Consider the following 56,569-nt stretch of genomic DNA (forward strand, 5'->3'; position numbering starts at 1 on the left):
CCTGATGTGCAAGGCCTGCAAGAGCGAGTGCCCGATGGGCGTGGACATGGCCTCGCTCAAGGCCGAGGCGCTCCACCAGCAGCACGCGGTGCACGGCACGCCGCTGCGCTCGCGGCTGTTCGGTGCGATCCGCACGCTGAACCGGCTCGGGTCGGCGACCGCGCCGCTGTCCAACCTGCCCGGCCGGGTCGGGGTGCTGCGCCGGCTCGCCGAGCGGACGGTCGGGATCACCGCGCGCCGCCCGCTGCCGCGCTTCGACCGGGACAACCTGGTGCGGTGGTTCCGGCGTCGTGACCCCGCGCGGGCCGCCGCACCGGCCGGGACCGTCGTGTGGCTGGCCGACTCGTTCACCACCTTCACCGAGCCGCACATCGGGCGGGCCGCGATCGGCCTGCTGGAGCGTGCCGGGTGGCGGGTCGAGCTGGCCGGCGGCGGCTGCTGCGGCCGGTCCAGCCTGTCCAAGGGACTGCTCGACGACGCCCGTCGCAAGGCGACCGGCCTGGTCACCTCGCTCGCCCGGGACACACCGGCCGACGCGCCGATCGTCGGCTGCGAGCCGTCGTGCGTGTTCACCCTGCGCGACGAGACCCTCGCCCTGCTCCCGGACAGCGCCGAGGCCCGGTCGGTGGGCGAGCGGGTCCGCCAGGTCGAGGAGCTGCTCGTCGAGGCCCTCGACGACGGCCGCCTGGTCCTGCCGGAGCGGTCGGCGCTGAGCGGGCGGCGCGTGGTCTACCACGGGCACTGCCACCAGAAGGCCGAGGTCGGGACCGCGGCGACGCTCGCGCTGCTGCGCCGCATCCCCGGGCTGGAGGTCTCCGAGATCGACTCCGGCTGCTGCGGGATGGCGGGCTCGTTCGGCTTCGAGGCCGAGCACTACGCGACCTCGATGGAGGTCGGCCGGGACCGCCTGCTCCCGGCGATCGACGCCGAGTCCGCCGACACCCTGGTCGCCGCGACCGGCGTCTCCTGCCGCCAGCAGATCTTCCACGGCGCCGGGCGCACCGCCTGGCACCCGCTGGAGCTGGTGCGCGAGGCACTCGGCCCGGCCGGGACGGTGTGAGCGGATGCGACTGGTCCGCTACGACTCCGGCCAGGGCCCGCGCACGGGGCGGGTCGAGACCGGCGGCGACGGCGACGTCGTCCGCGAGCTGGGCCCGTCCGGGCCGGGGGCGGTCGCCGGGCGGCTCGCCGAGGTCGTCCTGCTCGCCCCCTGCGACCCCCGCACCATCGTGTGCGTCGGGAGCAACTACCCCTGCCAGCTCGCCGAGAAGGGGCGTCCCCGCCCGGAGCGGCCCGCGCTGTTCCTCAAGGCGCCCAACGCCGTCGTCGGACCGGGGGAGCCGGTGCTGCGCCCGGCCGGGGTGGAACGGCTGGAGTACGAGGGCGAGCTCGCGGTGGTGATCGGCCGCCGGGCCCGTGACCTGGACGAACGCACCGCCTGGTCGCATGTGCTCGGCCTGACCTGCGCCAACGACGTCACCGCGCACGACTACCGCGCCGACGGGCAGTGGGCGCGGGCGAAGAGCGCGGACACCTTCTGCCCGCTCGGGCCGTGGATCGAGACCGAGCCGGGCGCGGGCCCGTGGGGGCTGCGGACCACGCTGAACGGCCGCACCGTCCAGGAGTCCGACACCGGGGCGATGATCTTCGACGTCGCGCGGATCCTCGCCCACGTGACCCGCTGGATCACGCTGCAGCCCGGTGACGTCGTGCTCACCGGCAGCCCCGGCGGGGTCGGGCCGATGACCGCGGGGGACCGGGTCACCGTCGAGATCGACGGCGTCGGGACACTGGAGAACCCGGTCGCCGAGCGGCCCGCGCCCGTCGTGCACTGAGCCGGCCCGGCGCGGACCGCCGCAGCCGGCCCGGCTCAGCCCCGGCCCACCGGCTCCGGCGTGTCCAGCTCGGCGGGAGCGGGCGCGCCCGCCACCCCGGCCGCGCTGCGGTAGACGTCACCGAGCCGGACCGCCCACGGTGCCGCCGCGAACCGGTCGAGGAACCGCCGCCGGGCCCCGCCCCCGAGCCGGGCACGCAGGTCGGCGTCGCGGGTCAGCCGCACCAGCTCGTCGGCGATCCGGGTGGCGTCGACCGGGGCCAGCAGGCCGGTCTCGCGGGTCACGATCTCCGGGATCCCGCCGACCCGCGTCGCGACCGCCGGGGTCCCGGTGCCGTGGCCGAGCAGCAGCATGCGGGGCATCGTGTCGTGCCGGGTCGTGTGCAGCTGCACATCGGCGGCGCGGAGCAGCGCGACCGGGTCGGTGCTGCGGCGGAACGTCACCCGGCCGGACAGCGCCTCGTCGGCGGCGACGCGCGACTCCAGCCACGGCCGCAGCGGCCCGTCGCCGCCGAGCACCACGGTGAGCGGCTCGTCCGGTCCGATCCCGGCGACGGCGTCGAGCAGCATGTCCTGCCCCTGGCCGCGGCGCATCGGCGCGACCGAGACGGCGACGACCTCGTGGTCGTCCACGCCGAGCCCGCGCCGCAGCCGCTCCCGCTCCTCGGGCGTGCCCTCGCCCGGGTCGGCGGCGCCGTCCGGGATTACCGACAGGCCCTCGGTGGACCCGGCGGCGCGGCGGTACCAGTCGCGCTGCAGGGCTGACGTCGCGATCGTGCGGGTCATGAACCGCTTGCGCGCCAACGTCTTCGCGGTCCGCCGCAACTGGTCGCCGCGGTCGGCGGGGTGCTCGTGGATGTGGTGCAGCGTGGACACCGCGGGCACCCGCAGCCGGGCCGCGGCGGCGGAGCCGACGACGTCGGGCCGGGCGCCGTGGGTGTGCACCAGGTCGACACCGTGCTCCCGGAACGCGGCGAGGACCTTCAGCACGGCACGCGGGTCCCACGGCGCGACGTTCAGCTCGACCGGTGGTGCCCCGGCGCGGGCCATGCGCTCGGCGACGTCGGAGTGTCCGGAGGGGGCCAGCGCGACGACCACCACCCGGAACCCGGCGTCCGGGGCCGCGGCGGCGAGGTCACCGAGCGCGGCGGCGACGCCGCGGTCGTCGAGCGACTCGACGAGGTGTCCGATCGTCAGGGTCCTGCTGCTGTGATCGCTGGTGGGCACGGTGACGTGGCCTCCCGGGGTGGCGCTGCGGGGTCGGTCCTCGGCGGTCGGCCGGTGACCCGGTCGTGGCTCGCCGGTCACCATGACACTACCGAGTGACGACGTCGCGTGACGGGGTCGGACGCTGCGCGCATCGGGCGACACCGGGCGGGGGGTGCCTGCCGATCGGGGGAGTGCCGGGCAGCGCCCGGGGTCCGTTACGGTCACTCCGGTGCGCACGGTTCTCGTGATCGGGATCGGGGCCGGTGACCCCGACCACCTCACCCTCCAGGCGGTCCGCGCCCTGCGACGGGCCGACGTCGTGTTCGTCATCGATAAGGGGCTCGACGGCGGGGGGTCGCAGGACGACCTGCTGGCCCTGCGCACCGAGCTCCTGCGGCGGCACCGCCCGGACGGCGGGTACCGGCTGGTCACCGCGCCCGAGGTGGGCCGGGACCGCGGCACCGAGGTCGAGCGCGACGACGAGCGCTACCGCGACGTCGTCGTCGACTGGCAGGACCGCCGTGCCCGGCTCTACCGCGACATGCTCGACGCCGAGCTGGCCGACGGGCAGACCGGCGCCTTCCTGGTCTGGGGCGACCCCTCCCTCTACGACGGGACGCTGCGCCTGCTCGACCGGGTCCTCGACGGCGCGGGGGAGCAGTGGTCGGTCGAGTCGGTCGCCGGGATCTCCAGCGTCGCCGCCCTCGCCGCCGCCCACCGGCTGATCCTCAACCGGGTCGGGCGCCCCGTCCTGATCACCACCGGGCGCCGGATCGCCGAGGGGATGCCCACCGACGTCGACGACGTCGTCGTGATGCTCGACGGTCGCACCGCCTTCGCCACGCTGCCCGACGAGCAGCGCCGTGAGCTGCACATATTCTGGGGCGCCTACCTGGGTACGCCCGACGAGCTGCTCGTCGCCGGGCCGCTCGTCGAGGTGACCGACGAGATCCTGAAGGTCCGGGCCGAAGCCCGGGAGAACAAGGGGTGGATCATGGACACCTACCTGCTGCGCCGGGGTGCCGACGAGCGCTGACCCGCCGCGGCCCGACGACGAGGAGGTCGCATGCGCTACGCCGACGGACCCACCACCGAGGCCACCGCCCGGGTCGCCGCACCGCCCCAGGCGGTGTGGGAGCTGGTGACCGACCCGGCGTTCCTGGCCCGGGTGTCGACCGAGATGCAGCGCGCCTCGTGGGGCGAGGGTGACGAGCCGGGCCTCGGGGCCCGGCTGCACGGCCACCACCGCCACGACGCGATCGGGGAGTGGAGCACCGTCTCCACCGTCACCGGATGGGAGCCGGAGCGGCTGTTCGAGTGGACGGTCGGGCTCGGTGACGAGAGCGGGGCGACGGCCGTGTGGCGTTTCGAGCTCACCCCCGACGGCGAGGGGACCGCGCTGCGCCAGTGGGCCCGGATGGGTCCCGGGCCGTCGGGCCTCACGCAGGCGATCGAGCGGTGGCCGGACAAGGAGGAGCGGATCGTCGAGGGCCGGCTGCGGGAGTGGCGGACCGGGATGGAACGCAACCTCGACGCCGTCCGCGAGCGCCTCGGCTAGTTCCCCGTCCGGGGTGGCGGCCACGCGCCGGGACGTACGAGCGGTGGCCGTTCTGCGACGACCCGTCACTCCGGCGTCGCCCGCTCGTTGAACGAAGGGGGTCTCCGGCGATCCTGAGAACACGGAGGGTGTTCGTCGTAGATCGTTGAGCCGTTCGGTCCAGCCGCCCTGTCAGTCGGCGTCCGGAGTCGACCCGTGATCGCCCGGGTCGCCGAGGTGCTCTCAGAAAAGCAACCTCGACGGGTCACCGTTTCGTAACGTCCCGAACCGGACGAGCCGGGTGACCCGGCCCGATCCGGCCGCTCCCCAGGGGTGCCCCCGCACCCCGGCCACGCCGGTGCCCGCGCCGTCCTCCACCGCTCCCCAGCACCCTCGCCCGCGGCGAGGCGGAAGGACCGCTCGAGATGGGCAAGCACACCCGGACCGGCCACCGTTCGACCGGCGTCGCCGCGGCGGTGGCCGCCGGCCGGCCCCTCCGCGGGCGGCGCAGGCACGCCGCTCCCTCCGCGGGCACCGCGCGCCGGATCGCCGCCCCCGCGACGCTCGCCGCGCTGCTGCTGACCACCGGCGCGACGACCGGGACGGCGTTCGCCGGCACCGGGTCCGACGACGGTTCCTCCGGCACCTCGGCGGACTGCCCGGACGGGTCCACCCCGGTGGGCGGCTCCTGTTCCGGCGGCTCCTCGGGATCCGAGTCCTCGTCGGGGTCCTCCGGCGGGCTGGGTGACCTCGTGACCGGGGCGGACGTCGTCGGCTCGGTGCTGGGTGCGGGCGGCCCGGGGTCGGGCTCCTCGGGCGGGGACTCGTCGGACCAGGGGTCGGGGACGACGAGCGAGACGTCCGGCAAGGAGTCCGGTGGCGACGACTCGGCCGGCAAGGACTCGGCCGGCAAGGACTCGGCCGGCAAGGACTCGGCCGGCAAGGACTCGGCCGGCAAGGACTCGGCCGGCAAGGACTCCGCGGGCGAGGACTCGGCCGGCGAGGACTCGGGCGGCTCGGACTCCGCAGCCCCGGCCGCGGGCACGAAGGACTCCGGCAGCCCCTCCACCGGCCCGCTCGACGCGGTCCCCGGCCTCGGCGACCTCACGGGCGGCCTCGGCAAGGGCGTCGACCTGAACACCCCCACGAAGCCCCTGACGTCGCTGCCCGACCCGGCGCAGACCCTGTCCGACGCCGGTACCTCGGTGCCCGGCGCCGGGCAGGCCGGCTCGCTGGTCGACACCGCAATGGGCGCCGCGGGCACCGTCGTCGGCACCGACACCGGCAACAGCCCGCTGGCCGGCCCGACCGACACCCTCACCGGCCTCGGCGACGTCGTGCCGGACCTGCCGTCGGTCCCCGGCGTCACCGACGGCAGCACCGACGAGCTCCCTGACGTCCCCGGCCTCACCGCGGGCGGACCGCTGGAAGGCCTCAACGAGATCGCGGGCCTGCCCGACACCACCCCGCTGACCGGCAGGGACGGCCCACTGCCGGACCTGTCCGGCGTCGCGCGCACGGCGGGCCTGCCCGACTACTCGGGTCTCGGCGGCCTGCCGGACGTGGCCGGGGTCGTCGGCGGACCGAGCACCGGGCCCACGCAGGTCGACCTGGCGTCGAAGAACACCGACGGCGTGGCCGGGACCGCCACCGTCGACTCCGACACCGTCTCCGGCACCGCGACCGGCATGGACCCGGACGCCCGCTACGTGTCGTTCTTCTACGGCGCGACCTCCAGCGCCACCAACAACAACCCCTGCATCCTCGACGGCACCAACCCGCTGCCCGGCGGCCAGACCGTCGGCGAGTGGGAGGTCGACGAGAACGGCAACGGCACCCTGGAGGCGCCCAACCCGTCGGGGAACATGTACAAGCTCACCGGCGGCACCATGTCGATCCGCAAGGTCGAGCACGGCTTCGACAAGGCGACCGCCCCGCCGGTGAACCCGCTGTCGTACTCGCTGTCCAGCTGCGGTGCGATGGAGCGGATCTCCACCGCCGACCCGGTCACCGACGCCGTCCCGAAGCTCCCGACGGCGAACGTCCCCGGCACCCCCTACGTCTCCGGTCCGGGTCTGCAGGGCTGATCGACGCGCGGGCGGCGCGGCGCTGTGGTCGGATCGGTCCGTGCTCGGCAGCGCTCTGGATACCGTCCTCGACCGCACCCTGGTCCCCGGCTACTCACGGATCGGGTACCTGCTGCGGCGCCCGGGCTGGAGCGGTGACCGCGCCGACCCGCCGCGCGGCGCCCTGACCGGGCGCACCGCGCTCGTCACCGGCGCGGGCGGCGGGCTGGGGGAGGCGATCGCGACCGGGCTCGTCCGCCTCGGTGCGACGGTGCACCTGCTCGTCCGCTCCCGGGACAAGGGTGCCGCCGCGCAGGACCGGATCCTGGCCGCGGTACCCGGTCTGTCCCGCGACCGGCTCCCGGTGCAGGTCTGCGACCTGGGTGAGCTCGCGGACGTGCGTGCGTTCGCGACCCGGTTCGCCACCGAGGTCGACGCGCTGGACGTGCTGGTGCACAACGCCGGGCTGCTCCCGCCCGAGCGCAGCGAGACCTCCGAGGGAAACGAGCTGACCCTGGCCGTGCACGTCCTCGGACCGCTGCTGCTGACCCGGCTGCTCACCTACACCCTCGCGGCCGGCGCCGAGCGGTCCGGAGCCGACTCCCGGGTGATCATCATGTCCTCGGGCGGCATGTACGCCCAGCCCCTGCGCGACGACGACCTGCAGTTCCGCACCGGTGACTACGGCGGCACCGCGGCCTACGCCCGCACCAAGCGGATGCAGGTCGTCCTGACCGGGCTGCTCGCCGACGAGCTGGCCCCCCGGCACGTCACCGTGCACGCACTGCACCCCGGGTGGGCCCGCACCCCGGGCGTCACCGGGTCGCTGCCGCTGTTCGACAAGGTCGTCGGCCCCGTGCTGCGCACCCCGGCCCAGGGCGCGGACACCGCGGTGTGGCTCGCGGCCGCGCCGTCGTCGGCGGTCGGGACCGGCCGGTTCTGGCACGACCGCACCCCGCGCCCGGCGCACTACCTGTCGCGGACCCGGGAGACCCCGGCCCAGCGCGAGCGGTTCCGCACCGAGGTGGACCGGCTCACCGGCTGAGTCCGGGCGCCTCCAGGAGGGTGCGGGCGGCGCGCGTGACGTGGTCCAGCACCGTGTCCGGGTCGGCCCGCCCGACCGCGCCCCCGGGCAGCAGCGGCTGGACCAGGCTCAGCCCGAGCAGCCAGGTCAGGACCAGCTCCGCGCGCAGTTCGGCGTCGGCCCGGTCGGCGGCGCCGGCGGCCTGCTCGGCGAACGCCTCGGTGAACGCCCCGGCCAGCTCCACCCGCACGGCCGCGGCCGCCTCCGACGTCCCGGCCGAGCGCACGACCGGCCCGAACAGGTCGCGCTCGGGCCCGTCGCCGCCGTCGAGGATCGACCGCAGCAGGCGGGTCAGGAGCTCCTCCGGCGGGCCGTCGTGCAGCACGGCGAGGGCACGCTCGGCGGCGACCCGGGCGAACAGGGCGTCCTTGCTGCCGAAGTAGCGGAAGAGCAGCGCCTGGTTCACCCCGGCCCGGTCGGCGATCGCGCGGACCGAGGTGCGGTCGTAGCCGTGCTCGGTGAACAGGTCCGCGGCTGCGGCGAGCAGGGCGCGGCGGGTGCCGTCACCGGAACGGGCGGACGGGGCGGCGGTCACGGGGGAGTGCTCCTTCGTACGACGGGTGCGGCGCGGGAACCGGCCACGGCGGGTCCGGTGTCGGCGACCGTAGCGTCCGGGCGCCGGCGCATGGCGCGGCGCGACGCGGGGTACGCACGGTCGATACCGAACACCGCCCGACACATGGCCAGACCGAGGAGACCCGCGACCGATGGCATCCGCTTCAGGTGACGAGAACGAGTTCCAGCCAGAGGCGCCGGACATGGCGTCGGCGATGCAGCTGGACACCGACGAGGCGCTGACCGGTCCGTCGGACACCGACCCGCTGGACTCCGGCTACGTCCCGCCGGACCGCCCCTACGGCGTCGAGGACAACGCGGTGACCGCGGCGGGTCAGGAGGAGGGCGAGTCGCACGAGGCGCGACTGGCCCGGGAGCTGCCCGACGAGCTGTCCGAGGGAGACCCGGGCCGCTCCGGCCGGCTGACCGCCGCCGCCGACTCCGCGGCGGGCGACCCGGCTGTCGACGGCGCCGGGACCGACGTGGGCGTCGACGGCGGCGCGGCAAGTGCCGAGGAGGCCGCCGTGCACGATGTCGACGAAGGCATCGTGCCGGTGGTCGACGAGTCACCGGTCGGGGACCCGGAGGTCAGCGACCAGCTCGCCCGCGACGCCGACCACGCCGACGAGGCGGCGGCCGACGCCGAGTGGGACGCCTCGACCGACCCCGAGTGGGCCGAGCAGAACAGCTGAGCGTCACCCGGCACACACGAGGGCCCCGGTACCGCGTCGCGCGGTCCGGGGCCCTCGTCGTGGGTGGGAGCGTGCGCTCAGGGGGTGGTGGGGCCCGCCGCGCTGCCGGTCAGCCGGGCGATGGCGCCGTCGAGGTCGAGGTGGTCGTGCTCCTCGCCGAGGTCGACGATCTCCAACGTCGAGTCGACGAACTGGGCCAGCAGGTCGCGGTCGACCTCCAGGACGGCGGACCCGCCGTCGGAGCGGATCTCCAGCTCGACGACGTCATAGCCGTCGATGCGCCGCGGCGCCATCCGGATGTCACCGATGCCGGTGGGCGTGGTCAGGCCCTCGATCACCAGGTCGCGGGCCACGAGCCACTCGATCCAGCGGTCGGACGACCGGCGCACCGAGAACGAGATCGCGAACGGGTCCGCGGCGCGGTACGCCCAGCGGCTCACGATCGGCGACGCCTGCCCGTGCAACACGGTGAAGACGTCCTGCTGGACCGACTCGCTGGCCATCGTGCTCCGCCTCTCCTGGACCCCCCGACCGCCGCGGTACCGCGACGGCCTCACACGGAACATCGTCGGAACGGGCCCGGACGCTGCACCCGGCACCGGGTTTCACCCGTTCGCGCCAACTGTCATTCACCTCACGGTACCCAAGTCGCGCAAAGGGTGTAACGCGAGGCCGGGTTCCGGCGAGAGACGCCGTCCGGTACGAGACCCGGTGACGCAGGGTGCGGTGCGGCCGACCGTCCCGTCAGCCGCGGTCGACGCGGTCGACCACCCAGATCCCGCCGGTGCCGGAGCGGACCGGCTGGGTGAGCCGGATCGTCGAGCGCTGCGCCGACCGGCCGTCGGTGGCGGCGTACACGCCGTTGCCGAGGCGGGTGACGGTCGGGTTCCGGTAGCCGAGCTCACTGCCGACGTAGGAGATCGTGACCTCCTCCGGGTCGAGCAGCCACGGGTCGCCGCCGGCGTCGGCCTGCTGCTGCATCCGCTTCGCGGTCGCCGCGTCGCCCGCGGGCCACATCGGCGACGCCGCCGCGGCGGCCCCCGGGGCGCCGGTGCGGCCCGGCCCGGTGCCGCCGCCGTCGGTGCCGCCGCGCCCGGGTGCGGGCGCGGCGGTCGTGCGGGACGGGTCGGCGGTGCGGCTCGGCGTGGGGGTCGTCGGCGTGGGCGTCGGGGTCGGTGTCGGGGTGGCGGTCGGCGACGTCGTCGGGACCGGCGACGGGGTGCGCCACGCCGCGGGCAGCTCGCCGTTGCCGCAGCCGGCCAGCAGCAGCACGAGGATCAGCAGCGCCAGCCCCACGAGCACGCCGCGCAGCAGCAGCCGCGGCCCGTACCGGCCCACCCGCAGGCGGGACACCGACACGTCGGGGGTCGGCACCTTCGGCAGGTTCGGCGCGGTCACGCGGGCACCTTACGATCACCGGCCCGCCCGGGCGGGCCGACCTCGCCGCCACCATCGCGTGATGGGCGCCGCACGGTCGGTGCCCGACCGGCAGCGGCCGTCGCGCACTGCCGGGGCGCCGGTGGAGTGACTAGGGTCGCGGTACGGCCGCACGGGCGGCCCCGCACGACGGGCCCGGGGCACGGGCCCCCCGCACGAGCCCACCGAGGTGCACCCCATGGCGACCGGCAGCCCGGCGACGGAGAAGTTCCTCGCCGCCCGCGACTTCCTGCTCACCCACCGCGAGGACTACGACACGGCCTACCGCGACTTCCGCTGGCCGGAGCTCGAGGAGTTCAACTTCGCGCTCGACCACTTCGACGTCGTCGCGGCCGACCCCGAGCGGGGCGCGCGGAAGGCACTGTGGATCGTCGAACAGGACGGTTCGCAGGCGCACTGGACGTGGGCGGAGCTGTCCGAGCGGTCCAACCGGGTCGCGAACTGGCTGCGGGAGCAGGGCGTCGCCCGGGGCGACCGGATCATCCTCATGCTCGGCAACCAGCTGGAGCTGTGGGAGACGCTGCTGGCGGCGATGAAGCTGGGCGCCGTCGTCATCCCCGCGACCACCCTGCTCACCCCGGCCGACCTGCAGGACCGGGTGGACCGCGGGCGGGCCGCGCACGTCGTCGTCGGAGCGGAGGACGCCGGCAAGTTCGACGACGTCGACGGCGACTACACCCGTATCGCCGTCCGCGGCGCCGTGGCGGGCTGGCGCGACTACACCGGCGAGGCCTACTCGGCCGCCGCCGAGTTCACCCCGGACGGCGCCACGAAGGCGTCGGACACGCTGCTGCTGTACTTCACCTCCGGCACCACCGCCAAGCCGAAGCTGGTGGAGCACACCCACACGTCCTACCCGGTCGGGCACCTGTCGACGATGTACTGGATCGGCCTCGAGCCCGGCGACGTGCACCTCAACATCTCCTCGCCCGGCTGGGCCAAGCACGCCTGGTCCAACGTGTTCGCGCCGTGGATCGCCGAGGCGACCGTGCTCGTCATGAACTACGCCCGGTTCGACGCCGAGTCCGTCCTGTCGGTCCTGGACTCCTGCGGGGTGACGAGCTTCTGCGCCCCGCCGACGGTGTGGCGGATGCTCATCCAGGCCGACCTGTCCGGGCTGGCGACGCCGCCGTCCAAGGTCGTCGGGGCGGGGGAACCGCTCAACCCCGAGGTCATCGAGCAGGTCGAGAAGGCGTGGGGCCTGCGCATCCGCGACGGGTTCGGCCAGACCGAGTCCTCGGTGCAGATCGGCAACCCGCCCGGGCAGCCGGTCAAGCCGGGCTCGATGGGCAGGCCGATCCCCGGGTTCGTCGTCGCGCTGGTCGACCCGACCACCGGGAAGGTCGCCGACGAGGGCGAGATCTGCCTGGACCTCGACCACCGCCCGACCGGGCTGATGGTGGGCTACGCCGACGACCCGGAGCGCAACGCCGAGGCCATGGCCGGCGGGTACTACCACACCGGCGACGTCGGCTCCCGCGACGAGTCGGGCTACATCACCTACGTCGGCCGGGCCGACGACGTGTTCAAGGCCAGCGACTACCGGATCAGCCCGTTCGAGCTGGAGAGCGTGCTGATCGAGCACCCGGCGGTCGCCGAGGCCGCGGTCGTGCCGTCCCCGGACCCGGTCCGCCTCGCCGTGCCGAAGGCCTACGTGGTGCTCGCCACGGGTCACGAGCCGACCGAGGAGACGGCGACGGCGATCCTGCAGTTCGCCTACGACAACCTCGCCCCCTACAAGCGGATCCGCCGCCTCGAGTTCTTCGAGCTCCCGAAGACGATCTCCGGGAAGATCCGCCGGGTGGAGCTGCGCGGCCGGGAGGGCGAGATCCACGCCGACCCCGCCGCCACGCCGCCCACCGAGTACACCCTCTGACCGGCGGGCCGGGTCACTGCTCGCCGAAGTGACCCGGCCACTGCTGGTAGGGGATGCGGGTGATCTCCAGGATCTCACCCAGCCGGGACCACTCGTTGCGGCCCAGGCGGGCCAGCGGGGCGAGCCGGCGGACGTCGGGCAGGGAGTTGCCGCGCTCGTCGGTGACGAACACGCTCTCCTCGATCGCGGCGTGCACGACCCGGCCGATGACGACGGTCGAGTTGCCGAGTTCGATGTTCGCGTGCAGCACGCACTCCAGCGCCACCGGTGACTCGGCGACCCGCGGCGGCGCCACGACCGAGGACGCCTCGGCGGTCAGCCCGACCGAGGAGAACTCGCTGATCTCGGCGGGGAAGTCGGTGCCGGTCGCGTTGATCCGCTCGAACATCGGCTCGTTCGCCAGGCAGACGACGAACTCGCGGGTCTGCGACACGTTGCGCAGCGAGTCCTTCTTCCCGACCGACGTGAACTGGATCATGGGCGGGTCCACGCAGGACACCGTGAAGAACGAGTGCGGGGCGAGGTTGTCGACGCCGTCGGCCGAGCGGGTGGAGACCCAGGCGATGGGTCGGGGGACGACGACGCTGGTCAGGAGCTTGTAGAACGGGCCGCTGCCCATCTCGTCCGGCTTGAGGTCCGTGCGCATGCCCATGATCCTGCCCGGCCTGCCCGCACCCTGCGCGCGCGCCGCTCTAGGTTCGGCGCATGGGAACACGTGGCCGCGCGGCCGGACTGGCCGCCGGGATCGTCGCCGACGCACTGCTCGGCGACCCGCGCCGGGGCCACCCGGTCGCCGGCTTCGGCGCGCTCGCCGCCCGGCTGGAGGGCCGGATGCACCACGACGCCGTCGCACCCGGGGTGGCCTACACCGCGATCCTGGTCGGGGCGGTGGTCGCGGCGGGGGTGGTCGCCGAGGCGGCCGCGACGCGTGCGGGGGCCCGGGCCGAGCCCGTCGTGCGGGCCGGGCTGACCGCCGTCGCCACCTGGGCCGTGCTCGGCGGGACCTCGCTGGTGGGGGAGAGTGCCGCGCTGGCCGCGTCGCTCGACTCCGGTGACCTGGCCGCCGCCCGCGCCCGGATCCCGCACCTGTGCGCGCGCGACCCGGAGCTGCTCGACGCCGACGGCATGGCCCGCGCCGGGACCGAGTCGCTGGCCGAGAACACCTCCGACGCCGTCGTCGGGCCGCTGGTGTGGGGCGCGGTCGCCGGCATCCCGGGGCTGCTGGGCTACCGAGCGGTGAACACCCTCGACGCGATGGTCGGCTACCGCTCCGCCCGGCACGCCCGCTTCGGGTGGGCCTCGGCCCGTCTCGACGACGTGGTCAACCTGGGCCCGGCCCGGGTCACCGCGGTGGTCACGGTGGCCGTCGCGCCGCTGGTGGGCGGCTCGCCGGCGTCCGCGCTGCGGGCCTGGCGCCGCGACGCCGCCGGGCACCCCAGCCCGAACGCCGGCCCGGTCGAGGCGAGCGCCGCCGGCGCGCTCGGGCTGCGTCTGGGCGGGCCGACGGTCTACGCCTACGGAACCGAGGACCGCCCGTCGCTCGGCGACGGGCACCCGCCCCGGGTGGCCGACCTGCACCGCGTCGCGCGGCTGTCCCGGCTGGTGGCAGGGGCGGCCGGGCTGCTCGCCGTCGCGACGGCGGCGGTGCTGGGGCGGCGGCGCGGCTGAGCCGGTCGGCCCGGCCGCGGTGCTGTGGCGCCCGGAGTCCGTTCACCGCGTGAACTGTCTCCGGCGACAGCGGGTCTGTTCGGGTGGCCCCGGCGGCCCACCGCCCGGGTCCCGGTGGGTCCGGCCGATCTCCACGCCTACCCGGTCGGTGAGGGTGGATCGTGGGAATTCGCTTACCAGGTAAGCGAGTTCGGAGAGAGCCGTCCCGGTGGGGGCGGCCCGGCGCGCGGCCGGCGGGGAACGGCCGGCGGGCCACCATGTCGGACGGGTGAATCCGCTGACCGGGTGAGCGAACTCGGCCGGGGCGAAGGGTCGCGGCATCCGGAGCCCTGCGCAACCGCGCCCCGGAGCCCGGCGCGGCGCACTCACGTGGCACCTCGGGACCGCGCAGGGCGGCGGCCCGCGACGGGTGTGGCGCGGTGCGGGATCAGCCCGAGCCCGGACCGGACCCGGCGGCGGCGTCGCGGGTGGTGCCGGGGGCGCTGTCGTCGGCACGGTCGGCGGGGACGGGCTCGTCGCCGAAGCCGTCTCGGCCGGAGAGCTGGTCCCGCAGGCTGCCCGCCTTCTCGCGCTTCCCGCTGCGCTGCAACAGTTCCAGTCGGATGAACAGCACCAGGGCGACCAGGGCGACGGCGCCGAAGGTCAGCCACTGCAGGGCGTAGGAAAAGTTGCTGAACGGCGCTCCGCCCCCGACCGGCTCGACCGGGATCGGGTCCAGCACGCCGGGCTGGCCGGCCTCCAGCACGACGACGCCCTCGACCGGCGTCAGGCCGGTGGCGGCGGCGACCGAGCGGGAGTCCGACACGTAGACCTGGCGGGTGCCGTTCTCGACCAGCGGCGGGCGGCCCTGCGGGTCGGTCTCGTCCAGGCGCAGCCTGCCCTCGACCGTCACCGGGCCGGCGGGCGCGGCGGCGTAGCCGGGCACGGCGCCCCGGTCCGCGGCCGGGACCGACCCCCGGTTCACCACGACGGTCCGGCCGTCGGTGAGCCGCAGCGGCGTCAGCACCTCGAAGGCGGGTGCGCCGTCGACGACCCGCAGGCGGACCAGGGTCTCCGCGGCACGGTCGAAGGTGCCGGCCAGGGTGACCCGGCGCCACTGGTCGTCCGCGCCGATCGCCGTGCCCGGCGGGACGAGCGTGTCGAACCCGACGGCGGGGGTCGCGTCGGCGGTGGCGATGGCCCGGCTCTGCGCGGAGCGCTCGGACTCCCGGTCGAACTGCCACGGCGCGAGCAGCGTGTAGCAGGCGACGGCGAAGGCCAGCACCGCGACGACGAACGCGATCCACCCGGGACGCAGCAGGAAACGCACGCGGCCCAGGGTAGCCGCGCCCGCGGACGGTCCCGCCGGGGCGATACTGCCCGCCGTGGTGGTTCAGGGAGCGGTCCTCGTGGCGGGGACGACGTCGGACGCGGGCAAGAGCGCCGTCGTCGCCGGTATCTGCCGGTGGCTGCACCGGCGCGGCGTCTCGGTGGCGCCGTTCAAGGCGCAGAACATGAGCAACAACTCGGTCGTCACCCCGGACGGCGGCGAGATCGGCCGCGCGCAGGCGATGCAGGCCTTCGCCAGCGGCATCGCCCCCTCGGTCGACCTGAACCCGGTGCTGCTCAAGCCCGGCGGGGACCGGACCTCGCAGGTCGTCGTGCGCGGCCGCGCCGACGGCCAGGTGTCGGCGCTGTCCTACCGGCACCGCACCGCGGCGCTGTCCGACGTCGTCGCCGACTCCCTGGCCCGGCTGCGCGCCCGCCACGACGTCGTGGTCTGCGAAGGAGCGGGCTCGCCCGCGGAGATCAACCTGCGGGCCACCGACCTCGCCAACATGGGCTTCGCCCGGCGCAACGACCTGCCGGTGCTGGTCGTCGGCGACATCGACCGCGGCGGGGTGCTCGCGCACCTGTTCGGCACCCTCGCCGTGCTCGACCCGGCCGACCAGGCGCTGATCGCCGGTTTCGTCATCAACAAGTTCCGCGGGGACCCCCGCCTGCTCGAACCCGGCCTCGACCGGCTGCGCGAGCTCACCGGGCGGCCGACGCTGGGCGTGCTGCCCTTCGCCGAGGGCCTCTGGCTCGACGCCGAGGACTCGCTCTCGGCCGTCGCCGACGGGGTGCTCGGGCGCCCGGCCCCACCGCGCGGCGGGCAGTGGCTGCGGGTCGCCGTCGTCCGGTTCCCGCGGATCTCCAACGCCACCGACGCCGAGGCGCTGGCCTGCGAACCGGGCGTCGCCGTGCGGTACGTGACCGAGCCGTCGCGGATCGCCGACACCGACGTCGTCGTGCTGCCCGGGACCAAGGCGACCGTGTCGGACCTGGCCTGGCTGCGGGCGTCCGGGATGGCCGACGCCGTGCGCGCGCACGCCGCGGCCGGGCGCCCGGTGCTGGGGATCTGCGGCGGGTACCAGATGCTCGGGCACACGGTCTCCGACCCGGACGGCGCCGAGGCCGCTCCCGGCACGACCGTCGCCGGGCTGGGGCTGCTGGACCTCGAGATCGCGTTCGACCCGGTCAAGCACCTCGCCACCCCCACCGCGACGGCGTGGGGCGAGGCCGTCACCGGCTACGAGATCCACCACGGCCGCGTCGTGCGCTCCGGCGACCCCGGCCTGATCGGGGACGAGGGCAGCGACCGCGGCAACGTCCTGGGCACGCACTGGCACGGCCTCGCCGAGAACGACGGCTTCCGGCGGCTGCTGCTCACCCGCCTCGCCGACGTGGCGGGACGGACCGGGTTCGTGGTGGCGCAGGACACGTCGTTCGCGGCCGAGCGCACCCGGCAGGTGGATCTGCTGGCCGACCTGGTCGAACACCACCTCGACACGTCCTCACTTGAACATGTGATCGGACACGGTGCGCCGCCGGACCTCCCGGTGCTGACCTCCGGTCTGGCAGCCTCACCCGCGTGAGCACGAGCACCGCCCCCGCCGCCGGACCTCCCCGTTTCCCGTTCTCCGCCGTCGTCGGCCACGACGACCTGCGGCTGGCGCTGCTGCTCAACGCCGTGCACCCGGGTGTCGGTGGTGTCCTGGTGCGCGGGGAGAAGGGCACCGCGAAGTCCACGGCGGTGCGCGCGCTGGCCGCGCTGCTGCCCTCGCACGCGGTCGTCGACGCCTGCCGGTTCGGCTGCGACCCCGCCGCGCCGGACCCGTCCTGCCCGGACGGCCCGCACCCGGCGGGCGCCGCGGGCGGGCGTCGCCCGGCCCGGCTGGTCGAGCTGCCCGTCGGCGCGACCGAGGACCGCCTGGTCGGCTCGCTCGACCTGGAGAAGGCGCTGTCCGAGGGCCGCCGCGCCTACCAGCCCGGCCTGCTCGCCGACGCCCACCGCGGGGTGCTCTACGTCGACGAGGTCAACCTCCTGCACGACCACCTCGTCGACCTGCTGCTCGACGCCGCCGCGATGGGCCGCGCGCACGTCGAGCGCGACGGCGTCTCCGTCTCGCACGCGGCCCGGTTCCTGCTGGTCGGCACGATGAACCCGGAGGAGGGCGAGCTGCGCCCGCAGCTGCTCGACCGGTTCGGTCTGACCGTGGAGGTGCGGGCCAGCCGCGACGTCGACACCCGGGTCGAGGTGACGCGGCGGCGCATGGCGTTCGAGGACGACCCGGCCGGGTTCGTCGCCCGCTTCGCCCCGGACGAGACCGCCACCGCGGCCCGGCTCCGCGCCGCGCAGGCCCACGTCTCCGCCGTCGCGGTGAGCGACCGGGAGCTGCGGCGGATCGCGTTCGTGTGCGCCCGGTTCGACGTCGACGGCATGCGTGCCGACCTGGTCATCACCCGGGCCGCGGCCGCGCACGCCGCCTGGGAGGGCCGCGACGCGGTGACCGCCGACGACGTGCGTGTCGCCGCCCGGCTCGCGCTGCCGCACCGCCGTCGTCGCGACCCGTTCGACGAGCCCGGCCTGGACCCGGCCGAGCTGGACCGCGCCCTCGCCGACGCCGAGGACCACCTGGGCCCCGAGGACGACCCGGACCCCGACGACGACCCGGACCTTGGCGGCCCCGGCCCCGACGACCCGGCCGAGCCGCAGGACGGTCCGGACGGCCCCGACGCCGGCGAGGAGCCCGACGACGCCGACCGGACCGGGGACACGCCCCCCGTCGGCGGCGACCCGCGCGGCGACGGCGGGACCGGCGCCGGTGAGCGCGCCGAGGCTCCCGGCACCGACGGCGGGGACGGCGGGGACGGCGGGGACGGCGGGGACGATGCCACCGACCCGGCGACGCCCGGCGACGACCGGGCCCCGGAGACCGCGGAGGCCCCGGCCGGCGGCGACGGCGGGGACGGCCGGGCCGTCGTCGTCGGGGACGCCGCGCGGCTGCACCGGGCGACGGTCCGTAAGTTCACCGTCCCCGGGCTGGGCGCGGGCGCGCCGGGCCGTCGATCGCGGGCCCGCACCGACGCCGGTCGCGTCGTCCGTCCGTCCGGGGCCGGGGCCACCCGTGCCGCGGACCTGCACCTGCCCGCGACCGTGCTCGCCGCCGCGCCGCACCAGGCCGGGCGCGGGCGCCGCGGGCCGGGCCTGCTGGTCCACCGCGACGACCTGCGCCGCGCCGAGCGGGAGGGCCGCGAGGGGAACCTGGTGCTGTTCGTCGTCGACGCGTCCGGCTCGATGGCCGCGCGCAGGCGGATGACCGCCGTCTCGGGGGCCGTGCTGGGCCTGCTCCGCGACGCCTACCAGCGCCGGGACAAGGTCGGGCTGGTCACCTTCCGGGCCCGGGAGGCGGAGCTCGCGCTGCCGCCGACGTCGTCGGTGCCGACCGCCCAGCAGCGCCTGTCCCGGCTGCGCACCGGCGGGCGGACCCCGCTGGCCGGTGGGCTGCTCAAGGCCCGCGCCGTGCTCGACGCCGAGCGCCGCCGCGACCCGCGCCGCCGCCCGCTGGTCGTGCTGCTCACCGACGGGCGGGCCACCGTCGCCGCCCGCGACGGCGGGGACCCCGTCGCCGACTCCCGCCGCGCCGCCGGGCTGCTGGCCGCGGACGGGGTGCACACCGTCGTCGTCGACTGCGAGGCGGGCCACGTCCGCCTCGGGCTCGCCGCGCCGCTCGCCGCCGCCGCGGGCGGCGAGCTGGTGACCCTCGACGAGCTGACCGCCGACAGCGTGGGCGACCTGGTCCGGGAGACCCGGTCCGCCCGCGCCGCCTGAGAGGAGACCACCGTGCCGCAGGGACAGGTGTCCGTCACGCCCACCGACGGGCTCACCACCCGCCAGCGTCGCAACCGGCCGCTGCTGGTGGTGCACACCGGGGTGATGAAGGGGAAGTCGACCGCCGCGTTCGGGATGGCGCTGCGCGGCTGGAACCAGGGCTGGTCGATCGGGGTGTTCCAGTTCGTCAAGTCCGCGAAGTGGAAGGTCGGCGAGGAGGAGGCGTTCCGCGCCCTGGGCGAGGTCCACTCCCGGACCGGGCAGGGCGGGCCCGTCGAGTGGCACAAGATGGGCTCGGGCTGGTCCTGGTCGCGCAAGGCCGGCACCGAGACCGACCACGCCGCCGACGCCGCCGAGGGCTGGGCCGAGATCCGCCGCCGGATCGGGACCGAGGCGCACCGCGTCTACGTGCTCGACGAGTTCACCTACCCGCTCAAGTGGGGCTGGATCGACGTCGACGAGGTCGTCGACGTGCTGGTCAACCGGCCCGGGCAGCAGCACGTGATCATCACCGGCCGGGACGCCCCGCAGGCCCTGGTCGAGGCCGCCGACCTGGTCATGGAGACCACGAAGGTCAAGCACCCGATGGACGCCGGGCAGAAGGGTCAGCGGGGGATCGAGTGGTGACCACGGCCCGCGCGCTGGTCGTCGCGGCGCCGTCGTCGGGGAGCGGGAAGACCACGGTCGCGACCGGGCTGATGGCCGCGCTGTCGCGGCGCGGCACCCGGGTCGCGCCGTTCAAGATCGGGCCGGACTACATCGACCCCGGCTACCACACCCTCGCCGCGGGCCGCCCGGGCCGGAACCTCGACGTCGTCCTGCAGGGCGCCGACCGGCTCGCGCCGCTGGCCCGGCACGGCGCCCGGGACGCCGACGTCGCCGTCGTCGAGGGGGTGATGGGCCTGTTCGACGGCCGCATCGCCGACGGCGCCGGGTCCACCGCACAGGTCGCGGCGACCCTGGGCGCGCCGGTGGTGCTGGTCGTCGACGTCCGGGGGCAGTCCCGGTCGCTGGCCGCGCTGCTGCACGGTTTCCGCAGCTTCGATGACTCCGTGCAGGTCGCCGGCGTGATCCTGAACCGGGTCGGGTCCGACCGGCACGCGCAGGTCTGCCGGGCCGCGGCCGAGGAGGTCGGGCTCCCGGTGCTGGGCGCGGTCCCGCGCCGGGCCGAGCTGGCGGTGCCCTCGCGGCACCTGGGCCTGGTCACCGCCGCCGAGCACGGCTCCGCCGCGACCGCCGCGGTGGACGCGATGGCCGCGCTCGTCGCCGAGCACGTGGACCTCGACGCCGTCCTCGCGCTCGCCCGCCCGCTGCCCGACGGACCCGTCTGGGACCCGGCGGCCGAGCTCGGGACGGACCCGGTCCCGGGACGTCCGGTGGTCGCGCTCGCGGGAGGCCCGGCCTTCGGGTTCGGCTACGCCGAGCACGCCGAGCTGCTCAGCGCGGCCGGTGCCGACGTGGTGACCTTCGACCCGCTGCGCGACCCCGCGCTCCCGGCGGGCACGGCCGCGCTCGTGCTGCCCGGCGGCTTCCCCGAGGAGCACGTCGGCGCGCTCGGGGACAACGCGCCGCTGCGGGCGCAGGTCGCCGCGCTGGCCGCGTCCGGGGCGCCGGTGCACGCCGAGTGCGGCGGGCTGCTGTACCTGTGCCGCGACCTCGACGGGACGCCGATGTGCGGGGTCCTCGACGCGTCGGCGGGGATGACCCCGCGGCTCACGCTCGGCTACCGCGACGCGGTCGCGGTGTCGGCGTCGCCACTGTTCGCGGCGGGCGAGCGGGCCGGGGCGCACGAGTTCCACCGGTGCGCGGTCACCCCGCGGGCCGGGGCCGCCCCCGCCTGGGCGTGGCGCGGCGGCGAGCCGGAGGGCTACGTCGACGCCCGGGTGCACGCGTCGTTCCTGCACACCCACCCGGCCGGGGGGCCCGGCGCCGTCGCCCGGTTCGTCGCGGCGGCCCGCGCCGGGGCCCCGGCCGCGCTCGCATGATCACCGGCCGGGGAGCGGAGCCTCCGCGGGCCGAGCGCTCCGCTCCACGGCCGGTGGTCACCGTCGGGGTGGGGCTGCGGCCGGGCACGTCCGAGGCCGCGGTGCGCGCGCTGCTGGACCGGGTCGCCGCCGCGCACGGGCTGGAGCTCGGGGACGCCGTCGTCGCCACGCTGGACCGGCGGGTGTCGGAACCGGGGCTGCGGGCGGCCGTCGCACCGCGGGAGCCGCACGGGTTCGCGGCCGCCGCGCTGGCCGCGGTCGCGGTGCCGCGGCCGGATGCCCGGGTGGCCGCGGCCGTCGGGACCTCGTCGGTCGCAGAGGCCGCCGCGCTGCTCGCCGCCGGCGACGGGGCCCACCTGGTCGTCGGTAAGACCGCTGGTCAGGGCGTCACCATCGCCGTGGCCGCCGGATCGGCGGATGTGGGATTGCCCTCCGGGGTCTCCTCCGAAACATGCGGGCCCGGCTATCGTCCGGCGTCGCCGTCGAGCGGGGGGCCCGCGCAGGGAACCGCTGCCACCGCCGGGCGTCGGAGTCCGGGAGAGGAACGTCGTTGAACGCGCACCACGAGCAGTACCTGGTCGGGCTGGACCTGGCCGGCCGCCGGGCCGTCGTCGTCGGTGGGGGACAGGTCGCCCAGCGCCGTGTCGCCCGCCTGATCGCCGCGGGAGCGGTCGTCGAGGTCGTCTCGCCCGAGGTCACCCCGGCGGTCGAGGGCATGGCCTCGGCCGGGGAGATCACCTGGACGGCCCGCCGCTGGACCGACGGCGACCTCGCCGGCGCCTGGTACGCGATCGCCGCCACCGACGAGGCCGCGACCAACGCCGCCGTCGTCGCCGAGGCCGAGCGGGACCGCGTGTTCTGCGTCCGCGCCGACGACGGCGACAAGGGCACCGCGGTCACCCCTGCCACCGGCGGCTACGACGGGCTCACCGTCGGCGTGCTGGCCCGGGGCGCGCACCGGCGGTCCGCGGCCGTGCGCACCGCGCTGGTCGAGGCGCTGGCCGCCGGTGTCGTCGACGAGTCGGCCGAGCCCCCGCAGGCCGGTGTCGCGTTGGTCGGTGGCGGTCCGGGCGACCCGGAGCTGATCACCGTGCGCGGACGGCGGCTGCTGTCCCGCGCCGAGGTCGTCGTCGCCGACCGGCTCGGCCCGCGCGACATCCTCGACGAGCTGTCCCCCGAGGTCGAGGTCATCGACGCCTCCAAGATCCCCTACGGCCGCGCCATGGCCCAGGAGCGGATCAACGAGCTGCTCATCTCCCACGCCCGGGCCGGGAAGTTCGTGGTCCGCCTCAAGGGCGGCGACCCGTTCGTCTACGGCCGCGGGTTCGAGGAGGTCCAGGCGTGCGCCGCGGCCGGGGTGCCGGTGACCGTCGTCCCGGGCATCACCAGCGCCTTCGCCGCACCGGCCGTCGCCGGCACGCCGGTGAGTCACCGCGGGGTCGCGCACGAGATCGTCGTCGTGTCCGGGCACGTCGCGCCGGGTGACCCGCGCAGCCTCACCGACTGGACCGCGCTGGGCCGGATGACCGGCACGATCGTGTTGATGATGGCCGTGGAGCGGCTCGGGAAGTTCGCCGAGGCGCTGATCTCCCACGGCCGGCCCGCCGACACCCCGGTCCTGATCGTGCAGGACGGCACCACCCGGATCGAGCGATCGGTGCGCGCCACCCTGGAGACCGCCGAGCAGGTCGCGGCCGAGCAGGAGATCAGCCCGCCGGCGATCGTCGTGATCGGGCCCGTCGCGGGGTTGCAGGCGCCCGTCGGGGGGTGACCCCGGCAACTCGTTGCACATTGCAAGTTTGCAATATGCAACGATCGCGGGCGTGACGGACGAGATCGATGACGTCGTCGACGCGGTGATGACCGCGAGCCGGGCGATGCTCTCCGTGGTGGCCCGGTCCCTGGCCGCCGCGGGCGAGCACACCGGCGGTGACACGGCCGGCGACGTGACCCTGCCCCAGTACCGCGCGCTCGTCGTGCTGGCCCAGTACGGCACCCGGCGACCGGCCGACCTGGCCAGGGCGCTGACCGTGTCGGCGTCGACGGCGACCCGGATGTGCGACCGGCTGGTGACCCGCGGCCTCGTCGCGCGCACCCGCACCAGTGACGACCGCCGCGAGGTCGCCGTCGCGCTCAGCCCGGCCGGGCGGGCGCTCGTCGACGAGGTCACCCGGCTGCGCCGCGCCGAGATGCACCGGCTGCTCGCGACGCTGCCCGCCGCCGAGCGCACCGCGGTCCGCGACGCGCTGCGCCGCTTCGCGGAGGCCGCGGGCGAGGTCGGCGAGACCGACTGGGCCGTCGCGCCCGTGCCCGCCGAGGACGGTGCCCGGTGACCGCGGTCCGCGCGCTGCACCGCGCGCTCGTCGGCACCCGGCCGGGGCTCGTCGGCCTGGCGACGGTCATCGGGATCGGTGCCGGCATCGGGTCGGTGCTGTTCCACGAGCTGATCCTCGGTGTCACCTGGCTGGTCACCGGCCGGGAGGACTTCTCCGACGCCGGCCGGGTCGCCTCGCCGCACCTGCCCGGGCTGGGGGTCTGGTTCCTGCTCGTCGCCCCGGTGCTCGGCGGCCTCGTGTACGGCCCGCTGGTCCAGCGGTTCGCGCCGGAGGCCCGCGGGCACGGGGTGCCGGAGGTGATGCTCGCCGTCGCGCGCCGGGGCGGGCGGATCCCGGCCACCGTCGCCGCGGTGAAGGCGCTCGCGTCGGGGATCTGCATCGGCACCGGCGGCTCCGTCGGCCGGGAGGGCCCGATCGTGCAGATCGGCTCCGCGCTCGGCTCGGCCATCGGGCAGTGGCTGCGGGTGCCCGCCACCCGGCTGGTCCTGATGGTCGCCTGCGGCGCCGCGGGCGGGATCTCCGCGACGTTCGACGCCCCGATCTCCGGGGTGGTGTTCGGCCTGGAGCTGATCCTGCGGTCGTTCAGCGCCGAGGCCTTCGGCGTGCTGGTGATCAGCTCCGTGGTCGCGAACGTCGTCGCCGAGGTGATCGCCGGGGACCGCGCGATCCTGACCCTGCCGCACTTCGACCTGGGCAGCCCCGCCCAGCTGCCGCTCTATGCGCTGCTCGGGCTGCTCGCCGGGCTGCTGGGCTGGGCCTTCGCCCGCATCCTCTACGCCGTCGAGGACGCCTGCGACGCCGTCTGGCGCGGCCCGGAATGGCTGCGCCCGGCCGTCGGCGGGCTGCTGCTCGGCGGGCTGCTGCTGGCGCTGCCCCAGATGTACGGCGTGGGCTACCCGGTGCTGGAGGCCGCGATCGGCGGCCGGTACGTCGTCGGGTTCCTGCTCCTGCTCGTCGTCGGGAAGATCCTCGCCTCCAGTCTCACCATCGGCATCGGCGGGTCCGGCGGGGTCTTCGCGCCGTCGCTGTTCGTCGGCGGCACCGCCGGGACCGCTTTCGGCTACGCCGCCGCGGCCCTGTTCCCGGCGCTCGACCTGCACCCCGGCGCGTTCGGCCTGGTCGGCATGGCGGCGGTGTTCGCGGGGGCCGCGCACGCCCCGATCACCGCGGTGCTCATCGTGTTCGAGCTCACCGGCGACTACGCCCTGATCCTGCCGCTGATGGCCGCCGTCGTCCTGGCAACCGGCCTGTCCAACCTGGTGTCGCGGGACAACATCTACACGCTCAAGCTGCTGCGACGCGGGATCGACCTCGCCGCCGACACCCCGACCGACGAGGCGCTGCGCCGGGTCGTCGTCGCCCAGGTGATGCGGCCCGCCGACGGCACGACGCCCGACCCGGAGCTGCCCGTCCTGGACCCGGACGGCTCCGTGCACGACGTCCTCGGGGTGCTCGCCGCGCACCGGGGTGCGGCGCTGCCCGTGCGGGAGGGGCCGGACGGGCCGCTGCTCGGGACGCTGACCGAGCACGACCTGCTCGACCATCTGCGGGGAGTGGCCGGGCGCGGGACGGTTGACCGCTGACCCGGTCGCGTGATGGGCTCCGGCCGACGACGAACAGGAAGCCGGTGCGAGTCCGGCGCGGTCCCGCCACTGTCACCGGGGAGTGCCCTCCCCACACCGGCGCCACCGCCCGCGAGGGTGGGAAGGCCGGGGAGGGCGTACCGATCCGGGAGCCAGGACACTGCCCGTCGTCGCGGATTCCCACTGATGAGGGCGCGGACCCTCGAGGAGGACATGCGATGAGCCACGACCTGGTGGTGCTCGGTACCGATCCGTCCGGCGACGACGCGCCCCGCACGGGTGCGCACGACCTGCTGGCGGAGGCCGGGACGGTCTTCGCCTTCCCGCAGGCCGAGTCGACCGCCCTGTTCTACGCCGAGGCGTGGCGGGTCGAGCCGGTCACGCCGCGCGACGCCGTCGCCCGGATCGGGGCCTGGGCCGCCGCCGGGCCCGCCGAGGCCGCGGTGCTGCTGGTCGGGGGCGACCCCGCGGCCGACGCCGCGCTCGGCGCCGTCCTCGACGGGCTGGCCCGCACCGCTCCCGCGCTGCGCGCCCGGATCGCCGAGGGCAGCCGCGTCGCACCGCCGCACCGCAGCCCGCTGATCGGCTGAACCCACCCGGGGCCCGGGCTCAGGCCCGCCAGCTGCCCAGCGGGTCGGCCCGGGTGAGGTCCGGGTCGGCGGCGTCGAACGTGCGGGTGCGTCCGGGGCCGGTGAGCGCGGTCTCGAACCGCACGGTGACCCGCCCGTGCCCGGCGCCCTGGACCCAGCCGTGGCCGTGCTCGGGGTGGGCGACGTCGTCGCCGGCGCGCCACGGCCGGTCCGGGTTGGGTTCGCGGTCGGGCCGGTCCGGGCGGAGCGGCCCGACCGCGTCGCCGGGCTCCTCGGTCGCGCCGGCCCCGCCGGCTGCGTCGTTCTCCGGGGATGCGTCGAGCACGGTCGCCCCCGCCGCGGCGGCCGGGCCGGCGGTCGCGGGCGGTGAGTCGGGGGCCTGGGCCGTCGTCCACCCGCTCTCCGAGGGCACCGCGTCGAACAGCGCCAGTGGCGGCTCGTCGCCGAAGCCGGACACCGACACCCCCAGCAGCCGCACCCCGCCCTCGCCGACGGCGCCCTCGGCCAGCCGTCGGGCCACCGCGACCAGGGTCGCCAGGTCCCGGGTCCCGAAGGGGGTCGTCTCGGACCGGGTGTGGGTGGCGAAGTCCCCGGTCCGCGCCTTCACCGTGACGGTGCGGGCGGTCCGGCCGTCGGCGACCAGGCGCCGGTGCACGGCGACGCAGATCGACTCCACCGCGGTGTGCACCGCGCTCATCGCGGTCAGGTCGGTGTCGAAGGTCGTCTCCGCGCTGATCTGCTTGGCCGCGCCGCGCGGGGCGACCGGACGGTCGTCGACACCGCGGGCCAGGCGGTGCAGCTCGGACCCGACGGCACCGCCCAGCACCCCGGCGACCTCGCGGGCGTCCATCGCGGCGAGCTGTCCGATCGTCTCGATCCCGATCTTCCGCAGCGCCTCGCCGGAGACCGGTCCGATGCCCCAGAGCGACCGCACCGGGAGCGGGTCGAGCACGGCGGCCTGCTCGGCGTGGGCGATCACCCGCAGCCCGTCCGGCTTGGCCAGCTCGGAGGCGATCTTCGCGACCTGCTTGCCCGACCCGGCCCCCACCGAGGCGGGCAGCCCGGTGCGCTCGCGCACCGCGCCGCGCAGCCGGGTGCCCCACTCCCGCACCCGGTCCGGGGAGGCCCCCACGAGGTCGGGCGGCTCCACGAACGCCTCGTCGACCGACACCGGCTCGAGCACCGGGGAGAACTCGCCGAGGACGGCCATGACCTCCTCGGACAGCGCCTTGTACAGCGAGAACCGGGGCGGCAGGACGGTCGCGTGCGGGCAGCGCCGCCGCGCCTGCCCCATCGGCATCGCCGAGCGGGCCCCGAACACCCGCGCCTGGTAGCTCGCCCCCGCGACGACGCCGCGCGGTCCCGCGCCGCCGACCAGGACCGGCCGGTCGGCCAGGGTGGGCCGGGTCAGCTGCTCGACCGAGGCGAAGAACGCGTCCATGTCGAGATGCAGCACCCAGCGGTCGGCCGCCGCGGTCACCTCACCATCACCCGTGCATCGTGCCCCGGCGCACCGACAGGACCGCGTCGCCGTCGGCGACGGTGACGACCGGGGCCACCGGCCCCGCCCCGGCGACGGCGCCCGGGTGGTCGTCGAGGCCGGTGGCGACGTCGGCGACCCACCAGTTCCCGCCGGTGCCGGTCCAGCCCAGCACCCGGGCCGGGGCGTGCGGCGGGGACAGCGTGATCGCGTCCATCGGGCTCGACAGGCCCTCGCCGGTGGCCTTGAGCAGCGCCTCCTTGCGGGTCCAGGTGACCAGGAACCCGGTGCCGTCGGGCGTGCCCGCGGCGAGCTCGGCGGGGGAGAGGGCGTGCCGGACGAGGCCGTCGAGGCCGGACAGCGGGCGGTGCGCCTCGACGTCGACGCCGACCGGGCCGGTCCCGACCGCGACGCCGACCAGCGCGCCGGAGTGGGTCAGCGAGAAGCCGGGGTCGTCGCCGCGCCCGGCCAGGCGCGGCTTGCCGTGCGGCTCTCCGCAGCGACAGGTCCGGTCCAGGACGAGCGCGGCGGGGTCGGTGTCGAGCCGCTCGGCGAGCACGAGCCGGGCCAGGGCGTGCGCGGCGAGGTAGCGGGCGCGGTCCTCGTGCCTGCGCAGTGCGAGGAGCCGCTCACGTTCATGGGCGTCCAGCAGTGCGACGAGGTCGGCGCGGTCGCCGGGATCGGCCGGGGCGGCCCACCAGACGGTGACGGTCACGGCGTCCAGCCTTCCACGACGCCCCCGCGCCGGGCCGCACCGCCGGGAGTGATCACGGATCGGGCACGCGGAGGGTCGCCCGCCGACGTCCCCGGTGCCCGATCCGTGATCGTGCCCGTGCTCTCAGCCGCTGCGGCGGGCGGCGAAGTCCGTGCGGACGTGGGCCGGGCGGGCCTGCGGGGCCGGCCCTGCCGTGCGCGGTGCCGGCGGGCCGTCCGGCGCGCCGGACCGGCCGCGCCTCGCCGCGCGACGCTCGGCGCGGTTGGCGGGGGTGGGCGCCCCGGCGGGATCGGTGTCGGCGGTGGGGACAGGGGTGTGGCGGGTCGTGGGCATACGACCTCCTCGGAGCATCGGATCGGACTCGGACCGGGTGCGGAGGGCTGGTGACACACGCGGGGACGCCGGAAGGGCCGCACGAGGGCGGCGACGGTTCCGGGCCCGGTGGACGTCACGGGCCGGCGGCGGAGGGCGCGGAGGTCGACTCCGCGGGCCGCTCAGAGGAACCGGATCAGCATGGCGGCGACGCTACGACGACCGCCCGGCCGGGGCCACCGGTTTTCCCCGGGACCGCCGACCTATCGTCGCGGGCATGGAGACGGCGGACGTGCTGGTGGTCGGCGGCGGCATCGCCGGGGTGTCGGTCGCGTGGGAGCTGGCCGCGCACGCCCGCGTCGTGCTGACCGAGGCCGAGCAGGACCTGCCGGTCCACTCCACCGCCCGCTCGGCCGCCACCTACATCCCCGGTCACGGCTCCGGCCCGTTCCGCGCGCTGATCGACGCCTCCGGGCCGCGGTTCGCTGCGCTGCCCGAGCAGCTCGGCACGCCGCCGTTGCTGTCCCCGCGCCCGGTCCTGCACCTCGCGGACGACGAGCAGGCCGCCGACCGCCTCGCCACGACGCTGCGCGAGCAGCACGGCGAGCCCGGCGCCCCGGTCGCCCTGGACCCCGCGCAGGCGTGGCGCCGCGCGCCGGTGCTGCGCCGCGCCCCGCGTGCGGCCGCGTGGACCGCCGGTGCCTGCGACGTCGACACCGCGGCCCTGCACGACGGCTACCGGCGCGGGCTGCGCGCCCGCGGTGGCACCGTGCTGCGCGGCGCCCGGGTGGCCGCGCTGGACCGGGACGGCTCCGGCTGGAGCGCGACGACGACCGGCGGGCACCGGGTGCGGGCGGGAGTGGTCGTCGACGCGGCCGGGGCCTGGGCCGACGCGGTGGCGGCGCTGGCCGGCGTACCCGGCGCCGGGCTGACCCCGTACCGGCGCACGATCGCCGCCTGCCCGGTCGGCGACCCGTCGGTGCTCACCGTCGACGGTGCCGTCCTGCCGATGATCGCCGACGCCGCCGAGCGCTGGTACCTGAAGGCCGAGGCGGACGTCGTGCTGGTCTCCCCGGCCGACGAGACCCCGGCCGAGCCGGGCGACGCGCGGCCCGACGAGCTCGACGTCGCCCTCGCCCTGGACCGGGTGGGCTCGGCGACCACGCTCGGGCTGCGGTCGGTCCGGACCGCGTGGGCGGGGCTGCGGACCTTCGCCCCCGACCGCGCCCCGGTGCTGGGCGCGCGCCCGGAGCACCCGGGGTTCTTCTTTGTCGCGGGGCAGGGCGGGTCGGGCATCGAGTCCGCCCCGGCACTGGCGGCGCTGGCCGCGTCGGTCGTCCTGGGCCACCCGGCCCCGGCCGACGTCGAGCTCGACCCCGCTGTGTGCTCGGTCACACGACTGACGTAAGCGGTCGCTTACCCATGGCTGGCACCATGGTCCCCATGGCGCTGACCACCACCGGCACCGAGACGCACGACCTGTTCTCGGGCGACTTCTGGACCGACCCGCACCCCGCCTACGCGGCCCTGCGCACCGAGGAGCCGGTGCGCGAGCTCGCACTGCCGGACGGGAAGGCGTGGCTGATCAGCCGCTACGCCGACGTCCGTGCGGCGTTCGTCGACCCGCGGCTGAGCAAGGACTGGCGCTGGACGCTCCCCGCCGACCAGCGCGAGGGCCAGCCGGCCGCGCCGATCCCGATGATGATCCTGATGGACCCGCCGGACCACACCCGGCTGCGCAAGCTGGTCGGCCGCTCGTTCACCGTGCGGCGGATGAACGACCTGCAGCCCCGGGTCGAGGAGATCACCCAGGAGCTGCTCGACGCGCTGCCCGCCGAGGGTCCCGTCGACCTCATGCGCCAGTACGCGTTCCTCGTCCCGGTTCTGGTCATCTGCGAGCTGCTGGGGGTTCCCGCCGAGGACCGCGACATGTTCTCGGCGTGGTCGTCGGTGATGGTCGACGACTCCCCGCAGGAGGAGAAGTTCGCCGCGATGGGCAGCCTGAACGGCTACCTCGCCGAGCTGATCGAGCGCAAGCGCACCGAGCCCGACGACGCCCTGCTGTCCGGCCTGCTCGCCGTCAGCGACGCCGACGGCGACCGCCTGTCGGCCGAGGAGCTCGTCGCCATGGCGACGCTGCTGCTCATCGCCGGGCACGAGACCACGGTCAACCTGATCGGCAACGGCGTGCTCGCCCTGCTGACCCACCCCGAGCAGCGCGCCCGGCTGCAGGCCGACCCGTCGTTGATCACCTCGGCGGTGGAGGAGTTCCTGCGCTTCGAGTCCCCGGTCTCCAATGCCCCGATGCGGTTCGCCAGCGAGGACGTCGAGTACTCCGGGGTGACCATCCCGGCCGGGTCGACCGTCATGCTCGGCCTCGCCGCGGCGAACCGGGACCCGGAGTGGCTGGAGGACCCGGAGCGGCTCGACATCACCCGGGACTCGTCGTCGGGGGTGTTCTTCGGCCACGGCATCCACTTCTGCCTGGGCGCGCAGCTCGCGCGCACCGAGGGCCGGGTGGCGATCGGCAAGCTCATCGCCCAGCGGCCGGACCTGGCGCTGGCCGTCGAGCCGTCCGAGCTCGTGTACCGCGAGTCGACGCTGGTCCGGGGCCTGTCCCGGCTGCCGGTCACGCCGGGCGAGCCCGCCTGAGGGCGCCGCCGCCGGGCGCGACCGAGGGGGGTGCGCCCGGCGGGCGATGTCGGACCGGCGGGGCAGCCGTCGGTGCGGCGTGGCGGTGTCAGCGCAGCGGGGCGCCGGTCTTCTCCCGCACCTCGTCGGCGCTGACGCCGGGCGCGGTCTCGACCAGCTCGAGCCCGTCCGGCGTCACGTCGATCACCGCCAGGTCGGTGACGATCTTCGTGACGCAGCCCAGGCCGGTGATCGGCAGCGAGCACCGCTCGACGATCTTGGGGGACCCGTCCTTGGAGACGTGGTCCATCATCACGATCACCGAGCGCGCGCCGTGGACGAGGTCCATCGCCCCGCCCATCCCCTTGATCATCTTGCCGGGGATCGCCCAGTTCGCGAGGTCGCCGTTCGCGGCGACCTCCATCCCGCCCAGGACGGCGACGTCGAGCTTCCCGGCCCGGATCTGGCCGAAGCTCTCCGCGGAGCCGAAGAAGGCGGCGCCGTCGGCGACGGTGACGGTCTCCTTGCCGGCGTTGATGAGGTCGGCGTCGACCTCGTCGTCGGTGGGGTAGGGGCCGACGCCGAGGATCCCGTTCTCCGAGTGCAGGACGACCGTCCGGCCCTCGGGGATGTGTCCGGGCACCAGGGTCGGCATGCCGATGCCGAGGTTGACGTACGCGCCGTCGGGCAGCTCGGCCGCGACCCGGGCGGCCATCTCGTCACGGTTGAGGGCCATGGTCAACGCACCGTCCTGAACTCGACCGGCTTCTCGACGCCGGGGACGTGCAGCACGCGGTGCACGTGGATACCGGGGGTGTGCACCGCGTCGGGGTCGATCTCCCCGGGGTCGACCAGGTGTTCGACCTGGGCGATCGTGGTCCGCCCGGCCGCGGCGCAGTCCGGGTTGAAGTTGCGCGCCGCGCGCCGGAACACCAGGTTGCCGTGCCGGTCGCCCTTCCAGGCGTGGACGAGCGCGAAGTCCGGGGTGAGGGCGCGCTCGAGGACGTAGGTCACGCCGTCGAACTCGCGGGTCTCCTTCGCCGGGGACTCGACGGCGACCGAGCCGTCGGACGCGTAGCGCCAGGGCAGCCCGCCCTCGGCGACCAGCGTCCCGACCCCGGCCGGGGTGTAGAACGCCGGGATGCCCGCGCCGCCGGCCCGCAGCCGCTCGGCGAGCGTGCCCTGCGGGGTCAGCTCCAGCTCCAGCTCACCGGCCAGGTACTGGCGGGCGAACTCCTTGTTGTTGCCGACGTAGGAGCCGATCGTGCGCCGGATGCGCCCGGCGGCGAGCAGGGTGCCGAGGCCGAAGCCGTCGACGCCCAGGTTGTTCGAGATCGTCTCCAGGTCCGTCGCGCCCTGCTCCAGCAGTGCCGCGATCAGCACTGTCGGAACCCCGGACATGCCGAACCCGCCGACCGCGAGCGACGCCCCGTCGCCGATGTCGGCGACCGCGTCCGCGGCGGATGCCACCACCTTGTCCATCACGCACCTCCGTCGCCGACGACGGTACGCGGCGTACGACAGACGCACAAGCGTTCGCTGTGCGAACACCACCCGACAGGGCGGGACCCGTCGTTTGTGCGCCGAGGTGCAGCTCAGGGGTATCCGAGAGGCCGACCGGCCACCCCGGACCGCATCCCGGTGACGTCCCCGGGGCAGGGGGCGCCGTCCCGCGGTGTCGAGATGCAGCTCAGCGGGGCCCGAGGGTGCCCCGTACCCCGCTGAGCTGCATCTCGGCGACCGCCGCCGTCGCGGCGCACCGTCGGCCGGGCGGGCGCGGCGTGGGTCAGGCGGGGGCGGGGGCGGTGTGCGGGTCCCCGACGGCGATCTCCCCGCCTGCGGCTACCTCGGCGTAGACCCCGGCGCACGCCCAGACCCCGCCGACCTGCGGGATCTCGATGCGGTTGTTCTTCGCGATCGTCCGCAGGGTGTCCGGGTCGTCGGGCAGGTCGCCCTGGGGGAGCGTGGTCATGACGCAGCGCATGGTGGCGAAGGAGAACGTGATCCGGGCGTCGTCGCCCAGGGCGCTGGTGCTGCCGGGCCAGTCGTTCTCGACGAAGCCCGTCCCCTCGTCGCGCAGCACGATGTTGGGGCGGTAGCGGAGCGGGTCGAAGGTCGCGTCCGGGTTCAGCTCCCGGAGCCGGTCCAGGGTCGACTCGGTGAGCACGTGCAGCGACGACAGGTCGAAGAACGTGCCCGGCGCCCCGAACGCGGAGATGTCGAACCGGCTGATGATCTCGCCGGAGTCCTCGTGCCGGGTCGTCGTGTCCTCGATGAGCGTGCGCGGCGCGAGCTGCTGCGGGGTGAGGCCCTCGATGTCGGGCCACAGTTCCTCGAAGTAGCTGCCCTCCGGCGGCACCGAGATCAGCGACACGTCCCGGCCGAGCGCGGCGGACAGCGCGGCGTCCAGTCCCTCGTCGTCGCTGCGCAGGACCGAGCCGTCCGGAAAGGTGATCTCGACCGGAGGCAGCGGCTCCCCGGCCACCGGCTCGGCGACGAACCGGGCCGCGAAGCTGAGCAGGCCGAGCCAGCGCTTGGGCACCTTGGCGCTGGCGATGATCCCGGTCCCGTTGTCGAGCACCGCGTAGGCTCGGTCGCCCAGCAGCCCCCGTTCGGTGATGGTGGCCCGGGTCAGGGACTCCCCGAGCATCGACTTGACCGGATAGCGGTAGAGCGCGGCGACCGTCATGTCCGGTGTATAGCGGCCCGTCCGCATCTCCGGCACGGGCCGGACGGAGGGGTCCGCGGGGCGCGTCTCAGCTGAGGCCGTGACGGTCCCGAGCCGCCGCGGATGCGCTCCGGCCCGGGACCGGTTCACCCGGACGGTGCAGTGCGGGGGACGGCCGGGGCCGGGCTCAGCCGAGCAGGGCGACCCGCAGCGCGTCCGCCGAGGCGTACACGGTCTCCGCGCCGGCGGCCGCCAGCTCACCGGGCTCGGCGTAGCCCCAGCCCGCTCCGACACAACGGAGGCCGTGCTCGGCGGCGCCCTCGACGTCGTGCAGCCGGTCGCCGACCATCAGCGGCTCGTCCGCACCCGACGGCGACCCGAGCCGGCGCAGCGCCTCGGCGACGACGGCGCCCTTGGTCGGCCGGTCCGCGGCACGGGTGTCGCCGACGATCTCGGTGAACAGGTCGGTCCAGCCGTGGTGGGCGAGGATCTTCCGAGCGGACGGCTCCGCCTTGCTGGTGGCCAGTGCCATGGTCACGCCGGCCGCGGACAGTGCGCGCAGCAGCTCCTCCACACCCGGGTAGGGCGCGCAGTCCAGGCAGCCGTCCTCGTCCCCGTAGATCCGCCGGTACACCGGCAGCACGGCGGCGGTCCCCTCGTCGCCGAGGATCGGGGGCAGGCTGCGGTAGAGCGGCGGGCCGAGCAGGTGCGTGCCGAGCGCGGACTCGGGGACGTCCAGGCCCACCTCGTCGATCGCGCGGCGCATCGAGCCGAGGATGCCGGGGGCGGAGTCGACGAGGGTGCCGTCGAGGTCGAGCAGGATGTGGGTCAGCACGTCGGGTCATTCTGCCTCCCGGGAGACCCGGCCGACTCTTCTGCCCGACGGTCGCAGGTCGTACAGTTGTACGCATGGCGAACACGCTGCTCGGGCCGCTGTCCGGCACCGACCGGGTCGACGGCCTGCTCGACGACGGCGCGTGGATCGCCGCCCTGCTGGAGGTCGAACTGGCGCTGTCGGCGGTCGCCGCCGAGCAGGGCGCGGTCACCGAGCACGACGCCGACGCGGTGGAACGCGCCGTCGCCGCCGTCGCGGGCGTCGACCCGCACGCGCTGGCCGCCGAGTCGGTCGAGGGCGGCAACCCGGTGATCCCGCTGGTCAAGCGGCTCAAGGCGGCCGCGGCGCGGATCCAGCCCGGCGCGGAGCGCGCGGTGCACCCGGGCGCCACCAGCCAGGACGTCATGGACACCGCGCTGATGCTGCTGACCCGACGGGCCGGGCACCGCGTCGTCGCCGACCTCACCGCCTGCGCCGACGCCGCGGCCGCGCTCGCCGCCACCCACCGCGACACCCCGTGCGCCGCCCGCACCCTCGGCCAGCAGGCGCTGCCGACCACCTTCGGTCTCGTCGCCGCCACCTGGTGCACCGGGCTGGACCGGGCCCGCGCCGGCCTCGACCGGGTGCTCACCGCGCTGCCGGTCTCCTACGGCGGCGCCGCGGGCACCCTCGCGGCCGTCCACCCGCACGGCCCGGCCGTCGCCGACGCGCTGGCCGCGCGGCTCGGCCTCGCCCCGCAGGGCGTGCCGTGGCACACCGAACGCAGCCGCATCGGCGAGCTCGCCGGGGCGCTCGGCGTCGCCGCCGGGGCCTGCGCCAAGCCCGCGGGCGACGTCGTGCTGCTGTCCGCCACCGAGCTCGGCGAGGTGTCGGAGTCCGCGCCGGGGGACTCGTCGTCGATGCCGCACAAGCGCAACCCGGCCGCGGCCGTCACCGCCCGTGGCGCCGCGAAGCGCGCCCCCGGCCTGGTCGCGACGCTGCTCGCCGGCGCCGAGCAGGAGTTCCAGCGTGCCGCCGGTGCCTGGCACGCGGAGTGGGAGACGCTCGTCGCGCTGCTGCGGGTCACCGCCGGCGCCGCGGCCCGGCTGCGGGTGAGCCTGGACGGACTGCAGGTGCACCCCGAGGCGATGGCCCGCAACCTCGACCTCGCCGCGGGCGCCCAGGGCCACGGCACCGGGCACGCCGCCGACCTGGTCGACGCCGTCCTCGCCGGGCGGCCGGCGTGAGCACCCCGGAGGACGTGGGCGCCCCGCGCACCGAGCAGGTCCGCTCGCTGGCCCGCGGGCTGGCCGTCATCCGGTCCTTCGACGCGCAGCGCCCGCAGCAGACCCTCGCCGACGTCGCCCGTGCCACCGGGCTCACCCGCGCCGCGGCGCGCCGGTTCCTGCTCACCCTGGCCGAGGAGGGCTACGTCCGCACCGACGGCAGGCTGTTCACCCTCACCCCGCGGGTGCTGGAGCTCGGCTGGTCCTACCTGTCCGCGATGGGCCTGCCCGAGATCGCGGCCCCGCACCTGGAGCACCTGGTCGCCACGGTGCGCGAGTCCGCGTCGGTGTCGGTCCTCGACGGCGACCCGCACACCGGCTACGACGTCGTCTACGTCGCCCGCGTCCCCACCTCGCGGATCATGACCGTCACCATCACCATCGGGACCCGCTTCCCGGCCTGGGCGACGTCGATGGGCCGCGTCCTGCTCGCCGCGCTCCCGCCCGCCACCCTCGACTCCTACCTCGGCGCGCTGGAGCCCGCGGCGCTGACCGCGCACACCGTCTCGACCCCGGAGCAGCTGCGCACCGAGCTGGACCGGGTCCGCACCGACGGGCACTGCGTCGTCGACCAGGAGCTGGAGGCCGGGCTGCGCTCGGTCGCGGTGCCCGTCCACGACCGCGCCGGGAGGGTCGTCGCGGCCGCGAACGTCTCCACCCACGCCTCCCGCAACGACGCCGACGGCCTGCGCGCCGACATCCTGCCCGAGCTGCGCGCCTGCGCCGCCGCGATCGAGGCGGACCTGCGCGCCGCCGGGTGACCGGGAACAGACCGCGCCCGCGGTGGGTTGGCCCTCCCAGGAGCTGACCACGAGCGACGGAGGCACGGTGAGCGGACGTCTGCACCTGGCGGTCGAACTCGGAGCGGCGGGGCGCCACCCCGGCGCGTGGCGGCTCGGCGGCGCCGACCCGGCCCGGCTGTTCACCGCCCCGTACCACCTGGACCTGGTCCGCACCGCGGCGCGCGGCGGCCTCGACCTCGTCGCGCTGCCCGACTCGCTGCAGCCGCCCGGTGCCGACCCGGCCGCACTGCCCGGCACCCTCGACGCCGTCGCCGTCGCCGCGCGGGTCGCGCCCGCCGTCCCCGGTATCGGGGTCGTGCCGACGGTGACGGTCACCCACACCGAGCCGTTCCACCTGTCCAAGGCCGTCGCCACCCTGGACTTCGTGTCCACCGGGCGGGCCGGCTGGCAGCCCGACGTGTCGCGCACGCAGGCCGAGGCCGACCTGTTCGGCCGGGCGCGCGCCGATCGCGACGCGGCCTCGCTCTGGCGGGAGGCCGGCGAGGCGATCGAGGTCGCCGCCCGGCTGTGGGACTCCTGGGAGGACGACGCCGAGATCCGCGACTCCGCCACCGGCCGCTTCGTCGACCGCGACCGGCTCCACCACATCGACTTCACCGGCGAGTTCTTCTCCGTGACCGGACCGTCGATCACCCCGCGCCCGCCGCAGGGGCAGCCCCTGACCGTGCTGCGCGGCGACGAGATCGAGGCGCTGGCGACCGTCGGCCGCTACGCCGACGTCGTCCGGGTGGCGGCCGACACGGTCGCCGGTGCCGCCGAGGCCCGGGACCGGGTGCGTGCCGCCGTCGCCGACGCCGGGCGCGACCCCGAACAGGTCACCGTGCTGCTCGACGTCGAGACCCTGCTGGGCGACGACGCCGCCGCGCGGCTGCGCGAGCTCGACGCACTCGCCCCCGCCGACGCCGACACCGTCCCGGCGACGCTGCGCCACGTCGGCGACCCGGCCGCACTCGCCGGCCTGCTGCGCGACGCCGCCGAGGAGCGCGCCGCCGACGGGTTCGTCCTGGCCCCGCTGGCGCTGCCGTCCGGGGTGGACGAGATCGTCGACGGCCTGCTGCCCGCACTCGGCGACGCCTGGACGCCCGCCCCCTACGGCGGCACCCTGCGCGACCGCTTCGGGCTCGCCCGCCCCGCGGACCGGTACACCCGGACGGCGGGCTGACCGGCACACTCGCCGGGTGCGCGTCCTCACCGCCGACGACCGGCTGCGGGCCCTGCTCGCCCGCCAGCTCCTCACCGGGCGAGCCGCCCTGACGGTGCCGCGCGCCCTGGAGCGCATCGGCGGGCTGCAGACCCAGCACGCCCCGTCGGGCTACCTCGGGCTCTGGTCGCGGCTCATCGGCTTCGAGCGGTCCACGCTGACCGCGATGCTGCACGACGGACGCGTCGTACAGGCCTGGGCGATGCGCTCGACCATCCACATGCTCAGCCGCCGCGACCACCGGGTGTTCACCGCCGCCGTCCGGGCCGAGCAGCGCGCGGAGTGGCTGCGGCTGCTCCGCGACGTCACCGACGCCGACATGACCGCCGCCGCACGCGTCGTCGGCGGGCTGCTGGCCGACGGGCCGCGCCGGCACGCCGAGATCACCGCCGCACTCGCCGACGCGGGCCTGCCCGCGGGCGTCTTCCCCGGCGTGCAGCACTGGGTCGGGCTCGTGCGGATCCCGCCCGCCGGCACCTGGGCGACCCCGCGCGCCCACGTCTACGGTCTCGCCGCGCCCGGCGCGGAGCCCGACCCCGCCGCGGCACGGGCCGCGCTGGCCCGCCGCTACCTGCGGGCCTTCGGGCCCGCGTCCGCGCCGGACGTCGCGCGGTTCGCCGGCTGGCCGGTCCGCGTCGCCCGCGCAGCCCTGGCGGGGGAGGACCTGCGCCCGTTCGCCGCCCAGGACGGCACCGCGCTGCTCGACGTGCCGCGCGCACCGCTGCCCGGGCCCGGCGCCCCGCTGCCGGTGCGCTTCCTCGGCCCCTACGACGCGGTGCTGCTGCTCGGGCACGCCGCGGCCACCGGGATCGTGCCCGCCGAGCACCGCCACCACGTGTTCGCCACGACCCGGCCCCGCTCGGCGCCGGTGTTCCTGCTGCACGGCCGGGTCGCCGGCACCTGGGAGCACCGCGACGGCCGTGTCGCCACCACCCCGTTCACCCCGCTCGACGCCGCCGACCGGCGCGCCGTCGACGACGAGGCCGAGCTGCTCACCGCCTGGTACCGGGACCCGGGGCCGGGAGCGCCCCCGGCGTGACGCACGATGGGATCATGACCGGCACGACGCAGCCGAAGCCGACCAGGCCCGGACCGGGCACCCGGGAGCGGCTGCGGCGCGCGCCGGTCGAGTCCGGCCTCGGGATGGCCCCCGACCCGTCGTCGACGCCGGAGCGCGTGGTGGTGCGCGCCCCGCTGCACGACGGCGTCCGCACCGCCGACGGCCGGGTCCTCCCGGTGCTCCCGGCGCTGCTGGCCGACGCGGGTCTCGGCTATCTCGTCTTCTCCACGGCGCGGCTCACCGCGGGCGCGCCCACCGTCGACCTGCGCCTGGACGTGGCCGGGGTCCCCGCACCGGACGCGCGGTGGCTGCGCGCCGAGCTGTCGCTGCTGCACCTCGACGACGAGGTCGGCGTCGGCCGGGCCGAGATGCGTGACGACACCGGGGTCGCCGTCGCGCACGTCGTCGCCACGTTCGCGCTGACCGGTGCTCCCGCGGGCCCCGGCGGGCTCGCGACCGCGCCCGCGACGGGGACCACCGCCGCCGGCACCGACGCCCGGGCCGCGCTGCCGCCGTTCGACGCCACCCGCCTGCGGCCGGAGCACCTCGAGCGCGACGCCGACGGCGACGTCGTGTTCACCCCCGGCCCGTCGACGACGAACCTCAACGGCACCACCCACGGTGCGGTCCTGTCCGGGCTCGCCGCCGCGGCCCAGGCCGCGTACCCCGGCGCCGCGGACGCCCGGCCGCTGTCGACGACCGTGGAGTTCCTGCGCCCGGTGCAGATCACCGACTGGTTGCGGGCCCGCACCGTCGCGATCCGCGACGGTCGCCGCTTCCGCACCCTGGGCACGGAGCTGGTGCTGCCCGACGGGCGGACCGCGGTGCGCGCCGTCGGCACCGCGCTGCGCCGATGATCGCCCGGACGGGTCGTCGCTGTTAGCGTCGTCACCGTCCCCGGCTCGGAGGTGCGCACGTGTCGACCCCGCAGGTCCCCGCCCCACGACCCCACCGGATCGCCGTCATCGGGTCCGGACCGTCCGGCCTGTACACGGCCGAGGCGCTGCTGGCGGGTGACCCGTCGGTGCACGTCGATGTGATCGACCGGCTGCCCGCGCCCTACGGTCTGGTCCGGTACGGCGTCGCCCCCGACCACGTGAAGATGAAGTCGGTCATCCGCGCGCTGGTGCGGACCTTCGACGACAGCGACCGCGTCCGGTTCCTCGGCAACGTCCACGTCGGCCCCGGCGGTATCCCGGGGGAGGCGCTGCGGGAGCACTACCACGCCGTCGTGCACGCCACCGGCAGCGCGGTCGACCGCGACCTCGGCGTCCCGGGGGAGGACCTCGCGGGCTCGGTCGGGTCCGGTGCGTTCGTGTCCTGGTACTGCGGGCACCCCGACGCGGTCGGTCCCGGCCCGCTGCTCGACCGCCCCGGCGTGGTCGTGGTCGGCGCGGGGAACGTCGCCGTCGACGTCGCGCGGGTCCTGGCCCGCCCCGCCGACGACCTCGCCGCCACCGACGCGCACGACGCGGTGCTCGACGCGCTGCGGGCGAGCGCGGTCACCGACGTGCACGTACTGGTCCGGCGCGACTTGCTGCACGTGAAGTTCACCCCCGCCGAGCTGCGCGGTCTCGGCGGCCTCGACGACGTCGACGTCGTGGTGCACGACGACGGCCTGCTCGCCGCAGACGTCGCCGAGCCGGAGGAGCGCCGGATGCGCCAGAACATCGAGATGCTCACCGCATGGGCCCGCCGGTCCTCCACCGGCGCGCCCCGGCGGATCCACCTGCGGTTCCTGCGGTCCCCGGTCCGGCTCGTCGACGACGGGACCGGCCGGGTCGGCGCCGTCGAGATCGAACGCAACGCCCTCGGCGACGACGGCCGGGTGCGCGGCACGGGGGAGCGGGAGACCCTGGAGGCGGGCCTGGTCGTGCGGGCCATCGGCTACGCGGGCGAGCCCATCGAGGGGCTGCCGTTCGACGCGGCCACCGGCACCGTCCCGCACGAGGCCGGACGGGTGCTGCTCGGCGGGGAGCCGGTGCGCGGCAGCTACGTGGCCGGGTGGATCAAACGGGGCCCGACCGGGGTGATCGGCACCAACAAGGGCGACGGCGCGCAGACCGCGGAGTCGGTGCTCGCCGACCTGCCTGCCCTGTCGACGCCGCCGCGGCCGGGCGGCGTCGCCGTCGTCGAGCGGATGCGCTCCTACGGCGTCGACCCCGTGCTGTGGGAGGACTGGCTGCGTCTCGACGCCGCCGAGCTCGCCCTGGGGGAGCGGCGCGGCGGCACCGACCGGGTCAAGATCGCCGACCGGGCGGAGATGCTCGACGCCGCCCGCAGCCGCAGCTCACGGTCGTAGCGGTCGGTTCCCGCGCGGCCGCCGTACGGCTCAGTACGGGTCGACCGCCATGACGCAGGACATCGCGCCCATGCCGCGGGAGAAGTCCTCGGCCTCGTCGGGGGTCATGGACATGGTGCAGGTGACCGAGCTGTAGGCGACACCCTCACGGACGTCGACGCAGAACTCGCGCAGCGTGCGGCCACAGCCCTGCAGCGCCGAGGCGATCTGCATGACCCCGGCCATCCCGTCGCCGGTGACGACGGTGTGCCGGCGGGGCATCCGGGACGCGATGTCGGCGGCGCCACCGGACCCGGTGGGGAAGGAGAAGGTGGTGGTGGGACGGTCGGCGGTGATGCTCATGATCGTGTGGCTCCATGCGTTGCGCGAGAGAGAAGCGGGAACGCGAGCCAGGTCTCGTAAAACCTCACCGCGGTGTGCGGGAGGGAAGCGCCGGGATTGCGGCGCGGGCGCGTCGGCGGCCTGGATCAGCCGACGCGCAGTGCTACTACCGCGAGAAGTCGTGCGGGCAGCGCTGCGGCCGGAGCAAGGGTGTGCTCGACGGTGCGCATGACGATCACAGTAGCAACCGGATGCGGCCTGCGCCACAGGGGATGCCCCCACTAGCCTCATCGGTGTCCGCCACGCCCTGACCCGAGGGGAAGCCCCACCGTGATCACCGCGATCGTCCTGGTGCACACCGCCGCCGACCGGATCCCCGAGACCGCGCAGGCCATCGCGGACCTCGACGGCGTGTCGGAGGTCTACTCCTGCGCCGGTGACGTGGACCTGATTGCGATCGTCAAGGTGCGCGAGCACGAGCAGCTCGCCGACGTGATCGCCAGCCGGCTCAGCCGGATCGACGGCGTCGTCGGGACCGACACGCACATCGCGTTCCGGTCCTACTCCAAGGCCGACACCGACGCCGCGTTCGCCATCGGGCTCGACTGAGCCGGCCCCCGCGGGTCAGGCCGACGCGAGCTCGGTCGAGAGCGCGGCCCAGCGGGCCAGCAGGTCCGCGGCCGCACCGGAGTCCACCGCCTCGGCGACGGCGTCGAGTGCCGCCCCGACCGACGCGGTGAGGTCGGCACCGACCCCGCGGTGCGCGGCGAGCGCCCCGGCGGCGTTGAGCAGCACGGCGTCGCGCACCGGCCCGGTCTTGCCGGCCACCAGGTCGCGGACGACGGCGGCGTTGACCTGCCGGGTGCCGCCGCGCAGGTCCTCGGCGGTGGCCACGCCGACCCCGAGGTCGGCCGGGTCGAGCCGTTCCTCGCGCACGGTGCCGCCGTCACTGATCCAGACGGTGCTGCGCCCGGTGGTGGTCAGCTCGTCGAGCCCGTCGTCGCCGCGCACCACCAGTACCGACTTGCCGCGCCGGGCGAAGACCTCGGCCATCGTCGCGGCGTGCCGGGGGTCGGCGCAGCCGATCAGGCCGGTCTCCGGCTGGGCCGGGTTGGACAGCGGCCCGAGCAGGTTCATCGCGGTCGGGACGCCGAGCTCGCGACGGACCGCGCCGGCGTAGCGCATGGCGGGGTGGAAGGACTGCGCGAAGCAGAACGCGATCCCCAGCTCCGCGGCGCACCGCTCGACCGCGGACGGGGTCAGCTCGATCGCGACGCCCAGCTCCTCCAGCACGTCGGCCGTCCCGCACTGCGACGACGCCGCGCGCCCGCCGTGCTTGACCACCGGCGCACCCGCCGCCGCGACGACGATCGCCGCCATCGTGGAGATGTTCACCGTGTGCGCCTGGTCCCCGCCGGTGCCGACGACGTCGACCGAGCGCCCGGGCACGTGCACCCGCAGCGCGTGGGCCAGCATCGCGTCGGCCATGCCGGAGATCTCCGCAGGCGTCTCACCCTTCGCGCGCAGCGCCACGAGGAATCCGGCGAGCTGCGCCGGGGTCGCCTCGCCGGCGAAGACCTGACCCATCGCCCAGGTCGCCTCGTCGGCGGTCACGTCCTCGCCGCGCATCAGGCGGCCGATCACGGAGGGCCAGGTGGGTGCGCTCACGACGTGAGGTGTCCTCTGTCTCGCTACTGCTGCTGGGTCAGGGTGCCGGGCCGGTGGTCGCGCAGGACCTGCGCCACGACCTCGGCCGCCTCGATCGGGTCGAGCGGGTGCACGAGCACGGCGTCCGCCTCCGACCAGGTGGCGAGCCAGCGGTCGTCCCGGCGGCGGACGGTCAGCACGATCGGGGGGCAGTCGACGATCTCGTGACGCAGCTGCTTGGCCACGCCCATCCCGCCGGTCGGCTGAGCCTCGCCGTCGAGGACCAGCAGGTCGGCCTCACCGGCGTCGCAGGCCGCGAGGACCTCGGCGATGCCGGCCGCCTCCACCCAGCGCACCCGGCCCACGTCCGGCGCGGGCCGCCGCCCGACCGCCTCGATGATGCTCTCGCGGACCTCGGGACGGTGGCTGTAGACCAGCACCGTGCTGGTCCCCGTCACCGATCCGGCCGCGCTGCCGATCTCTGCCGCTCGTCCGCTCACGCCGGCGATACTAGGGGAACCCTCCGTCGGCCCCGAACGTTGTCGAGTCGGCGGTCCGGGACGGGGCCGTCCGGCGCCCGCCCGGTCGCCCCGACCAGGCGAAGAGTTCGGTGATCATGGGGCCCGTTCGCCGATCGTGATGTGGCGAGGGGTATCCCGACAAGCCGTAGAAGTTCGGCTCGGGTCATAATGCCCGACGTGACGACAGCGGCACCCAACATCAGCGCGCGGATCCATTCGCTGAACCGCCCCAACCTGGTCAGCATCGGCACCATCGTCTGGCTCTCCAGCGAGCTGATGTTCTTCGCCGGGCTGTTCGCGATGTACTTCACCGCGCGGGCGCAGAACGACGGCCCCTGGCCGCCGCCGCCCACCGAGCTCGACGTCCCCTACGCGCTCGCGATCACGATCGTGCTCGTGGCGTCCTCGTTCACCTGCCAGTTCGGCGTGTTCGCCGCCGAGCGTGGTGACGTGTTCGGCCTGCGTCGCTGGTACGCCCTGACGCTGGCGATGGGGACGTTCTTCGTGCTCGGCCAGGCCTTCGAGTACTACACCCTGGTCACCTCGCACGAGACGACGATCGCGTCGAGCGCCTACGGGTCGGTCTTCTACCTGGCGACCGGCTTCCACGGGCTGCACGTGGTCGGCGGCCTGGTCGCGTTCGTGTACCTGATCATCCGCACGAAGCTCAGCAAGTTCACGCCCGCCCAGGCCACCGCGGCGATCGTGGTGTCGTACTACTGGCACTTCGTCGACGTGGTGTGGATCGGGCTGTTCGCCACGATCTACTTCATCCGCTGACCGATCGCGCCGCCCGTTCCCTGACAGCACCCGCCACGACGTCGAGGTTGGAAGACCCCCAGCGATGACCGAGAACCAGAACCCACCACCGGCCGACCGGCCGGACGAGAAGGCCGGGGGCCGCACCCGTCCGCACGGCAAGATGAAGCGCCGCATCGCCGGCGCCCTCGCCATCGGGCTGGGACTGCTGTCCGTCGGTTTCCTCTACGCCGCCTTCGCGCCGCAGCCGCAGGTCGCCCAGGCGCAGCAGGACACCGCGCTGATCGCCAAGGGCGAGCAGCTCTACAACAACACCTGCATCACCTGCCACGGTGCGAACCTGCAGGGCGTCGAGAACCGCGGCCCGAGCCTCATCGGCGTCGGTGACGCGGCGGTCTACTTCCAGGTGTCCTCGGGTCGTATGCCGATGGCGCGCCAGGAGGCCCAGGCGGCCCGCAAGCACCCGCTGCCGATCTTCGACCCGGAGACCCAGGAGGGCCGGGCGAACCTCGAGGCGCTGGGCGCGTTCGTGCAGGCCAACGGCGGCGGGCCGGTCACCCCGGCCGCGACCGGCGAGGCCCTGCGCGGCGACGACCCGGGCCGCGGCGGTGTGCTGTACCGCCTGAACTGCGCCTCGTGCCACAACTTCACCGGTGTCGGCGGCGCGCTGTCGTCCGGCAAGTACGCTCCCGCGCTCGAGCCGGCCAGCGAGGAGCAGATCTACACCGCGATGCAGACCGGTCCGCAGAACATGCCGCGCTTCTCCGACCAGCAGCTCACGCCGCAGGAGAAGCAGGACATCATCGCGTACATCAAGTCGGTGAACCACGCCAACGACCCGGGCGGCTACTCGCTGCTGGGTCTCGGTCCGACGGCCGAGGGTGTCTTCATCTTCGCCGTCGTGATGTCCGGTCTGGTCGGGTTCGCCATCTGGTTGGGGGCGAAGAGTTGAGCAGCGAAGTCAGCACCGGGTCGGACCGTCGTCCGACCAAGGAGGAGCTCGACGCGATGTCGCCCGAACAGCTGGCCCGTCTGGCCGGTGAGCTCGACGAGGTCGAGGTCGTGCACAACACGCCGGCGTTCCCGATCCCGGGGACCCGCGCGGAGAAGCGCGCCGAGCGTTCGGTCGCGCTGTGGTTCGTCATCTCGGCGATCTCCATGATCGCCTTCGTGGTCGCGTTCATCGCGTGGCCGTGGGAGTACGTCAACGTCGGCGAGCCCGGCCACGCGCTCTACAACCTCTACACCCCGGTCATCGGCTTCACCTTCGGGTTCTCGGTGCTCTCCATCGGCATCGCGGTCATCCAGATGGTGAAGAAGCTGTTCCCGGACGAGACCTCGGTCCAGCAGCGCCACGACGGCCCGTCCACCGACGTCGACCGCGCCACCTTCCTGGCCCAGGTCGCCGACGCCGGCAAGGGCACCACGATCGGCCGTCGCAAGCTGATCATCCGCAGCGCGGGCCTGGCCGCGGCCGTCGCCGGTATCGGCACCGGTGTCGTCGCGCTCGGCGGCATCATCCGGAACCCGTGGGCCGAGGGCGACGACGCCCCGCTGTGGCACACGGGCTGGCGTCCGGAGAACGGCGAGACGGTGTACCTGCGCACCGACACGGGTATTCTCTCCGAGATCGCCCGAGTGCGACCCGAGGACATGGAGCCGGGTTCGATGATGACCGTCTTCCCGTACCGCGAGAGCGAGCGGGGCAACGAGGAGGAGCTGCTGCACGCGCAGCGCGCCTCGGACGCGCCGGTCATGCTCATCCGTCTCCGCCCCGGGACCGAGGTCACGAAGCGCCCCGGGCAGGAGAACTTCAACTATGGTGACTTCTACGCCTGGTCGAAGGTCTGCACCCACCTCGGGTGCCCGACCTCCCTCTACCAGGCGCAGGACAACCGCATTCTCTGCCCGTGCCACCAGTCGCAGTTCCTGGCCACGCAGGACGCCGAGCCCGTCTTCGGGCCCGCCGCCCGGCCGTTGCCACAGCTGCCGATCACGGTGAACGAGGAGGGCTTCTTCGTCGCCCGCAGCGACTTCGTGGAGCCCGTCGGACCCGCGTTCTGGGAGAGGCCGAAGACGACATGAGTTCGATCACGACACCCACCACCTCCTCAGGTGGCCTCGCGGCCAAGGGCGGCGCGGCACTCGACCAGGCGGACCAGCGCTACCACGCGGCCGCCGGACTGCGGAAGCAGTTCAACAAGGTCTTCCCGACCCACTGGTCGTTCATGCTGGGCGAGATCGCCCTGTACAGCTTCATCATCGTGCTGCTGTCGGGCACCTACCTGGCGCTGTTCTTCGACCCCTCCATGCAGGAGGTCGTCTACAACGGGCCGTACGACCCGCTGCGCGGCGTCCACATGTCGCGGGCCTACGAGTCCGCGCTGGAGATCTCGCTCGAGGTCCGCGGCGGCCTGTTCATGCGTCAGCTGCACCACTGGGCGGCGCTGCTCTTCGTCGCGGCGATGATCATCCACATGTTCCGGGTGTTCTTCACCGGCGCGTTCCGCAAGCCGCGTGAGGCCAACTGGACCATCGGCGTCGTGCTGATCCTGCTGGGCACCTTCGCCGGCTTCACCGGCTACTCCCTGCCGGACGACCTGCTCTCGGGCGTCGGGCTGCGGATCGCCTCGGGCATCACGCTGACCGTGCCGATCATGGGCACCTGGGTGCACTGGGCGCTGTTCGGCGGCGAGTTCCCCGGGACCGAGATCATCCCGCGGCTCTACATCATCCACGTGCTGATCCTGCCCGGCATCATCCTCGCGCTGATCGCCGTGCACCTCGGCCTGGTGTGGTACCAGAAGCACACCCAGTTCCCCGGCCCCGGCCGGACCGAGAACAACGTCGTCGGCGTGCGGATCATGCCGCAGTTCGCGGCGAAGGGCGGCGCGTTCTTCTTCGTTGTCGCCGGTGTGCTGGCCCTGATCTCCGGGCTGTTCCAGATGAACCCGATCTGGCACCTCGGCCCGTACGACGCCTCGCACATCTCCGCCGGTTCGCAGCCGGACTTCTACATGCTGTGGTCCGAGGGCATGGGCCGGATCTTCCCGCCGTGGGAGTTCTACCTGTTCGGGACGTACACGATCCCGGCGGCGTTCATCCCCACCGCGGGCTTCCTGCCGGTGCTGTTCGTGCTCGCCGGGGCCTACCCGGCCATCGAACGGCGCTTCACCGGGGACGACGCGCTGCACAACCTGCTGCAGCGCCCGCGCGACGTCCCGGTCCGGACCGCGCTCGGCGCCATGGCGATCTCGTTCTACCTGTGGCTCGTGATGTGCGGGTTCAACGACTGGATCTCGTACTTCTTCCACATCTCGCTGAACGCGACCACGTGGGCCGGCCGCATCGGTCTGCTCGTCGTGCCGCCGATCGTGTACTGGGTGGCCTACCGCTGGTGCCTCGGTCTGCAGCGGTCGGACCGCGCGGTGCTGGAGCACGGCATCGAGACGGGCATCATCAAGCGGCTGCCGCACGGTGAGTTCATCGAGGTGCACCAGCCGCTGGGTGGCGTCGACTCGCACGGCCACGCCATCCCGCTGGAGTACCAGGGCGCCTCGGTGCCCAAGCGGATGAACCAGCTCGGGTCGGCGGGCGAGCCGGTCTCCGGTTCGCTGCTCACGCCGGACCCGGTCGAGGAGTCCCGTGCGCTGGCCGTGGCCCGCCACGAGGCCCACGAGCGGGAGCTCGAGGAGTCCCGCCGGCGTCACGAGGCGCGCGCGGAGCTCGAGTCCCGCAGCAGTGAGCTCGCGGGCCGCCCCGACGACGGTGGTCGTCCGCAGCAGCCGCGCGACTGAGCACGGCCCGGGCCCGGCCCGGAAGCACTCCACGGCGGCCCCGCCGGAGACACGGTCTCCGGCGGGGCCGCCGTCGTGTGCCGGTGCGCCGTCGTGCGTCCGGCGGGGGCCGCCGTCGTGTGCGGGCTGCGCGTGGTCGGACGCCGCGTCCCGTGTGTCCGGCCACGGGGTCGTCGGCCGGGGCGCCGTCGTGGAGGACCGTGGCCCGCCGGGCTCAGATCCCGGCGGGTTCGTCGGGGGAGCGGTCACCGGTGCGGTGCGACGCCTCCCGGGCCCGGTCGGCCCACTCCCGCCAGGCACCCCCGCCCCACGCCGGCTCCGCCCACGGCGGGTCGCAGTACACCAGCCGGGTCCCGCCGGTGGTGAGCCAGCGGTGCAGGACCCGGACCTCCTCCGACGGGGCCCCGCGCAGCGGCCCGTCGCCGGGCAGGACCGTCTGCGCGCCGGTCCGCAGCGCCTCGACGACCGGCATCGGCCGCACCCCGCGCGGGGCGTTGCCCGCCGCGGCGAGCCGTCCGTGGCGAACGACGGCGAGCTCCCAGCCGCCCCGGCCGTCGGGCCGGGCGCCGACCAGCTCGTCGATGCCCGCGAGCGCGGCCAGGGTGCCGCCCCGGTCGACCCCGGCGGCCAGCGTGGCCAGCCGGTCCCGCGCCCGCGCGGCCGCCTCGTAGCGCCCGCCGGCCGACCGGTCGTCGACCTCGGCGGACAGCACCCGCAGCGGGCCGTCGTCCCGCCCCGCGACGAGGTCGCCCCAGGCGTGCACGGCGGGCGCGTAGTCCTCGGCGGGCTGCAGACCGGCGCACGGGGCGGCACAGCGGCCCAGCTCGTGCAGCGCGCACGGCGTCGCCGACGGGTTCCGGGCCGGGATGCGGATCGTGCACCGGCGCAGCGGCAGTGCGTCGAGTGCCGCGTCGAGCACGTCGGTCGCGGCCCGCTGCGACCCGAACGGGCCCAGGGCACCCGCCCGCGGGGTGGCGACGACCGACAGCCGCGGGAACGCCTCCGCCGTCGGCGCCACCCAGTAGGCCCGGCCGGGGTTGCGGGAGCGCCGGTTGTACGGCGGGCGGTGCGCGGCGATGAGCGCCAGCTCGCGCACCGAGGCCTCCAGGGCGTGCGCGCAGACCACCGTGTCGACCTTCTCGGCGCGGACGAGCATGTCGCGGACCCGGCGGCGCTTCTCCCCGGCCGTGAAGTACGACCGCACCCGCCGGTGCAGGTCGCCGCTGGTGCCGACGTAGAGCACCTGGCCGTCGCCGCCGCGGAACAGGTACACACCGGGCTCGGAGGGCACGTCGTTCGCCAGGTGCCTGCGACGGCGCTGGGTGGTGGTGGGCCGGTGCGGGGCCCGGTCACGGACGAGCTGCAGCAGCTCCTCCAGGCTCTGCACACCCAGGTTCCCGATCCGCTCCAGCAGGTGGTGCAGCACCTCGACGGTCGCCCGGGCGTCGGTCAGTGCCCGGTGGTCCGGGGTGGTGGCGCAGCCGAAGTGCCGGGCCAGCGTGCCCAGCTTCACGCTGGGGCACTCGGTGTGCGGGAGCACGGCCCGGGCGAGCCGGGCGGTGCACAGGACCGGCGGGCCGGGCCAGGGGCGTTCGAGGCGCTCGCAGGCGGCCTTGAGGAAACCCGTGTCGAACGGGGCGTTGTGGGCCACCAGCACCGAGCCGCGGAGCATGTCGAGCACCGAGGGCAGGACCGCACCCAGCGGTGGCGCGTCGTGCAGCATCGCGTTCGTGATGCCGGTCAGCCGGGTGATGTCGGCCGGGACCCGCACGCCCGGGTCGACGAGGGTGCCGAGCTCGGAGATCCGGCTGCCGCCGCGCACCGCGACGGCGCCGACCTCGGTGATGGCGTCGGTCCGGTGGCTGCCGCCGGTGGTCTCCAGGTCCACCACGCAGAAGGTGACGTCACGCAGTGGCGTGCCCAGCTCGTCGAAGGTGAGCTGCGGGGAGCAGGAGGTCACGCCCTGCACCGTAGCCGTGGGGTCCGACAGTATGTTCGAACACCCGGCCCCGGCCCGGGGAGCGGGGCGCGGACCCCGAACCGGGGACGTCCCGGCCGCGGACGGCCACGCCGACGGCGATCCGGGCCGGGCGGGGATAACCTGGACCGATGGCGCACGACGACACGGAGCGACCGGAGCCCACGTGCTCCGGGGTCCCGTCGTGCGCCGCCGACCCGGCCGCGAGCGACTGGCCGGAGCTGCCCGCCCCGCTGCGGGCCCGGCTCGCCGAGATCGCGGGTACCGCGCTGGGCGGGCTGCCGCCCGGGGACGTCCCCACCCCGCTACGCCGCTTCGCCCGGTTCACCCCCGCCAAGCGGGCCCGGCTCGGCGGGCAGGTACTGGTGTCCCGGCTGCAGCAGGACGCGGCGTTCCGGGCGGCCGTGGTGGCCTGGTGGGCCGAGAACCGGCCCGGTGAGCTGGAGCTGCCCGAACCCTCCACGACACGACCCGCCGGCGACCCGCCCGTGCCCCCGGGCGGACCCGGGGCACCCACCGGGGACACCGGAGCCGCGGAGGCAGCCGGCCCGTCCGGCCGTCCCGCGGCGCAGCACGCAGCCGCAGCACCGGTGGACGGGGCGACCCCCGCTGCGGAGGCCGCGTCCGTCGCGGATCCGCTGCCCGCACCCGTCGACAAGCTCGACGCGGCCGCGGTCGCGCTGCTCACCGCCGATCCGCTCGCGCACCGGCGGGTCGCCGAGGTGGGGCAGACCGCGGACCTGGCGAACCTGCGCGCCGAGCGCGACGAGGCCCTGGCCAAGGCCGACAAGCTCACCGCCGAGCTCGAACGGGCCCGGGCCGAGCTGGTCGAGGAACGGGAACGCGCACGGGCGCTCGTCGGGGAGCGGGAGACCGAGTACCAGCAGATGCGCCGCCGGGTCAGCGACCAGGGCGCGCGGCTGCGTGCCGCACTCGACGCCCGCACCGAGCTGGAGGAGGAGGTCGCGCGGCTGCGCGGCGGCGTCGACGACGAGCTCGCCCGCTCCCGCGCCGAGACCGCCGCCGAGCGCGAGCGCGCCGACCGGGAACGCCGCCGGGCCGACACGGCGGCCGGTCAGGTCGCCGCCGCCCGCCAGGCCGCCCGCGAGGCCCGTCGCGGCGACGAGGTGCGCCTGGAGCTGCTGCTCGACACCGTCAGCGGCGCGATCTCGGGTCTGCGCCGCGAGCTCGACGTCGGCGCGGGCGGACCGCGGCCGGCGGACCTCGTCGCGGGAACGGGCGACCGCGGGACCGGCGCGCGCGTCGCGGCCCCCGTCGACGGGCTGGCCGCGCTGGACGCCCTGCTGACCGTGCCGTCGGTGCACCTCATCGTCGACGGCTACAACGTCAGCAAGACCGGCTACCCGGACCTGCCGCTGGCCGACCAGCGCTCCCGGCTGGTGGCCCAGCTCGGCGCACTGGGTGCCCGCACGGGGGCCGAGATCACCGTGGTGTTCGACGGGGCCGCCGTGATCGCCGCGCCGGTGCGCGGCAGCCGCGGGGTGCGGGTGCTGTTCAGCGACGCCGGGGTGATCGCCGACGACGTCGTCCGCGACCTCGTCGCCGCCGAGCCGGCGGGCCGGCCGCTGCTGGTCGCGACGTCGGACCAGGAGATCGTGCGCTCGGTGCGCCGCCGGGGCGCGCACACCGTGGCGTCCGCGGTGCTGCTGCGCCGCCTCGGCGGCTGAGCGCTCACCCCACGTCACGGTGCCGGGGCCCGTGCCCGGCCGGCGGGACCACCGGCATCGGCAGCGCCGTACGTCCGGCTCGACCGGGCGCCGGTGCGCCCGGCTCGACCAGACGCAGGTGCGGGATGAGGCCGCCCTCGGCCAGCACCTGCAGCGCCCGGCGCTCCGGCTCGGCGAACTCCACCGGGACGACGGTCGTGGCCTCCGTGCCGGCCGGCAGGTCGACGGGAAGGTAGGGGATCGGCCGGTCGTCCTCCGGGACCTCCAGCAGCACCCCGATGACGCAGGCACCGCACGCGGCCCCGCGGACCTCGCAGCGATCGCAGTCGACGATCATGGCTCCTCCTTCGTCGGACCCGAGGTGGTCGAGCACCGCGGACGCTAGGGGAGGGGTCCGACAGAATGGCCGCGCCGAAGAAAATCCGGGCCGGGGCCGTCACCGCGGGCTGCCGCGCTCGTTCACCTGAACAGCACGACATCCTCACCAGCTGTGCCGTCGAGCGGACACCACCACTCGTACGGAGCAGCGCCACCCCGGCGGGCGACCGATCCGGTCACGCAACGGTGAGGACGCGGAACTCGTCCGCTCCCCGGAGTGTCGGACGGCGGCCCGCATCCCCGACGCGCAGCGCGTGTGCGGAGCCGCCGTCCCGACCCCCGCCGCCAGTCCGCCGGTGACCACCGGCGGCCGGCGCCCCGCCGAGGACTAGCGTCGCCGACCGTGGCGCGCACGCTGCTGGTGACCAACGACTTCCCGCCCCGGCCCGGCGGCATCCAGTCCTACCTGTCCGACCTCGCCCGCGCGCTCCCGCCGGACTCGCTCGCGGTCCACGCGCCCGCCTGGCGCGGTGCCGCCGACCACGACGCCGCGCTGCCGTTCCCCGTGCACCGGCACCGGTCGTCGCTGATGCTGCCGGTCCCCGAGGTCGCCCGGCGCGCCGCGGAGCTGGCCCGCGAGCACGACGCCGGGACCGTCTGGTTCGGCGCGGCCGCGCCGCTGGGGCTGCTCGGCCCGTACCTCCGCCGCCGGGCCGGGGTGGAGCGGGTCGTCGCCACCACGCACGGCCACGAGGTCGGCTGGTCGATGCTGCCCGGCGCGCGCCGGGCGCTGCACCGGATCGGCCGGGACGCCGACGTCGTCACCACGGTCTCGCGCTGGACCCGCGGCCGGCTCGCCGGCGCGTTCGGCCCGGACGCGGCGCTGGAGGTCCTGCCGCCCCCGGTGGACACCGTCCGGTTCGCACCCGACCCGGACGCCCGCGCCGCGGTCCGGACCCGGTACCGGCTCGGCGACGCACCGGTCGTGACGTGCGTGTCCCGGCTGGTGCCGCGCAAGGGCCAGGACGTGCTGGTCGCGGCGCTGCCGCGGATCCGCCGCCGGGTGCCGGGCGCCCGGCTGCTGCTCGTCGGCGGCGGCCCCTACCGGGACCGGTTGCGCAGACTGGCCGCACGCGCCGGGGTGACCGACGCCGTCGTGCTCACCGGCGGGGTCCCGGCCGCCGAGCTCGCCGCGCACCACGCCGCCGGTGACGTGTTCGCCCTGCCGTGCCGCACCCACCTCGGCGGGCTCGACGTCGAGGGGCTGGGGATCGCGCTGCTGGAGGCCGCGGCGTCGGGGCTGCCCGTCGTCGCGGGGGACTCCGGCGGCGCGCCGGAGACCGTCGAGGAGGGTGTGACCGGCCACGTCGTGCCGGGACGTGACGTCGCCGCCGTCGCCGACCGGGTCGCGGACCTGCTCGCCGACCCCGCCCGGGCGACGGCGATGGGCCGCGCCGGACGGGCCCACGTCCGGCGGGTCTGGGGTGGGCCGTCGTCGGCGGCGCGCCTGCACGGCTTCCTGACCGGCGACGACGGGCCGCGCTGAGTGCACGACCCGTCGTCGACGGCGGGGTCAGCCCTTGTCGGCGGTGGTCCCCGCGTAGAGCGCCTCGATCTCGCCGGAGTAGGACTCCACGACGACCTTGCGCTTGACCTTCATCGTCGGCGTCAGCTCGCCGCCGGCCTCGCTGAAGTCGTGCGGCAGGATCGTGAACTTGCGGATCTGCTCGGCCCGCGAGACGGCCTGGTTGGCGTCCTCGACCGCGGCCGCGATCTCGCCGCGCAGCTCCGGGTCGTCGACGAGGTCGGCGGCCGAGCTGCCGTCGCCCGCGGGCTTGCCGTTGCGCTCGCGCCAGCCCGGCAGGGCGTCCGGGTCGATGGTGACCAGCGCGGAGATGAACGGCCTCTGGTCGCCGATCACGATGCACTGCCCGACCAGCGGGTGCGCCCGCAGCCGGTCCTCGAGCACGGCCGGGGCGACGTTCTTGCCGCCGGCGGTGACGATGATCTCCTTCTTGCGGCCGGTGATGGTGAGGAAGCCGGCGTCGTCGAGCTCGCCGATGTCGCCGGAGTGGAACCAGCCGTCGGACTCCAGGGCCTCCTTCGAGGCCTCCTCGTTCTTCCAGTAGCCGCGGAAGACGATGTCGCCGCGCAGCATGATCTCGCCGTCGGAGGCGATCCGGACCGCGCAGCCGGGGACCGGGCGGCCCACCGAGCCGACGCGCTGGGCGTCGAGGGTGTTCAGGGTGATGCCGGCGGAGGTCTCGGTCAGGCCGTAGCCCTCCAGCACGGGCAGCCCGACGCCGCGGAAGAAGTGCCCGAGCCGGCCCCCGAGCGGGGCCGAGCCGGACACCGCGGCCTTGACCCGGCCGCCGACGGCGGCGCGCAGCTTGCCGTAGACGAGCTTGTCGAACAGCGCGTGCCGGGCCTTGAGCAGCAGGCCGGGCCCGCCCGCGTCGAGGGCCTCGGAGTAGGCGATCGCGGTGTCGGCGGCCGCGTCGAAGATCTTGCCCTTGCCGTCGTTGTGCGCCTTGAGCCGCGCGCCGTTGTAGACCTTCTCGAACACCCGCGGCACCGCGAGCAGGAAGGTCGGCCGGAAGTCCGCCAGGTCGGGCAGCAGGGTCTTCACGTCGGGGGAGTGGCCGACGATCGTGCGGGTGGACAGGCAGCCGCACTGGATGGCCTTGCCGAACACGTGCGCGAGCGGCAGGAACAGCAGCACCGAGTCCCCGGGCTCGAACAGGTGCGGGATCGTCGCGGCGATCGTGCGGATCTCGGCGATCAGGTTGCGGTGGGTCAGCTCGCAGCCCTTGGGGCGACCGGTGGTGCCCGAGGTGTAGATCAGGGTGCAGAGGTCGTCGGCGCGCACCCCGCCGCGACGTTCGTGCACCACGTCGTCGGGGGTGTCCGCGCCGAGGCCGCGCAGCTGCTCGACCGCCGAGGGGGCGTCCGGGGCCGACGCGGCAGGCTCGATCTGCCAGACGGTGCGCAGCTCGGGCAGGTCCCCGCGGACCTTCTCCACCGACGCGGCGTGCTCGGCGGTCTCCACGACGATCCCGACGGCGCCGGAGTCGGACACGATCCAGGAGATCTGGTCCGGCGACGACGTCTCGTAGATCGGCACGGTGACCCCGCCCGCGGCGAGGATCGCGTAGTCGAACAGGGTCCACTCGTACCGGGTCCGCGACAGCAGTGCGACCCGGTCCCCGGCCTGCACACCCGCGGCGATAAGCCCGGCGGCGATCCGGGTGACCTGCTCACCGAACTCGGCCGCGGTCACCTCCGACCAGCTCCCGTCCGCGCCCTTGCGGCGGTAGAGCACGTCCGACGGGTGCTGCGTGGCGTTGTCGAACACGGCGTCCGAGAGCGATTCCTCGTCTCCCACGGACACCGCGGCGGGAACGCTGTACTCACGCACGGGGATCGACCTCCTGGCGGCCTCGACAGGCTGAACGCGGTCACCGCGACGGCTGCGGCGACACCTCGGAGCAGAACCTACCGGAGAGTAGGGTCCACGTACATCGATTCGGACATAACGGATCGGTCGGTGGTGCCGCCGGTCCGGTCCGGGCCGCGACGGTACCCGTGACCGGCGCCGTCGCACGGGGTGGCACGCTGACCGGGTGCCCGCGATCGACGTGATCGACGAGACCTTCCTGGCCGTGCCCCGCGAGCGGGTCGCGGCGGAGTTCGCCGACCCGGCCCGGTGGCCGTCGTACTGGCCCGACCTGCGCCCCGAGGTCGCGCACGACCGCGGACCGGCCGGGCTGCGCTGGACCGTGACCGGCGCGCTCGTCGGGACCATGGAGGTCTGGTGCGAGCCGGAGGGCGACGGCACCGTCCTGCACTTCTTCCTGCGCGCGGACCCGGACGGCCCGCCGCCCGGTGGCCGGCTGCGGCGCCGCCGGTGGCTGCGCGCGGAGTCCGACCGGCGGCACCGAGCGTTCAAGGCGCACGCCTTCGCGCTCAAACGGCGCCTGGAGGACGGGCGCCCGGCGGGCGTCGCGCCGTCGGCGTTCCGGCCGGACCGGACGGCCTGAGCGTGCGGCTGCACGTCGTCACCGACGTCCACGGCGCCACCGTCCCGCTCGCCCGCGCCGCCGAGGGCGCCGACGGGGTGCTGGTACTCGGCGACCTGCTGGAGTTCATCGACTACCGCGACCCGACCAACGGGATCATCTCCCGGCTGCTCGGGCCCGAGGTGGCCGCGGAGTTCGGCCGGATGCGCCGGATCGGGGCGCCGCGCGGGCAGATGCTGGGTCTGCTGGAGCGCTCCTGGGCCCGGTTCACCGACCCGGCCGCCGCCGTCGCCGAGGCCGTCGCCGCGCAGTACGCCGAGGTCTTCGGGGTGCTGGGCGGGCTCGGGGTACCGGTCTGGGCGATCCCGGGCAACGTCGACGTCCCCGACGCCTGGCCCGACACCGACGGCGTCACCCGCGCCGACGGACGGGTGGTCGAGATCGGCGGTCGCCGGTTCGGCTTCCTCGGCGGGGTGCCGCTGCCGCCCGGGATCGACCCGCGCCGTACCGGCCCCTGGCGGCCGCACTTCGTGACCCACGAGGACTGGACCGCGCGCCTGGACGCGCTCGGCCCGGCCGACGTGCTGTGCACCCACGTCCCGCCGGCGCACCCGGGCCTGACCTACGACGTCGTCACCCGCCGCGCCGAGATCGCCAGCGCCC

The 56,569-nt window shown here is 75.5% G+C and carries 54 protein-coding genes and 1 riboswitch (2 of these 55 running past the window's edge); of the genes, 35 read left to right on the forward strand and 19 right to left on the reverse strand.

Translation table 11 applies throughout. From position 1 onward, the window contains the following. Positions 1-1,060, forward strand: partial view of an FAD-binding and (Fe-S)-binding domain-containing protein gene (locus DMP15_RS11840; protein WP_337825885.1) — the 3' end only. 1,904 nt of this gene lie to the left of the window's left edge; 1,060 of the gene's 2,964 nt are visible here — the last part of the coding sequence; the start codon falls outside the window, past its left edge; its stop codon occupies positions 1,058-1,060. A 4-nt stretch (positions 1,061-1,064) separates the two neighbouring features. Beyond that, entirely contained in the window at positions 1,065-1,835 is a 771-nt protein-coding gene (locus DMP15_RS11845; RefSeq protein WP_073574312.1) for a fumarylacetoacetate hydrolase family protein, read from the forward strand. Positions 1,836-1,870: 35 nt separating this feature from the next. Here the strand turns inward: DMP15_RS11845 and DMP15_RS11850 are convergent, their stop codons facing one another. After that, the gene (locus tag DMP15_RS11850) at positions 1,871-3,061 is read right to left on the reverse strand and encodes a glycosyltransferase family 4 protein (RefSeq protein ID WP_337825886.1); all 1,191 of its coding nucleotides are present in this window, start codon (positions 3,059-3,061) and stop codon (positions 1,871-1,873) included. A 211-nt stretch (positions 3,062-3,272) separates the two neighbouring features. On the opposite strand from DMP15_RS11850, the gene cobF reads away from it, so the two are divergent. The 4 genes from cobF (at position 3,273) to DMP15_RS11870 (ending at position 7,691) form a co-directional block, all read left to right on the forward strand. Then, a complete protein-coding gene (cobF, locus tag DMP15_RS11855) occupies positions 3,273-4,079 on the forward strand; it encodes a precorrin-6A synthase (deacetylating) (protein WP_161151341.1) in 807 nt (268 codons plus the stop codon). A gap of 30 nt (positions 4,080-4,109) precedes the next feature. Continuing rightward, positions 4,110-4,601 carry an SRPBCC family protein gene (locus tag DMP15_RS11860; protein WP_161151342.1) on the forward strand — a complete coding sequence of 164 codons (492 nt, stop codon included), beginning with the start codon at positions 4,110-4,112 and terminating at the stop codon, positions 4,599-4,601. A 404-nt stretch (positions 4,602-5,005) separates the two neighbouring features. Further along, positions 5,006-6,667 (forward strand): hypothetical protein, encoded by a 1,662-nt coding sequence (locus tag DMP15_RS11865; RefSeq protein WP_337825887.1) that lies wholly within the window; start codon positions 5,006-5,008, stop codon positions 6,665-6,667. A gap of 40 nt (positions 6,668-6,707) precedes the next feature. Next, positions 6,708-7,691 (forward strand): SDR family NAD(P)-dependent oxidoreductase, encoded by a 984-nt coding sequence (locus DMP15_RS11870; RefSeq protein ID WP_337825888.1) that lies wholly within the window; start codon positions 6,708-6,710, stop codon positions 7,689-7,691. Here the strand turns inward: DMP15_RS11870 and DMP15_RS11875 are convergent. Next, on the reverse strand, positions 7,681-8,265 hold the full coding sequence (locus tag DMP15_RS11875) for a TetR/AcrR family transcriptional regulator (protein ID WP_301548936.1): 585 nt from the start codon (positions 8,263-8,265) through the stop codon (positions 7,681-7,683). The genes DMP15_RS11870 and DMP15_RS11875 overlap by 11 nt on opposite strands. Before the next feature lie 172 nt (positions 8,266-8,437). On the opposite strand from DMP15_RS11875, the gene DMP15_RS11880 reads away from it, so the two are divergent. Then, positions 8,438-8,977, forward strand: a complete 540-nt coding sequence (locus tag DMP15_RS11880; protein WP_337825889.1) for a DUF5709 domain-containing protein — start codon at positions 8,438-8,440, stop codon at positions 8,975-8,977. A gap of 77 nt (positions 8,978-9,054) precedes the next feature. Here the strand turns inward: DMP15_RS11880 and DMP15_RS11885 are convergent, their stop codons facing one another. Together DMP15_RS11885 and DMP15_RS11890 are read right to left on the reverse strand one after the other, a co-directional pair. Beyond that, complete coding sequence (locus DMP15_RS11885) at positions 9,055-9,480, reverse strand: SsgA family sporulation/cell division regulator (RefSeq protein ID WP_179762318.1); 426 nt, start codon at positions 9,478-9,480, stop codon at positions 9,055-9,057. A gap of 241 nt (positions 9,481-9,721) precedes the next feature. Further along, positions 9,722-10,375 carry a hypothetical protein gene (locus DMP15_RS11890; protein ID WP_337825890.1) on the reverse strand — a complete coding sequence of 218 codons (654 nt, stop codon included), beginning with the start codon at positions 10,373-10,375 and terminating at the stop codon, positions 9,722-9,724. 217 nt (positions 10,376-10,592) lie between these two features. On the opposite strand from DMP15_RS11890, the gene DMP15_RS11895 reads away from it, so the two are divergent. Further along, positions 10,593-12,290 (forward strand): AMP-binding protein, encoded by a 1,698-nt coding sequence (locus tag DMP15_RS11895; protein WP_100878169.1) that lies wholly within the window; start codon positions 10,593-10,595, stop codon positions 12,288-12,290. 13 nt (positions 12,291-12,303) lie between these two features. Here the strand turns inward: DMP15_RS11895 and DMP15_RS11900 are convergent, their stop codons facing one another. Next, on the reverse strand, positions 12,304-12,936 hold the full coding sequence (locus tag DMP15_RS11900) for a flavin reductase family protein (protein WP_073574303.1): 633 nt from the start codon (positions 12,934-12,936) through the stop codon (positions 12,304-12,306). Between the two features lie 59 nt (positions 12,937-12,995). On the opposite strand from DMP15_RS11900, the gene DMP15_RS11905 reads away from it, so the two are divergent. Further along, positions 12,996-13,958, forward strand: a complete 963-nt coding sequence (locus tag DMP15_RS11905) for a cobalamin biosynthesis protein (RefSeq protein WP_337825891.1) — start codon at positions 12,996-12,998, stop codon at positions 13,956-13,958. Positions 13,959-14,385: 427 nt separating this feature from the next. Here DMP15_RS11905 and DMP15_RS11910 read toward each other — a convergent pair whose 3' ends face one another. Then, complete coding sequence (locus DMP15_RS11910) at positions 14,386-15,267, reverse strand: SURF1 family cytochrome oxidase biogenesis protein (RefSeq protein ID WP_073574301.1); 882 nt, start codon at positions 15,265-15,267, stop codon at positions 14,386-14,388. Positions 15,268-15,325: 58 nt separating this feature from the next. On the opposite strand from DMP15_RS11910, the gene DMP15_RS11915 reads away from it, so the two are divergent. From DMP15_RS11915 to DMP15_RS11955, 9 genes are all read left to right on the forward strand, one after another. Then, on the forward strand, positions 15,326-16,855 hold the full coding sequence (locus DMP15_RS11915; protein WP_073574442.1) for a cobyric acid synthase: 1,530 nt from the start codon (positions 15,326-15,328) through the stop codon (positions 16,853-16,855). Further along, positions 16,852-19,092 carry a putative cobaltochelatase gene (locus DMP15_RS11920; RefSeq protein ID WP_337825892.1) on the forward strand — a complete coding sequence of 747 codons (2,241 nt, stop codon included), beginning with the start codon at positions 16,852-16,854 and terminating at the stop codon, positions 19,090-19,092. The genes DMP15_RS11915 and DMP15_RS11920 overlap by 4 nt, the downstream gene beginning before the upstream one ends. Positions 19,093-19,104: 12 nt before the next feature. After that, positions 19,105-19,719 (forward strand): cob(I)yrinic acid a,c-diamide adenosyltransferase, encoded by a 615-nt coding sequence (gene cobO / locus DMP15_RS11925; RefSeq protein ID WP_073574299.1) that lies wholly within the window; start codon positions 19,105-19,107, stop codon positions 19,717-19,719. Next, entirely contained in the window at positions 19,713-21,077 is a 1,365-nt protein-coding gene (locus tag DMP15_RS11930; protein WP_337825893.1) for a cobyrinate a,c-diamide synthase, read from the forward strand. The genes cobO and DMP15_RS11930 overlap by 7 nt, the downstream gene beginning before the upstream one ends. Before the next feature lie 53 nt (positions 21,078-21,130). Beyond that, entirely contained in the window at positions 21,131-21,631 is a 501-nt protein-coding gene (locus DMP15_RS11935; RefSeq protein WP_337825894.1) for a cobalamin biosynthesis protein, read from the forward strand. Continuing rightward, the gene (cobA, locus tag DMP15_RS11940; RefSeq protein ID WP_073574297.1) at positions 21,628-22,848 is read left to right on the forward strand and encodes a uroporphyrinogen-III C-methyltransferase; all 1,221 of its coding nucleotides are present in this window, start codon (positions 21,628-21,630) and stop codon (positions 22,846-22,848) included. The genes DMP15_RS11935 and cobA overlap by 4 nt, the downstream gene beginning before the upstream one ends. Before the next feature lie 52 nt (positions 22,849-22,900). After that, on the forward strand, positions 22,901-23,410 hold the full coding sequence (locus DMP15_RS11945; RefSeq protein WP_337825895.1) for a MarR family winged helix-turn-helix transcriptional regulator: 510 nt from the start codon (positions 22,901-22,903) through the stop codon (positions 23,408-23,410). Then, the gene (locus DMP15_RS11950) at positions 23,407-24,996 is read left to right on the forward strand and encodes a chloride channel protein (RefSeq protein WP_100878161.1); all 1,590 of its coding nucleotides are present in this window, start codon (positions 23,407-23,409) and stop codon (positions 24,994-24,996) included. The genes DMP15_RS11945 and DMP15_RS11950 overlap by 4 nt, the downstream gene beginning before the upstream one ends. Then, a riboswitch (cobalamin riboswitch) is annotated at positions 24,994-25,179 on the forward strand. Its footprint overlaps the gene before it by 3 nt. Before the next feature lie 35 nt (positions 25,180-25,214). Next, a complete protein-coding gene (locus tag DMP15_RS11955) occupies positions 25,215-25,586 on the forward strand; it encodes a hypothetical protein (protein WP_337825896.1) in 372 nt (123 codons plus the stop codon). Positions 25,587-25,605: 19 nt separating this feature from the next. Here the strand turns inward: DMP15_RS11955 and DMP15_RS11960 are convergent, their stop codons facing one another. From DMP15_RS11960 to DMP15_RS11970, 3 genes are all read right to left on the reverse strand, one after another. Next, positions 25,606-27,066, reverse strand: a complete 1,461-nt coding sequence (locus DMP15_RS11960; RefSeq protein ID WP_337825897.1) for a DNA polymerase IV — start codon at positions 27,064-27,066, stop codon at positions 25,606-25,608. A gap of 7 nt (positions 27,067-27,073) precedes the next feature. Beyond that, on the reverse strand, positions 27,074-27,781 hold the full coding sequence (locus DMP15_RS11965; protein ID WP_304580035.1) for a 4'-phosphopantetheinyl transferase family protein: 708 nt from the start codon (positions 27,779-27,781) through the stop codon (positions 27,074-27,076). Positions 27,782-27,904: 123 nt separating this feature from the next. Then, positions 27,905-28,114 carry a hypothetical protein gene (locus tag DMP15_RS11970; protein ID WP_073574292.1) on the reverse strand — a complete coding sequence of 70 codons (210 nt, stop codon included), beginning with the start codon at positions 28,112-28,114 and terminating at the stop codon, positions 27,905-27,907. A 256-nt stretch (positions 28,115-28,370) separates the two neighbouring features. Between DMP15_RS11970 and DMP15_RS11975 the strand changes: the two genes are divergently transcribed. Continuing rightward, entirely contained in the window at positions 28,371-29,501 is a 1,131-nt protein-coding gene (locus DMP15_RS11975) for an FAD-dependent oxidoreductase (RefSeq protein ID WP_073574291.1), read from the forward strand. Between the two features lie 35 nt (positions 29,502-29,536). Beyond that, complete coding sequence (locus DMP15_RS11980) at positions 29,537-30,745, forward strand: cytochrome P450 family protein (protein ID WP_073574439.1); 1,209 nt, start codon at positions 29,537-29,539, stop codon at positions 30,743-30,745. Between the two features lie 88 nt (positions 30,746-30,833). On the opposite strand, the gene DMP15_RS11985 is transcribed toward DMP15_RS11980, so the two are convergent. The 4 genes from DMP15_RS11985 to DMP15_RS12000 form a co-directional block, all read right to left on the reverse strand. Beyond that, positions 30,834-31,460 carry a 3-oxoacid CoA-transferase subunit B gene (locus DMP15_RS11985; RefSeq protein ID WP_073574290.1) on the reverse strand — a complete coding sequence of 209 codons (627 nt, stop codon included), beginning with the start codon at positions 31,458-31,460 and terminating at the stop codon, positions 30,834-30,836. A gap of 2 nt (positions 31,461-31,462) precedes the next feature. Continuing rightward, positions 31,463-32,206: a CoA transferase subunit A gene (locus tag DMP15_RS11990; RefSeq protein WP_073574289.1), complete on the reverse strand. Its 744-nt coding sequence runs from the start codon at positions 32,204-32,206 to the stop codon at positions 31,463-31,465. A gap of 304 nt (positions 32,207-32,510) precedes the next feature. Further along, positions 32,511-33,413 (reverse strand): MOSC domain-containing protein, encoded by a 903-nt coding sequence (locus tag DMP15_RS11995; RefSeq protein ID WP_073574288.1) that lies wholly within the window; start codon positions 33,411-33,413, stop codon positions 32,511-32,513. Between the two features lie 166 nt (positions 33,414-33,579). After that, complete coding sequence (locus DMP15_RS12000) at positions 33,580-34,227, reverse strand: HAD hydrolase-like protein (protein ID WP_337825898.1); 648 nt, start codon at positions 34,225-34,227, stop codon at positions 33,580-33,582. Positions 34,228-34,301: 74 nt separating this feature from the next. Between DMP15_RS12000 and DMP15_RS12005 the strand changes: the two genes are divergently transcribed. The 6 genes from DMP15_RS12005 (at position 34,302) to DMP15_RS12030 (ending at position 40,858) form a co-directional block, all read left to right on the forward strand. Continuing rightward, positions 34,302-35,453 carry a lyase family protein gene (locus tag DMP15_RS12005; RefSeq protein WP_337825899.1) on the forward strand — a complete coding sequence of 384 codons (1,152 nt, stop codon included), beginning with the start codon at positions 34,302-34,304 and terminating at the stop codon, positions 35,451-35,453. Continuing rightward, on the forward strand, positions 35,450-36,253 hold the full coding sequence (locus DMP15_RS12010; protein WP_337825900.1) for an IclR family transcriptional regulator domain-containing protein: 804 nt from the start codon (positions 35,450-35,452) through the stop codon (positions 36,251-36,253). Before DMP15_RS12005 ends, DMP15_RS12010 begins: the two co-directional genes overlap by 4 nt. 67 nt (positions 36,254-36,320) lie before the next feature. Then, positions 36,321-37,457, forward strand: coding sequence for an LLM class flavin-dependent oxidoreductase (locus DMP15_RS12015; RefSeq protein ID WP_337825901.1), 1,137 nt, complete (start codon positions 36,321-36,323; stop codon positions 37,455-37,457). A gap of 16 nt (positions 37,458-37,473) precedes the next feature. Beyond that, positions 37,474-38,535, forward strand: coding sequence for a winged helix DNA-binding domain-containing protein (locus DMP15_RS12020; protein ID WP_337825902.1), 1,062 nt, complete (start codon positions 37,474-37,476; stop codon positions 38,533-38,535). A 14-nt stretch (positions 38,536-38,549) separates the two neighbouring features. Beyond that, complete coding sequence (locus tag DMP15_RS12025) at positions 38,550-39,413, forward strand: acyl-CoA thioesterase domain-containing protein (protein WP_073574282.1); 864 nt, start codon at positions 38,550-38,552, stop codon at positions 39,411-39,413. Positions 39,414-39,472: 59 nt separating this feature from the next. Continuing rightward, positions 39,473-40,858 (forward strand): FAD-dependent oxidoreductase, encoded by a 1,386-nt coding sequence (locus DMP15_RS12030; protein ID WP_073574281.1) that lies wholly within the window; start codon positions 39,473-39,475, stop codon positions 40,856-40,858. Positions 40,859-40,888: 30 nt separating this feature from the next. Here DMP15_RS12030 and DMP15_RS12035 read toward each other — a convergent pair whose 3' ends face one another. Beyond that, positions 40,889-41,200: a hypothetical protein gene (locus tag DMP15_RS12035; protein WP_073574280.1), complete on the reverse strand. Its 312-nt coding sequence runs from the start codon at positions 41,198-41,200 to the stop codon at positions 40,889-40,891. A gap of 309 nt (positions 41,201-41,509) precedes the next feature. Between DMP15_RS12035 and DMP15_RS12040 the strand changes: the two genes are divergently transcribed. Then, positions 41,510-41,788 carry an Lrp/AsnC family transcriptional regulator gene (locus DMP15_RS12040; RefSeq protein ID WP_060711495.1) on the forward strand — a complete coding sequence of 93 codons (279 nt, stop codon included), beginning with the start codon at positions 41,510-41,512 and terminating at the stop codon, positions 41,786-41,788. 15 nt (positions 41,789-41,803) lie between these two features. On the opposite strand, the gene trpD is transcribed toward DMP15_RS12040, so the two are convergent. Together trpD and DMP15_RS12050 are read right to left on the reverse strand one after the other, a co-directional pair. Further along, the gene (trpD, locus tag DMP15_RS12045; RefSeq protein WP_139282697.1) at positions 41,804-42,847 is read right to left on the reverse strand and encodes an anthranilate phosphoribosyltransferase; all 1,044 of its coding nucleotides are present in this window, start codon (positions 42,845-42,847) and stop codon (positions 41,804-41,806) included. Positions 42,848-42,870: 23 nt separating this feature from the next. Beyond that, on the reverse strand, positions 42,871-43,266 hold the full coding sequence (locus DMP15_RS12050; protein WP_020625131.1) for a response regulator: 396 nt from the start codon (positions 43,264-43,266) through the stop codon (positions 42,871-42,873). A 249-nt stretch (positions 43,267-43,515) separates the two neighbouring features. Here DMP15_RS12050 and ctaE point away from each other — a divergent pair, with 249 nt between their 5' ends. The 4 genes from ctaE (at position 43,516) to qcrB (ending at position 47,903) form a co-directional block, all read left to right on the forward strand. Continuing rightward, positions 43,516-44,127 (forward strand): aa3-type cytochrome oxidase subunit III, encoded by a 612-nt coding sequence (gene ctaE / locus DMP15_RS12055; RefSeq protein ID WP_062396094.1) that lies wholly within the window; start codon positions 43,516-43,518, stop codon positions 44,125-44,127. A 64-nt stretch (positions 44,128-44,191) separates the two neighbouring features. Next, positions 44,192-45,058 (forward strand): cytochrome bc1 complex diheme cytochrome c subunit, encoded by an 867-nt coding sequence (qcrC, locus tag DMP15_RS12060; RefSeq protein WP_073574278.1) that lies wholly within the window; start codon positions 44,192-44,194, stop codon positions 45,056-45,058. Continuing rightward, positions 45,055-46,191: a cytochrome bc1 complex Rieske iron-sulfur subunit gene (gene qcrA, locus DMP15_RS12065; RefSeq protein ID WP_237453677.1), complete on the forward strand. Its 1,137-nt coding sequence runs from the start codon at positions 45,055-45,057 to the stop codon at positions 46,189-46,191. The genes qcrC and qcrA overlap by 4 nt, the downstream gene beginning before the upstream one ends. Further along, positions 46,188-47,903, forward strand: coding sequence for a cytochrome bc1 complex cytochrome b subunit (gene qcrB / locus DMP15_RS12070; protein WP_073574276.1), 1,716 nt, complete (start codon positions 46,188-46,190; stop codon positions 47,901-47,903). The genes qcrA and qcrB overlap by 4 nt, the downstream gene beginning before the upstream one ends. A gap of 214 nt (positions 47,904-48,117) precedes the next feature. Here the strand turns inward: qcrB and DMP15_RS12075 are convergent, their stop codons facing one another. Further along, positions 48,118-49,863: a DEDD exonuclease domain-containing protein gene (locus DMP15_RS12075; protein WP_337825903.1), complete on the reverse strand. Its 1,746-nt coding sequence runs from the start codon at positions 49,861-49,863 to the stop codon at positions 48,118-48,120. 149 nt (positions 49,864-50,012) lie between these two features. Between DMP15_RS12075 and DMP15_RS12080 the strand changes: the two genes are divergently transcribed. Continuing rightward, positions 50,013-51,569, forward strand: a complete 1,557-nt coding sequence (locus DMP15_RS12080) for an NYN domain-containing protein (protein ID WP_073574274.1) — start codon at positions 50,013-50,015, stop codon at positions 51,567-51,569. 4 nt (positions 51,570-51,573) lie between these two features. Here the strand turns inward: DMP15_RS12080 and DMP15_RS12085 are convergent, their stop codons facing one another. Further along, positions 51,574-51,906 carry a hypothetical protein gene (locus DMP15_RS12085; RefSeq protein WP_073574273.1) on the reverse strand — a complete coding sequence of 111 codons (333 nt, stop codon included), beginning with the start codon at positions 51,904-51,906 and terminating at the stop codon, positions 51,574-51,576. 384 nt (positions 51,907-52,290) lie between these two features. Here DMP15_RS12085 and DMP15_RS12090 point away from each other — a divergent pair, with 384 nt between their 5' ends. Beyond that, positions 52,291-53,433, forward strand: coding sequence for a glycosyltransferase family 4 protein (locus DMP15_RS12090; RefSeq protein WP_337825904.1), 1,143 nt, complete (start codon positions 52,291-52,293; stop codon positions 53,431-53,433). Positions 53,434-53,460: 27 nt separating this feature from the next. Here DMP15_RS12090 and DMP15_RS12095 read toward each other — a convergent pair whose 3' ends face one another. Continuing rightward, positions 53,461-55,305, reverse strand: a complete 1,845-nt coding sequence (locus DMP15_RS12095) for an AMP-dependent synthetase/ligase (protein ID WP_337825905.1) — start codon at positions 55,303-55,305, stop codon at positions 53,461-53,463. Between the two features lie 205 nt (positions 55,306-55,510). Here DMP15_RS12095 and DMP15_RS12100 point away from each other — a divergent pair, with 205 nt between their 5' ends. Then, complete coding sequence (locus DMP15_RS12100; RefSeq protein ID WP_100878143.1) at positions 55,511-55,927, forward strand: polyketide cyclase / dehydrase and lipid transport; 417 nt, start codon at positions 55,511-55,513, stop codon at positions 55,925-55,927. Positions 55,928-55,929: 2 nt separating this feature from the next. Further along, positions 55,930-56,569 carry the 5' portion of a metallophosphoesterase family protein gene (locus DMP15_RS12105; RefSeq protein WP_161151976.1) on the forward strand. It continues 155 nt past the right edge of the window, so 640 of the gene's 795 nt are visible here — the first part of the coding sequence; the start codon lies at positions 55,930-55,932; the stop codon falls past the right edge of the window.

It is taken from the genome of Pseudonocardia sp. UM4_GMWB1, from assembly GCF_017312155.1.
Taxonomy (GTDB): domain Bacteria; phylum Actinomycetota; class Actinomycetes; order Mycobacteriales; family Pseudonocardiaceae; genus Pseudonocardia; species Pseudonocardia alni.

Excerpts from the sequence above, each read along its gene's own strand:
- DMP15_RS11845 (WP_073574312.1), top strand. The coding sequence starts at position 1,065 with ATGCGACTGGTCCGCTACGACTCCGGCCAGGGCCCGCGCACGGGGCGG.
- DMP15_RS11860 (WP_161151342.1), top strand. The coding sequence starts at position 4,110 with ATGCGCTACGCCGACGGACCCACCACCGAGGCCACCGCCCGGGTCGCC.
- DMP15_RS11865 (WP_337825887.1), top strand. The coding sequence starts at position 5,006 with ATGGGCAAGCACACCCGGACCGGCCACCGTTCGACCGGCGTCGCCGCG.
- DMP15_RS11880 (WP_337825889.1), top strand. The coding sequence starts at position 8,438 with ATGGCATCCGCTTCAGGTGACGAGAACGAGTTCCAGCCAGAGGCGCCG.
- DMP15_RS11885 (WP_179762318.1), bottom strand. The coding sequence starts at position 9,480 with ATGGCCAGCGAGTCGGTCCAGCAGGACGTCTTCACCGTGTTGCACGGG.
- DMP15_RS11895 (WP_100878169.1), top strand. The coding sequence starts at position 10,593 with ATGGCGACCGGCAGCCCGGCGACGGAGAAGTTCCTCGCCGCCCGCGAC.
- DMP15_RS11900 (WP_073574303.1), bottom strand. The coding sequence starts at position 12,936 with ATGCGCACGGACCTCAAGCCGGACGAGATGGGCAGCGGCCCGTTCTAC.
- DMP15_RS11905 (WP_337825891.1), top strand. The coding sequence starts at position 12,996 with ATGGGAACACGTGGCCGCGCGGCCGGACTGGCCGCCGGGATCGTCGCC.
- DMP15_RS11955 (WP_337825896.1), top strand. The coding sequence starts at position 25,215 with ATGAGCCACGACCTGGTGGTGCTCGGTACCGATCCGTCCGGCGACGAC.
- DMP15_RS11970 (WP_073574292.1), bottom strand. The coding sequence starts at position 28,114 with ATGCCCACGACCCGCCACACCCCTGTCCCCACCGCCGACACCGATCCC.
- DMP15_RS11975 (WP_073574291.1), top strand. The coding sequence starts at position 28,371 with ATGGAGACGGCGGACGTGCTGGTGGTCGGCGGCGGCATCGCCGGGGTG.
- DMP15_RS11980 (WP_073574439.1), top strand. The coding sequence starts at position 29,537 with ATGGCGCTGACCACCACCGGCACCGAGACGCACGACCTGTTCTCGGGC.
- DMP15_RS11985 (WP_073574290.1), bottom strand. The coding sequence starts at position 31,460 with ATGGCCCTCAACCGTGACGAGATGGCCGCCCGGGTCGCGGCCGAGCTG.
- DMP15_RS11990 (WP_073574289.1), bottom strand. The coding sequence starts at position 32,206 with ATGGACAAGGTGGTGGCATCCGCCGCGGACGCGGTCGCCGACATCGGC.
- DMP15_RS11995 (WP_073574288.1), bottom strand. The coding sequence starts at position 33,413 with ATGACGGTCGCCGCGCTCTACCGCTATCCGGTCAAGTCGATGCTCGGG.
- DMP15_RS12005 (WP_337825899.1), top strand. The coding sequence starts at position 34,302 with ATGGCGAACACGCTGCTCGGGCCGCTGTCCGGCACCGACCGGGTCGAC.
- DMP15_RS12025 (WP_073574282.1), top strand. The coding sequence starts at position 38,550 with ATGACCGGCACGACGCAGCCGAAGCCGACCAGGCCCGGACCGGGCACC.
- DMP15_RS12035 (WP_073574280.1), bottom strand. The coding sequence starts at position 41,200 with ATGAGCATCACCGCCGACCGTCCCACCACCACCTTCTCCTTCCCCACC.
- ctaE (WP_062396094.1), top strand. The coding sequence starts at position 43,516 with ATGCCCGACGTGACGACAGCGGCACCCAACATCAGCGCGCGGATCCAT.
- qcrC (WP_073574278.1), top strand. The coding sequence starts at position 44,192 with ATGACCGAGAACCAGAACCCACCACCGGCCGACCGGCCGGACGAGAAG.
- qcrB (WP_073574276.1), top strand. The coding sequence starts at position 46,188 with ATGAGTTCGATCACGACACCCACCACCTCCTCAGGTGGCCTCGCGGCC.
- DMP15_RS12080 (WP_073574274.1), top strand. The coding sequence starts at position 50,013 with ATGGCGCACGACGACACGGAGCGACCGGAGCCCACGTGCTCCGGGGTC.
- DMP15_RS12085 (WP_073574273.1), bottom strand. The coding sequence starts at position 51,906 with ATGATCGTCGACTGCGATCGCTGCGAGGTCCGCGGGGCCGCGTGCGGT.